We start from the raw sequence: 56,312 nt of genomic DNA, 5'->3' as shown, positions 1-56,312 counted from the left end.
GAAAACTTCAGCGTGCTGATCGTACAGTGAAACGTCTTCTGCCACTTCATCTTCTACCGTGTAACGGCGAAGGCGAACGGAACCATCGCTGACCTGACGCTTACCAATTGCCACTTCTTCTTCCGCAAGCTTCAGCGCATCGCGGTCGGTTTCAAGACCTTTACCTGCTGGCGTGGCGACAGGGGGCTGAGCAGTGGAAGAGAGCGAGCCTGGGGTCGTACCAAGGTCATTGGTCTCTCCGGCAAATTCGCCGCCGGTCAGCGCGCCACGGTGGGTGGACAGCGAAGAGTAGTCGGCTGCAAAGGCGCTCAGTTCATGTTCAATATGGTCGGCCTGGTCTTTAGGGACTTTTACCGTAAGCAGAACGCCGCCGGAACGCAGCGCTTTGCTGTACTCGGTGGCATAGTTATCATCGACATCGGTACCGAACAGACGCTGCCAGAAGCTTGGGTGGCGAATCTCTTTGTCTTCGACCTGTAATCTTTTACCTGAAATAATATCGATATTTTTTTCAGCAATACCTTCGACGATCAATTTTTCTTTCGCCGCTTCTGCCTGTTGAAGTTGGTTGAATGCGGTTACGATTTTTTCATGTGACATAAATGGATCCTCGTAGATTAATTAAATCAGGTTTCTTCTTTCTCGATAGTGACTTCCTGATTACGCAGAGTAATGCTCTGCCTGAAATTTTCGGTTTTGCTGCGCTTGTGGATATGAATTTCTTCCTTAAGCACGTTTCGACGGACAATTTCTACCTGTTCCTCAATGACGGGAATAATAAGCACATCCCCATCCTGACGAACCTGCGGTGAATCGTTTTCACCCAGCACCTGATTAATGGCAACATGTCGAATGTCGACTTCATCGTGAGACAGCTCGGCTTCAAGTAACTCTTCATTGACGTGTGTCGTGCGATGTATGCGGTACCTCGCGTCGACGCTGCGTTCTTTAGAGATGTTAACCTGCTCTTCAGCCAGCTGCATTTTATCTACGCCTTCAGCGTATTCATCCAGCGGCTCGTTTTTATTTCCCATATGGTTAACCTTAGTGAGAATATTTAAAAATTTGCCATCGGGCTGAACGCGTATTTAATTCACCGCTTCGGTATAACGTCCTGCACGCTTTTAACTTTAGCAAGTAATGCGCATGGCGCGAGTTTAATTGGTCTTTCAAATGTAACAACTTGTAATTGGTATTAAATTAGCGCATCGCTTAGGAATGCTCTTATTTTATGTCGCCTAACTGAATGATTCTGATAAATTAATGTCCCAAAGATAATTATGAAAAAATTTATTTAAGGTTAGTTGATAAAGTGCTTAAGCGGATTATAGGGCGAAATTCGGCTTTATTTATGAGCCTGGTAGTACCATATAATATAAGAGTTATCGCGTCGCGGGATGGCTTAAATCCAGGATTATCGACGATCCGGGTAGCGCGCCCTTGAAAAATAGCAGCACGCAATTTCGATCAACGCTGTAGTGTACCCCGGTTGCACCCTGCACAACGCCGAAAGCCTGAATCCGTCCATGAAGCCTCGGCTCGCGCAGCCATGCGCCCGACGGTCTGCTTAGCTGCATGGCTCCACCTGTAGCACTCTTTAGAACAGCTATTTAGCTCTCCCGGCCACGCAGCGCCTGTTCGGTCAGCCATAGCCGCGTGTCAAACTCCAGCTGGTGATACTGCGGCTCCATATGACAGCAGAGCTGGTAGAAACTCTTGTTATGATCCTTCTCTTTTATATGTGCCAGCTCGTGAACCACGATCATTCGCAGGAAAGCCTCGGGTGCCTGCTTAAAGATGGTGGCGACGCGAATCTCGGCCTTAGCCTTTAACTTCCCGCCCTGAACCCGTGAAATGGCGGTATGCAGCCCAAGCGCATGCTTCATCACCTTTATTTTACTGTCGTAAATCACCTTATTGAGCGGGGGCGCGTTACGTAGTGCCTGCGTTTTTAGCGTCAGCGCATAGTCATAGAGTGCGCGATCGCTGGTGATATTGTGCCCCTCAGGATAGCGCTTGCGCAGCACGTCACCCAGCCGCTGCTCATCGATCAGCTGGCGAACCTGTGCCAGCAGCGACTCGGGATACCCCTGAAGATAAATCAATGACATGCCTGCTCCTGCAAGAAAAACGTTTACTGTCGGCCCGTTTTAGGGGATAAATCGCGGGAATTTTACCACGCCGGAGATCCCATGAGCCAACTCGAACTGAGCCACCGCACGCTGACGCTGCATCGTTTTCCCCAGATGCGCGAAGAGAGTCCGCTGCAGGCCTGGGACGCCGCAGATGAATATCTGCTGAAACACCTTGAAAACTCAGCGATCGGTGGCCCCACCATCCTGTTTAACGATACCTTCGGAACGCTGGCCTGCGCCCTGCAGGGCGAAGACCTGTACAGCGTCAGCGATTCTTATATCAGCCAGCAGGCGACGCGGCAAAATCTCTCGCTGAACGGGATGGACGAAGGCGAAGTGCGCCTGCTGGACAGTCTGTCCCCCCTGCCTGCCGCGCCCGCCCGCGTGCTGATTAAAATCCCCAGGACGCTGGCCCTGCTGGAGCAGCAGCTACGCGCCCTGCGCAGCGTGGTCACCCCTGACACGCAGGTGATTGCCGCAGCCAGAGCGAAGGATATTCATACCTCGACCCTACAGCTGTTTGAGCGCGTGCTGGGGCCAACCACCACCTCGCTGGCAGTAAAAAAAGCGCGGCTGGTCTTCTGTACGCCAGACCTGCCGACGCTGGCCGAAGGGCCCGCAACCTACGTATGGCCGCTGGAGGGCACCGACTATCAGATTCACAACCACGCTAACGTCTTTGCCCGCAGCGGCCTGGACGTGGGTGCGCGTTTCTTTATGGCGCATTTGCCGGAAAACGTTGAGGGTGAGATGGTTGACCTCGGCTGCGGTAATGGTGTCATTGGCCTGACGGCGCTGGCGCAGAATCCGGCGGCTGAGATGCATTTTATTGATGAATCCTATATGGCAGTTGCCTCAAGTCAGCTGAACGTCGCCACCAACCGCCCGGACGACCTGGCCCGCAGCCATTTTGCCGTCAATAATGCGCTGGCCGGATTCCCCTCCGACCGTCTGCATGCGGTGCTGTGCAATCCGCCGTTTCACCAGCAGAACACCCTGACCGATCATATTGCCTGGCAGATGTTTCGCGACGCCCGTCGCTGCCTGCAGTACGGCGGTGAACTGCGCGTGGTCGGTAATCGTCACCTGGACTACTACCGCAAGATGAAAAAGCTGTTCGGCAACTGCACCACCGTCGCCTCACATCAGAAATTCGTCATACTGCGTTCGGTTAAGCTTCGCTAAATCCGGCGTTTCCTTACGCCTGACGCCGTGAGATCCACGAAAATCGCTGCTCATAGCCATGATTAAAGTGGCTATTGCGGCGATAGCTCGCCTGCTCTTCCGCCATACAGTAGGTGCAGATCCGACTTGTCTCGATCTGCGCTTCCGGCACGCCTTCGCGCATCGCCATACGTTTTGCCAGCAGCGGCAGGTCAAACCAGACCCCCTGGGTGGTCCCTGCGGCCTGAGCGCGCCGCGCGTGGGGGTTGGTGGGCTGCTGAGGGGAGAAGGGCAGCAGCGGTGCAAGCCCGTGCGGGTTTTCCTCCGCCGTGCGGGCAATCAGGTCTTCTCCCAGCTCATAGCAGCAGGGGCCGATGGCCGGGCCAATCGCTATAAACAGACTTTCCGGCGTGGCGCCCTGTTCACACAGGCGACGAAGAGTGTTGATCAGCACGCCCTTTAGCGCGCCATTCAGACCCGCGTGTACGGCGGCAACCTGGCGCTGGCGGGTATCGGCAATCAGAATGGGCAGGCAGTCGGCGGTGTAAACGGCGACCGGACGCGCTCCGGTGGCGATCAGCGCATCCGCTTCGCGGCTTTTTACCGGCAGCGCGTCGCTGTCGGGCACCACCACGGCGGTATGACGCTGGTGATTGTAGATGGCATCCGCGCGAGGCCGCTCTCCGGCGGGCAGGAAGGCGTGATCGAGCCAGTCGAAGGACGACAGCAGCGGTGAGTGCCAGACAGGGGTCATAGGGTTTCCTTATCGGTAGCCAGCAGGAGAACAATCTCTTCACATTATGCGGGAAATGCGACATTTTAAGGCGTTATTTCACCCCTCCTTCTAAAACTTTCAGACAGGGAAACGCCAGTGAGAATGAAGATTAACAGAACAGGTTTAACCGGGGCCGCCGTGCTGGTCGCCCTGACGCTGTCCGGCTGCGCCAGCCACCAGCAGGATGCCGCCAATCAACTTAATCAGCAGTCGGTGATGGCTTTGAACTGGTTCCAGCAGTCGGGAGAGTACCAGGCGCTGGCCTGGCAGGCGTTTAACTTTGCCACGCTCGCCTTTGACCATTCCGCTTCACTGACCGGTAAGCCAAAAGCGGTAATCGTCGATCTGGATGAAACGATGATTGATAACAGCGCCTACAGCGCCTGGCAGGTAAAGGCCAACCAGCCGTTTAGCGATAAAACCTGGTCTGCGTGGACTCAGGCGCGTCAGGCGACGGCGATACCGGGCGCGGTAGCGTTTGCCAACTACGTTAACAGCCACGGCGGCACCATGTTTTACGTCTCAAACCGCGACGGTCAGGACGCCGCTGCCACGGCAGATAATCTGAAGCGGCTGGGCTTTACCGGCGTAAATGACAAAACGCTAAGGCTGAAAACCGACAGCTCCAACAAGCAGGCGCGGTTTGACGCCATCCGGGCGGAAGGTTACAACGTGGTGCTTTATATCGGCGATAACCTTAACGACTACGGCGCCGCCACTTACCACCAGGGTAACGCCCAGCGCCGCGCCTTTGTGAATCAAAACCATCGCCTGTTTGGCACCCAGTTTATTATTCTGCCGAACCCGCTTTACGGCGACTGGGAAAGCGGGCTGGGGCAGGGTTATAACCAACTGACGCCGCAGCAAAAGCTGCAAACGCGCGACGCGAACCTCAAGGCGTGGAGCGGGAAATAAAAGAGAGGGCCCGGGCCGCGTCCGGGCTTTATCACCCACCGGTATACTCAGCCTCACCCCCCGGTAAACTCAACCTCGACCGACTATATACTCAGCGCCAGCGCGGTAGCCTGGGCAATCGCCCGGCGGGCATCCAGCTCCAGCGCCACGTCTGCCCCGCCAATGACGTGCAGCGTCTTCCCCCTCGCCCGCAGTTCGCTGGCCAGCGGCCGATAAGGCTCCTGTCCGGCACAGATCACCACGTTATCAACAGCCAGTACCTCGGGCTGCCCGTCACGCAGAATATGCAGACCGTCGTCGTCAATCTTCAGGTACTGCACGCCGCCCCACATCGCGACGCCGTGCATATGCAGGGTCGCTTTATGGATCCAGCCGGTGGTTTTACCCAGGGTTGCTCCCGGCCTGCCGGTTTTACGCTGCAACAGCCAGATCTGACGGCTGGAGGGGGAAGGGCGTGGCGCAGTCAGCCCGCCGGGCTGCTGTAGCGTCTGGTCGATCCCCCACTGCTGGCAGAAGGCCGCCACGTCCAGACTGACGGACTGGCCGTGCTGGCTCAGATACTCTGCGGTGTCAAAGCCAATTCCCCCCGCGCCGATAATAGCAACGCGCTGGCCTACCGGCGTTTTATCGCGCAGAACCTGCAAATAGCTCAGCACCGAAGGATGGTCGATGCCGGGGATCTGCGGCGTGCGCGGTACCACCCCGCTGGCCAGCACCACCTCATCAAAATCCATCAGCATCCCGCTGGTCGCCGTCTGATTAAGGCGCAGCGTGACGCCGGTGAGGGTCAGCTGACGCTGGTAGTAGCGTAGCGTTTCGGCAAATTCCTCCTTGCCGGGGATCTGTCTGGCAATATCGAACTGGCCGCCGATCACCGGCGCACTGTCGAACAGCGTTACCCGATGGCCGCGTACGGCGGCATTGACCGCAAAGGCCAGTCCCGCCGGGCCTGCGCCGACCACCGCCAGCGTTTTCACTCGCGTAGCCGACGTCACCGGCATGTCGGTTTCGTGGCAGGCGCGGGGGTTCACCAGGCAGGAGGTGACGTTGCCTGCAAAAATCTGATCCAGACAGGCCTGGTTGCAGCCAATGCAGGTATTGATTTCATCGCTGCGACCCTGCTGCGCCTTACTGACCCACTGCGCGTCGGCCAGCAGAGGGCGCGCCATAGAAACCATATCGGCACAGTCGTCATCCAGCAGGGCCTGCGCCACGGCGGGATGATTAATGCGGTTGGTGGCGATCAGCGGCACGCTAACGTGCTGACGCAGCAGTTTGGTGACCCAGCCGAAAGCGGCGCGCGGAACCGACGTGGCGATGGTAGGAATACGGGCTTCATGCCAGCCGATACCGGTATTGATCATCGTGGCACCTGCTTTTTCAATCGCCTGGGCCAGCTGTACCGTCTGCGGCAGACTGTTACCGCCCTCCACCAGATCCAGCATCGACAGGCGATAAATAATAATAAATTCGCGTCCCGTCGCCTCGCGCACCGCGCGGACAATCTCGACGGCAAAGCGCATCCGGCGGCGATTGTCACCGCCCCATTCATCGCTGCGCTGATTCGTCCGCGCCGCCAGGAACTGATTAATCAGGTAGCCCTCGGAGCCCATGATTTCAACGCCGTCGTAGCCCGCCTCCTTCGCCAGCGCGGCGCAGCGGGCAAAGTCACCCATCAACGCCAGAATATCATCATGATTCAGCGCCGCAGGCCGGAAGGGGTTGATAGGGGCCTGAAGGTCAGAAGGGGCCACCAGCGAAGGCTGATAGCTGTAGCGCCCGGCGTGCAGGATCTGTAGCGCAATTTTCCCCCCGGCACGGTGGACGGCCTCCGTGACCGGGCGGTGTTGCGCCAGCTGGTCAGCATGATTCAGGATCGCCGCACCCGGCATCACCACCCCCTCCGGTGAGGGGGCGATGCCGCCGGTGACGATCAGTGCCACGCCAGCGGCCGCGCGATCGGCATAGAATGCCGCCAGACGGCGCGGCCCATCCGCATGCTCTTCCAGTCCGGTATGCATGGACCCCATCAGAATGCGGTTTTTTAACTGGGTAAAGCCCAGATCCAGCGGAGAAAAGAGTGAAACGCTCACAGGCCCCCCTGAGAGTAAGTGGTCGGATGAGTTAACTCTAGCGGTGAAAAGGTTGTACGCAACAACCCGTTAACCGGAGTGTGATGCGCGCCCAACAATTCAACATGGAAGAGGGCAGACGAAGCCGCAGGAGACTACACCTTAACTATCCAATGCTAACTCTTTCAGGGAACTACGATGCCCATTACTTTTATTGTGCTTGGTGTGATCCTGCTGCTGGTACTGATGATCGTCTTCAAAGTGAATGGCTTTATTGCACTCATTTTTGTTTCTGCCGTGGTCGGGGTGGCGGAGGGCATGACGCCGCTGGCGGTCATCGCTTCGATCCAGAAAGGCGTCGGGGGCACGCTCGGCAGCCTGGCATTAATACTGGGGTTCGGTGCCATGCTCGGCAGGCTGGTATCGGACACCGGTGCCGCACAGCGCGTGGCCACTACGCTGATTGCAGCCTTCGGCAAAGCGCGCCTGCAGTGGGCGCTGGTGGTCACCGGGCTGATCGTCGGGCTGGCGATGTTTTATGAGGTGGGATTTGTGCTGCTGCTGCCGCTGGTGTTTACCATTGTGGCGGCGGCCCAGCTGCCGCTGCTCTACGTTGGCGTGCCGATGGTGGCGGCGCTTTCGGTCACCCACTGCTTTCTGCCGCCGCATCCCGGCCCCACGGCTATCGCCACGATATTTGGTGCCAACATCGGCACCACGCTGCTGTACGGGCTGATCATTACGCTGCCGACGGTGATTATTGCCGGGCCGCTCTTCTCACGCTTTCTTAAAAGCTTTGAGCACAGCCCGCCGGAAGGGCTGTTTAACCCGAAAATCTTTGAAGAGCATGAAATGCCGGGCTTCTGGACCAGCATTTTTGCGGCGGTGATCCCGGTGATCCTGATGGCGCTGGCGGCTATTTGCGAGCTGACGATGCCGAAAGAGAATGCGCTGCGGCAGTTCTTTGAGTTTGTCGGTAATCCGGCGGTGGCGCTGTTTATCTCGGTGGTGGTCGCCGTGCTGACGCTGGGGCTGCGCAACGGTCGTAAAATGGAGGAGGTGATGGATATCTGCGGCAGTTCGATCGCGGCCATCGCCATGATCGTGTTCATTATCGCCGGGGGCGGGGCCTTTAAGCAGGTGCTGGTGGACAGCGGCGTAGGCGACTACATTGCCAACCTGATGAAGGGGTCGTCGCTGTCGCCGCTGCTGATGTGCTGGACGGTCGCGGCGATGCTACGCGTGGCGCTGGGGTCGGCGACGGTCGCGGCGATCACCACCGCCGGTATCGTTACGCCGATCGTGGCGATCACCCACACCGATCCGGCGCTGATGGTGCTGGCGGTGGGATCCGGCAGCGTGATTGCCTCTCACGTCAACGATCCGGGCTTCTGGCTGTTTAAGGGCTATTTCAATCTTACCCTGGTCGAAACGCTAAAAACCTGGACGGTGATGGAAACATTGATCTCCTTCCTGGGTTTGGCCGGCGTACTGATTATTAATGCGATTGTTCATTAATGCCCTATATCGCACAACGCCCGGCATTCTCCAGCAGATCGTGCATATGGATGATGGCTTCACGATGATTAACTTCGCACTCAACGTTCCTGATGAAGTCTGGCAATCCCGCCTGCACGCCTCTGATGCGGCGGCCTTGCCTGATTATCCAGCAGCGGATGAGCAGTTCAACCTGATAATGCGTTATTTCACTGAGCCGGGCACAGACGAGGGCTTTAAGGTCGTTGGCTACGGTTAATCAGAGTACCCTCACTGTAAACCGGCGGCGCGGGCAGTTTTGATCCCTTACGGCAGGCGGCGACCTGCTTTTCGCTGACCTTTGCCGCTGCCGGATTGCCGAAGCGCAGGCTGACGTAGTTACTGATATCCGCTATCTGCCGATCGCTCAGCTCAGAGGCAAAGGCGGGCATCAGGATCTCACCCTGTGACGTATGCCGCCGCACGCCATTTAAGATCACCGATACGACATTCCGGCTGTCGGACGCGCCGGTGGTGGTATGGTGATAAAGCGAAGGGTAGGCTCCAAAGCCGCTGCCCGAACCGCTGCCCTGCGCGCCGTGGCAGCTGGCGCAGTTACCGGCATACAGCACCGCGCCCGGCTGCGCCAGGCGCTGCTGCTCGCTGGCCCCGCGCAGCCCCATCACCTGCCAGTCGGGCTGTCCCCACTCGCTGCGTGGCCGGGTTTGCGTCTTATCCCCCTCCGGTTTTACCGAGCGCAGATAGTCAGCGATATCGCGCAGATCCTGCTCCGGCAGATGCTGCATACTGTGCTCGATCGCCTCGGCCATCGGGCCAGATGCGCTGGCGCGGCCGGCCACATAGCCGGTTTTGAGATACTGAACCAGCTGATCCTCCGTCCAGTCACCGATGCCCGCATTGCGATCCGGCGTAATATTCCAGGCGATCCAGCCGCCGAGATCGCCGCCCGCCAGCGGACGATCGTTATCCATGCCTAAGGTGAGCGTTCGCGGGGTGTGACAGGTGCCGCAGTGTGCCAGCGCCTCCACCAGATAGCGGCCATTATTCCACGCTGCGCTCCGCGTCGGATCCGGCTGCAATTCACCGCGATCGAGGTTAAACCACTTCCAGACGCGCAGTCCCCAGCGCTGATTAAAGGGAAAGGGCAGATGCGTTTGCGGTGAGGGCTGGTGAACGCCGGGCTGCGAGAGGATCCAGGCGCGGATCGCCAGCACATCCTCGCGGCGCATTTTACGGAATGCATCATAGGGCATGGCCGGATACAGCTGTCGGCCGTTTGGCGCCACGCCCTCGCGGACCGCCGCGACAAACTGATCTTCGCTCCAGCCGCCAATGCCGTACTCCGGGTCTGAGGAGATATTGCTGCCGTAAATCTGCCCAAACGGCGTACTCACCGCAAAGCCGCCACCCAGCGGCTTGCCGTGGGTCGCGGTATGGCAGGCCAGGCAGTCAGATGCGGTGGCCAGGTACGCCCCGCGCGCAATTTGCGCCTCGTCCGCCTGCGCCTGAAGGCTTAACAGCAGGGAGAAAAGCATAAGGAGAGGTAAAAAGGGCAATCTCATCCGGCACCTCTGAGCGTTTTCAACACGTTGTCCGCCATCATAAGCGCCAGCGCGGTGCCGGTCAGGGTAGAGTTGACCGTGGCGCAGGAGGGCATGATCCCGGTACCGGCAATAAACAGGTTGGGATGATCGTGCGCACGACACTCCGCATTGACCACCGAGTTCTCAGGATCGTTGCCCATGATCATCGTGCCGGTAATATGCTGGTTGTTGTCGTACACGCCGCGCGGACTGAATGCGGCGTCGCGGCCACCCATCTGCGCCACGATGCGTTTAAAATCAGCGGCGGCCTGGTCATAGCCGCGATGCACGTACTGCGGAAAGCGGTAGTAAACCTCCAGCTTTGGAATGCCCCAGGCATCTTTCTTCGTTTGACTGAGCGTGACGCGGTTGTCCGGCTCCGGCAGCATTTCCAGCAGCGACTTCAGCAGGACGAAGCGCTCTGCCTGCCAGCGCAGCTTCTCGTTCAGGGCTTTACCATAGAAGCCCTGACGCACCAGACGCTCGGTCAGATAGCGCACCGGCGAGGTGTTCGCAAAGTCAATGCGCACTGCCGATCGCGTGCGGCGAAACGCGCCTTCGCGCAGGTTATTGATACTCCCCGGTCGCATCGGGCCGCGGCCAAACCAGACCGGTTCATCAGCATAGAACTCCACCGACGATCCGGGGTGATCCATCAGGTTGCGTCCGACCATGCCAGAGCGATTAGCAATACCCTGCGGATGGTGCGAGCTGGTGGAGAGCAGCAGAATTTTCGGGCTTTCCAGGCCGTTAGCGGTCAGCACAAAGCACCGGCCGGTGACGCGGTGGCTCTCCCGGTTGCGGTCGAGATAATGCACCGCCTGGATCCGCCCCTGCGGATCGGATTCGATGCGGTACACCACCGCGTTGGCAACGACCCGCACGCCCGCATCAAGGGCTTTGCGCGCCGAGATGCCGCCGTGGTACTGCGCATCAATCGGGCAGATGGGCATACAGTTGTTATTACCGCAGCAGGCGGGGCGGCCATCATAAGGCTGACTGTTGCGGGCCTGCGGGCCAATACCCACCTCATAGCCCAACGGAGCAAGACGCTGTTTGAGCCGCTCAAAGCCGTAGGGCAGCGGGATGCCGGGCAGCGGGTAGGGGCGGGAGCGCGGCGAGGAGAGATCTGCGTCACCGGAGACGCCCATCTGATATTCGGCCTCGCAGTACCAGGGCTCGAGCTGCTGATAGCTGATGGGCCAGTCGCGGCCCACGCCGTACAGCGAGTGCAGGCGCATGTCGTTCGGCAGCAGGCGAAACGCCTGTCCGGCCCAGTGCCAGGTGGTGCCGCCGATCCCGCGCAGATACTGCGCGCGATAGGGATCAGGGCCTTTCTGGATCAGATACTCATTATCCACCGGGATAAACTTGGGCTGCGGCGCCCAGGGCTCGGGCGGATAAGGCTCGGTAAAGTCGCCTTTAAACGGGGAGTTGCGGAAGTACTCCACCGCCTGATCCCTTTTGATCTCAGGGCCGGACTCCAGCATCAGCACCGAAGCACCCGCCTTCACCATTTTCAGCGCCGCCAGCGAACCCGCTATACCGGCACCAATCACGACCACATCTGCGCTTAATGATTCAGCCATGCAGACTCTCCTTTGTCATGTGCTGACGGGCAGCCGGGTAACCTTTATCGGCGACGATCGCCTGCGCGGGCGTATTAGCATTCGCGGCGAGGGGCAGTCCGCCCACCTGGCTTCCTTCTGCCGGGGGCTGCGTCCAGAAATTGGGCGCGCCCGGGGCATAGCTGGGCGGAAGAAGGGTGTCCCTGACCAGCTGATAGCTGACTATATTTTCAAAGCCGATGCAGCGAGGGTGCTCACTCCCGACCACGCCGAGATACCAGCCGGAGATAATCATATGGGCCAGTGCCTGAAGGTCAGGGGGAAGAGACGCGGGTAGCGTCTGCCCGTGCTCCTTCGCCAGCAGCGCGGTGAGGCGGTCAACGTTGTAGTCAAGGTCTTCAACCGTGGTATGTAGCCAGCGGTGAAGCCGCTGCGCCAGCAGCGGGTCGGGGCTGGTGGTCCCGGTTAGCTGCCGGGAAAGCAGGAGAAAATTATCCGGTAACAGAAAGGCCTGCGCCTGCGGGGCAGCAGCGTTAACGGCGCCGCCCGGTAACCACCGGGTCAGGACACCGGCAGCCAGCAGTCCCGCTGAGCTGGCCAGAAGTCGACGACGTGTAAGGGGCATGGGATGAGTCCTTAAGTACATGTTGTCCGGGTCAGTGCAGCGAACGGGCTGCGGATTCCGACGCCTGATTATCCAGTTCCTGTTGGGGTGTACTGACGCCAACGGCGCCGACAACATCACCTTTAAGAGAGAGGGGGTAACCGCCGCCAAGCGCCACCGCCTGCGGGATCGCCAGCACGGTGGTTTCCCCTTTTTGCAGACGCTGCATCATTTTCAGCGACGGCGTGTGATAAAGGGCCGAGGTGCGCGCCTTGCCCAGCGAGGCTTCAACGCAGCCGGGCGGTGCGCCATCGAGCCGCTGAAAGGCCAGCAGCAGGCCATCGCCATCAACCACGGCGACACAGCCGGTACTGTGCGCCGCTGCCAGCGTGGATTTCACCTGTGCGATCACCTGCCAGGCCCGGTCTGCATTAAGATCCGGTGCGGAGGCTGCCTGACTACCGCCCGCTGCTGCCATCAGCAGGATGGCGGCAAGTAAATGCTTTTTCATCTCATCTGTCCTTAAATAATGTATCCAGGGTGTGCTGCCAGTTGAAGGGCGTAAGCTGCTGATAAGTCAGCTGACGCTGGCGCAGGGCATCCACCAGGCCCTGTTGCGTGGTGACAATCCCCTGACTCATGGCGGCATCCACACCGACATCTTCCAGCGTTTTTACCACTTCCCGCATCTCCTCTGCTCTGCGCTGGCCGTGCTCGGCGACGCGGCTAATCAGGTAGTCCGGCAGCGCATCGTTCCAGCCCAGCGAAGGAAAGCTGGCGTGCAGGGATGCCAGCACCGGCTGTTCAACGCCATATCGACGGGCGGCGCTCAGACACTCGGTGGTCAGCGCCTCGAGGCCTTTAATCATCACGCTGCGGCACATCTTTATTGCCGAGGCTTCGCCCACCTGCTGACTCTGAAAGCGACTGTTCAGCCCGAGCGTCTCCAGTTTACGGGCTATTGCCTCGGCCTCCAGTCCTCCGATCAGCAGCGGTGTTGCCAGGCGCTTAGGGGGGACGGGTGACATCACGGCCACATCAATATAATCGGCACCGCTGGCCTGTACCTGTGCGGCAGCGGCCTGTTTGGTCGCCGGGGAAACAGAGTTCAGATCGAGAAATACCTGTCCAGGCTTCAGCAGCGCGGCGGCTTCGGTGGCGACCGCCAGCGCCTGGGAGGCGGTAACGGTGGAGAATATCAGCGTGGCATTGTCCAGCGCCTCCGCCAGCGATCCCGCCACCCGCACGCCCGCCCCGGCCGCTTTTTGTCGGAGCCTGGCCTGCTCGTCCGCCAGCGATTCGGCCTGTGCGGACGGAGTGATAAACTTACGATCCCAAACGGTGACTACGGCACGATCGGCCAGATCCGCTGCGAAAATGCCCCCGGCCTCGCCAAAGCCGATAAAGGTAATATTGATCATCATGGCGCTCCGTGAGTGGTTGTCGCTGGCCAGACCGCGTCCGGGATCAGCACTTCGCCGTCAAAGATCGACCTGGCCGTGCGCAGTAACCCTGCGCCCGTCAGCGTCATCTGCTCGTCACGCTGCAAAATAACGCTAAATTCCCCGCTGGGATGCTCAACGCTCAGGCGCTGATCGCGTGCATCGCTGATACGCGCCAGACCCTCGGCCACGCTGCCCGGCAGCAGGCAGGCGCTGGCAATACTGACCGCGCCCAGCACCCCGACCGAGGCATGGCAGCGGTGAGGAATAAAGGTCCGGCTGCAAATTGCGCCGCCCTCGCGCGGCTCGGCCAGCAGGCTCATTTTGGGCACGGTTCGCTGGCTCACATCGCCCAGATTCATCAGTGGACCGGCCTGCAGGCGAATCGATTCCAGACGGCGCTTAAGCGTCTGGTCTGCGTCGAGCTGCTCGCGTGATTCATAGCCGCTCAGGCCGAAATCCGCCGCACGCAGGATCACCACCGGCATGCCGTTATCAATGCAGGTGATATCAACACCCTCAACAGTGTCGCGCACGTTGCCGGTGGGGAGCAGCGCGCCACAGCTGGAGCCTGCAATATCACTGAAGTTCAGCACAATTTCTGCCGCCGTTCCCGGCACGCCGTCAATTTTCAGCGTGCCGTCGTAGCAGACTTCACCGTCCGGCGTGGCGACCTGCGCCGTTGCTATCTGGCCGGTATTTTCCATAAAAATCCGCACGCCGGTGGTCTCGCCAGCCGCTTTCACCAGCCCCCGCTCCAGCGCAAAGGGGCCAATAGCCGCCAGCACATTGCCGCAGTTCTGCCCGTAATCGACGCTGGCGCGATCGACGTTAACCTGGGCAAAAAGATAATCCACGTCGGCATCTTCCCGCTGGGAAGCACGTACGATGGCGACTTTGCTGGTCAGCGGATCGCCGCCGCCCAGCCCGTCGATCTGCCTGATATCCGGCGATCCCATCACCGCCAGCAGTACGCGATCGCGAAGATCCCGCTCTTCCGGCAGATCGTCGGCAAGAAAACAGGCGGCTTTAGAGGTGCCCCCCCGTATTAGCAGGCAGGGCAGGCGGCGCTGGCGCATATCAGTTCTCCAGATCGTCCAGGGTGTCCACATAGCGCAGGCCTTTTTCGGCCAGGCGTGGGCGCATTTGATAGATATCCAGCCCCAGCTCGCCGGAGGCCATGCGCGCGCGCTTGCTCTCCTCCAGCGCTTCCCGCTTAGCGGCGCTTTCTGCGGTGCTGGCGGCCTCTGCCCGGCGCACCACCACCACACCGTCGTCGTCGGCGACGATCACATCACCGGGCCAGACCAGCTGGCCGGCGCAGACTACCGGCACGTTGACCGATCCCAGCGTCTCTTTTACCGTGCCCTGAGCGTAAATAGCGCGGGACCAGACGGCAAAGCCCATCTCACGCAGCGTTTTGCTGTCTCGGATACCGTGGTCGGCAATCAGGCCCTGTACGCCGCGCGATTGCAGGGAGGTGGCGAGCAGATCGCCAAAGTAACCGTCAACGCAGGGGGAGGTTGGCACGGCCACCAGAATATCTCCCGGCTGGCACTGCTCGACCGCCACGTGAAACATCCAGTTGTCGCCGGGTGCCAGCAGGACGGTAACGGCGCTGCCCGCAATGCCTTTATTCTGCTGAATCGGGCGGATAGCCGGGTCCAGCAGCCCTTTGCGGCCCTGCGCTTCATGTACCGTCGCGACGCCATATCCGGCCAGCGCGGCGATATCACGCCCGGCCGCCCGCTCGATATGACGCACCACCACCCCTTTCTTACCGATCGCACTCATGCCAGATCCTCCGTCACGCGAGGGAAAATACTCTGGTAGCCTTCGCCGTAGATAATATCGCGGGTTGAGGTGATGCCAACGTTGCGTTTCGCCTGCACGCCGCGCTGCTGCGCCACGCGGGTGTAGTATTCCCACAGGTGTTCCTGCCCGGCCATACACTGGATAGCGGCATATTTTTTATCCCAGACGCTGGTGATATCCAGCAGCACATCCGGCTTCCAGCTGCACTGCTCTGGCTGATGAGGTTCAAAGCAGTAGACCGGTGGCGCACCGATAATTTTTTCGCCGGGGCGATATCCCTCTGCCTGGGCGATGATGCGTGCCTCCTGCGCCAGGTTGTTGGCCAGTGGATGGTCATAGTTATAGGGATCGAGCAGGGAATGGGTCAGAACAAAGTGCGGCTGTACCCGACGGTAAACGTCTGCCAGGCGGAACAGGGCCTCTTTATCCGCACGCAGCGGATAATCACCCATATCAAAAAATTCTATGCTCGCACCGAGAATGTCTGCGGCGGCCAGCGCTTCGGCGCGGCGGGCCGTTTTAACTTTCTCTTCGGTCATGTTGCCTTTACGCCACAGCTTCGCGGATTCGCCACGTTCGCCAAACGACAGGCAGACCACGTGTACCTGATAACCCTGCTGCTGATGCAGGGCGATGGCCCCGCCTGAGCGCCAGACGAAGTCGGCAGAGTGTGCGCTAACGACCAGAGCCGTTTTAGGAGAAGTGAGTTCAGTCATCATCGGGTTCCTTTACGTTTTTTTTAATGCTGTCACTCTGGGCGGGGACGGGATAATTCATTTGATTGCAGCAGGTATGCGTTTTATTTATAGTGGCCCCATTCATCCGGGCAAAAGAGGGCAGGGTATGGCGCCAAATATAACCGGGAATGAGCCAGTAAATCTGATGCAAATCAGAGCGTTTTGTCAGGTTGTTGCCCAGGGGAGCGTTTCGCGCGCGGCCGATGAGTTATTTCGCACCCAGTCGGCGGTCACGCGATCCATTCACGATCTGGAGCAGCGGCTTGCGGTACCGCTGTTCGAGCGCCATTCCGGCGGTATGATGCTGACTGACTTTGGTAAGTGCATCCTGCCGCGCGCGCGCCGGGCGATTGAGGAACTCCATTCTCTGCCGCGCCGACTGGCGAAACTGCTGAGCAGAAGCAGCCGCAATGAGTCTGAACCGCTGTGGCTATTCAACGTCCGCCGGCTGCAAATTTTTATCACCCTGTGTCAGACCAATCATATGCAGTCGGTGGCGCATCAGCTGGGTCTGAGCCAGCCCGCCGTCAGCGCGGCGCTAAAGGTGCTGGAGAACGGCGCGGGTATTCCCCTGCTGGAAAGAACGCCTCATGGTATGGTGCCTTCGCTGGCGGGGCGTGAGATTGAGCCCAATATTCGCCGCGCGCTGAATGAGCTGCGGCATATTCCCGCCGATATTGCCGCGCGCAAGGGCAATCTGGTCGGCACGGTGCGGGTTGGCGCCCTGCCGCTCGGACGCACCCGCCTGCTCCCCCAGGCGATTATCCGGCTGACCTCGCGCTATCCCGGTATTAAGGTCGTCACCAGCGAAAGCGCCTGGGGAATGCTGGCCGCAGAGATGCGCGCCGGTGAAATCGACTTTATTTTCGGTGCGCTGCGCAACAGTGAAGAGCAGCAGGATATGACCAGCGAAACGCTGTTTGATGAGGAGATGGTGCTGGTGGCCAGGCCCGATCATCCGCTGAGCCAGCATCCCTGCGACAGACGTGCGCTACGCGAGGCGCGCTGGGTGCTGCCGCGTTCGCATACGCCTGCCCGGCGACTGCTGGATACCTGTTTTCACCGTATGGGGATCCCGGCGCCCGACCCGGTGGTGGAAAGCGGCGATCTGGCGCTGGTGCGCGGGCTGCTGCGCGACTCCGATATGCTGGCGGCGGTTTCCGCCCACCAGCTGGAAGTAGAGCTGGCCTCGGGCGAGCTGGCCGTGCTGCCGATAGCGCTACCGGCTACCGGCAGGGCTATCGGCCTCTGCTACCGTACCGGCTGCCTGCATTCGCCCGCCGCCGATGCGTTAATTAGCTGCCTGCGTGACGTCTGCGGGGACTATCCGTTAGACGCATAGCGCCGAATGAGCGGGCGCTATTCTGACCGTGCTGCCTGATGGAGCGCTAATGCTTAGCCGTACTGCCTGATGGAGCGCTAATGCTTAGCCGTGCTGCCTGGCCGCTTCGATCAGGGCGTAGCGGTAGCCGCGCAGTCCGTAGCCGCAAATCACCCCCTGCGCCACGTCCGAGAGATACGAGTGATGGCGAAAGGGTTCGCGCTTATGCACGTTAGTGATATGCACCTCATAGAGCGGCAGGGCGACCGCCGTCACCGCATCGCGGATTGCCACCGAGGTGTGCGTCCAGGCCGCAGGATTAATCACCAGCGCCTGAGCATGGTGGCGCGCCTCCTGGATCCAGTCGATCATCTCTCCTTCATGGTTGGTCTGGCGAAACTCGACGGCGATATTCAGTTCTGCCGCCGTGGCGCGGCATAATGCCTCAATCGAAGCCAGCGTATCGGTGCCATAGGTGGCCGGTTCGCGGGTGCCCAGCAGGTTAAGGTTGGGGCCATTGAGGATATAAACGGTCTGCATAAATTTCTCCTTATTCGCCGAAGCCAAACAGGCGTTTTGGCGTATGCCACAGGATCTGACGCCGCGTCGCGTCGTCCGGGATCAGCTGCTCAAGCAGCAGTAACAATGCGCCTATATCCATCCGGCTTTTGGCCCGCAAAAACGGCCAGTCCGATCCCCACATACAGTTTTCGGCCCCGAAACGCTCCAGCAGCGCCAGCTGAAAAGCGTGGCCGTCGGCCCAGGGATAACCCTGCTTTGAGAACTGCGACAGCCCCGAGAGTTTGACGAAGGTACGCCCGTTTTCTGCCAGCGACAGCAGCGCCTGAAAGGCCGGCTGATCGAGGCCTGCACTGACGTCCGGCCTGCCGGCGTGATCAATCAGCAGCCGGGTTCGGGTACGCTTCAGCAGCGGCATCAGCGCCAGCAGCTGATCGTTTTGCACCTGGATCTGCGCATACATCTCTAACGCGGCCAGCCTTTCCATCAGGGCGTCCAGTTTCAGAAAGGGCTCGGTGCCGAGCATCGCGACGTTAAGGGCAATGCCCACCACGCCCCGATCGCGCAGGTCGCTGAGCGATGCGCTGTCCGCGTCGCGCGGGGTAACGGCAATCCCTTTAAACTTGCCCTCACCGCGCTTAATGGTATCGAGCAGGCAGCGGTTATCGGTGTTGTAGGCCGATGTGGGGCCGACGATCAGCGAATGGCGAATGTTATACGCCGCCATCACCGTCTGATAATTATCGGGTGTTCCCAGCTCATGTCCCTCAGGACGGTAGGTACTGGCCGGATCGTAGGGGAAGCGCACCGGATCAAAGACGTGATGATGGCAGTCAATAATGGGTTGCGGCGTCATCATGCTTTTTTTCCTGCCACCGAATAGAGCACCTGCTGATTACGGGTTTTCTGGAACTCTTCCAGCGTTTCCCCGCGCATGGCAGAGTAGATATGCAGATTGGAGACGCCGACCACCGCGCCCAGTTTTTCCAGCAGAAAGAAGCTTACGCCGTAGTGGATCATGCCGCGCCAGTCGAGCTGGGTCAGCAGCGTCTGCTCCTCGTCGGTCAGCTTTGCCTCGGCGTAAAGCCCCTGAGGGTCGCGCTTAAAGCGCTCGCGCCAGGCGGGCTGGATCATTTTATGCAGGAAGCGGTTAATCCGCAGCGCCTTCAGGCTGCGCGCCTGGGTGAAGGGATAGGTACCGGGCAGCTTTTCGACGCCTTTGAGCTGTAGCTCAATTTTGTCACGCTGGCGCTGATGAACGTCAGCGGGTGCCTCACGGGCCTGATTTTCCAGGATAAGCGTAGCAATACCGGTCATGGAGGGCAGGTAATAGGCCTGATGTAGCTTCTCAACGTTGGCCGACAGCGCCCCGCGCATAACCAGCCACATAATGACTTCTGCACCCTCCAGGCCGCCCAAGGAGGCATACTCCGCGAGGGTAATTTCGGTCAGGCGTTCAGGATCGTTGACCAGCATATCAACAAACTGTGCATCCCAGTCCGGGTTGTTAAAGCCGCAGCGTTCGCCGTGAACCTGGTGCGATACGCCTCCGGTCGCGACAATGGCGACCTTGAGATCTTCCGGGTAGCTTTCTACCGCGCGACGCAGGGCCTGGCCAAGTTTATAACAGCGTCTGGCGCTGGGAATAGGGAACTGCAGCACGCCTACCTGGAGCGGGACAATCTGCACCGGCCAGTCGTTATCAAAGGGAAGCAGGGCCGACAGCGGGGAGAACAGGCCGTGATCCAGCGGCTTATCCTGGAAAAAAGACATATCAAACTCATCGGCCATCAGGCTGGCCCCAATATGCTGCGACAGTGCGGCATGACCCCGCACCGGGGGTAAATCACGCGGGCCACCCCCTTCATCTGCTACCGCGTACTGGTCATCAATCCCCAGAACAAAAGCCGAGTAGTGATCAAAGAAAAATGAGGTGACGTGATCGTTAAAGACGTAGAGCAGCACATCGGGTTTTTTCTCTTCCAGCCAGCGCTGCATGGGCGCGAAGCCATCAAAGATGGGTACCCAGGGCTCTTCTTTCTGTTTGTTATGGTCAACTGCGAAGCCGATTGTTGGCGTATGTGAAACCGCCAGACCGCCGATAATTTTAGCCATAATGATCCTCTTTCTTCACTTATCGGTTATTAATTGTGCGCGTCAGGCCAGGGATCGCCTCCGGTTCGGCACCTTTGAGCGTCCTTACGCCATGCGCATCTCTGTGTTGGGTAATGGCGAGTGCTGCCAGCAGGGCAGGAAGTGACAACACGATGAAAATACTGGTTTGTCCGGGAAAGACGCCCAGCAGCACGCCACCGAGCGAGGAGCTGAGGATGGCACCGGTTCGGCCTATACCGTGCATCCAGCAGACGCCGGTCGCGCGCATTTCCGTCGGATAAAAGGCAGGAGAAAAGGCCTGCAAACCGGTCTGTGCACCGTTGATACAGGCACCGCTGATAAATACCAGCACCGCAAGCATAGTGGGGCCAAATCCCCAGACGCCCTGCGCAAGCAGGCAGAAGCAGCCCAGCAGATAGAAACTGGCGATCACGTATTTGGCTTTCAGGCGGTCCATCAGCCCACCCACCAGCAGCCCGCCAAGCGTGCCACCCAGCTGAAAAAGCCCGGCAACAATCGCCGCACGCTCAATGGTAACGCCGCCTGATCGCATAATGGTTGGCAGCCAGCCGTTAAGCAGATAAATAACGAAAAGGCCCATAAAATAGGTCAGCCAGAGAGAGAGGGTGCCGACGGTATAGCCCGGTGAGAAGAGTTGCAGCACCTGTGACTTTTTGGGCACTACCGGCGTATTCAGCACAAAGGTCACGCCGCTGTTAAACTGGCCGCCCAGGCGATTGAGCACCGCCGCGATCTTATGCTGACTGACTTTGCGGACGACCATATACAGAGCGGATTCGGGCAGCACCCATATCAGCAGCGGCAGCATCAGCAGGGGAATACCGCCGCCAAACAGCAGCACTGACTGCCAGCCAAAACGCGGGATCATCCCGGCCGCAATAAAGCCGCCGAGGCCCGACCCGATATTAAAGCCGCTATACATCAGGGAGATCATCAGGCCCCGTCGGCGTTCGGGCATATATTCGGCTACCAGGGTGACGCAGTTCGGCATCACCGCTCCCAGCCCCAGGCCGGTGATAAAGCGCAGCAGCGCCATCTCCAGTGGCGAGCGGGCAAAGGCGCTGGCCAGGCTGAAGCAGGCAAAACCGGCGACGGAAATCAGCAAAACGCGTTTACGGCCAAAGCGATCGGACCACGGCCCGACAAACAGCGCGCCGAGAGCAACACCTAACATCGCCGCGCCGAGGATGGGACCCATTTCCGAGCGGGCAATGCCCCAGTCTTCAATCAGGGCGGGGGCGATAAAACCCATTACGGCAGCATCGTAGCCATCGAAGGTGATAATAAAGAAGCACAGCGCCAGGATTAGCCACTGCCTCCCGGAAATTGAGCGGCTGTCTATCCACTCCTTTACGTTGACCATGTCACGATTGCTCATAGGGTATGCTCTCTGTTTTTTTGCTAATCCGTAATCGGGTAAGAAAATGCCTGTATAACGGCGGCAATGGCTCTGTCGTCGCGGAGCGCATCGGATGATTTGTCTTTATTTTTATTTTTAAAACAATCGTTTATATATCAGTAGGGCTAATATGCCAATACCAACTTAGGGTGAGGAGAGCGTTTTGTCTGCCATAAAATGATTAAAGAGCCATGATTTTTGTTTATCATTTGCGGGGCACAATCAGCCGCGGGCCTGAAATCCCGGCCTTAACGATGCGGGCTTCTCAGGCTGTGAGCCGCAACGCGCCCGGCAGGGGAGAACTCAGCAGCCGAAAGCGCTCTTGCAGTATGAAACAGGTAAAAGCGAGTTTGGAGCGAGGAGAACAGGGGGGGGAAATGGCTGAAACACCTTTAATACGGCAGCAGTGACACAGAATGCTCTAAAGGGTCTGTGAGAGCGGTGACAGTGTAGATTTTTCTCTTAGGCCAGGATATGTCCCGTTTTCCAGCTGAACACCGACTTAGAATCTCCAGCAGGGAGCATAGTTAACCCGCAAGGGATGTAAATTAACTTAAATATTCCTCCAGAGGTTCTGACACTAATATATAAAATAAACGGTAATCCTGGAGGGCTTTCCACTTATGCGCGCGGTGGGAATCGTTATTATCACATCGAAATAATCCCTGCTGACGCCATGGATAAATCTAATTATTTTTGATGCCATAAAGTTTATTACATAGCAGTCTTATTATTCGCTTGTTATTCGATTCTCACCTGCCTGTAATCAGCCTTCCATCTGCCCTCAACCTGCCTTCGACCTGCTTTACATTTGCTGTCGTTAGCGCTGTTAACCCCATTAACCCCATTAACCCCATATATAATACCCCTGTCTTATTTCCCAACCAGCTGTTTTATATATAATTTACTGTTAACTATGATGGCAGGCATATGAAGAACTTATATTTTACCGGGCTGTTATGCAAATAACGTAATGGAAATAAAGGTTATTTAAATAAAATTACAAAACGATATTAATTATTTAACCAGGACTATTCTTAATGAATGAATTAAGCATTAAGTGTTAGAACTTATTTCACCGAAAGCTGTGAAGCAATGCCTGAGTTACTCCTCAGGTATTTAACCGGCTTATTTGCCGTTCAGGTTTATTCCTGCCGTCCTGAAAGAGAGGCTTTATTTTGACGACTCTAAAACCCCTGTTAGCGAAAAACCGCAGTTGGGCCTTACAGCGCCGCCAACGCAATCCTCACTATTTTCGGCAAAATGTTCATTCCCAAACGCCACATTCGTTATGGATTGGCTGTTCAGACAGCCGGGTCCCCGCAGAGGTATTAACGGGTGCGCATCCGGGAGAGCTTTTTGTTCACCGTAATATCGCCAATATGGTGGTTAACGGCGACGATAATTTTATGAGCGTTCTGCAATACGCGCTTGAATACCTCAAGGTCTCGCGCATTGTGCTCTGTGGCCACTACGGTTGCGGCGGCGTACAGGCGGCGATTTCACTGCCGGACATTCCGCTGGGCGATGAAAATTCCCCACTTGCCCGCCGGATCACCCAGCTGCGCGCCGCCATTGCGCCTGGCCTGGCAGAGACCAGCGAAGATGACGACGAAAGCGAACGACTGAATGCGCTGGTGGAGGTCAACGTCCTGGCTCAGTTCAGGCACCTGGTGGCGGCAGAGCCGGTAAGGGCCGTCTGGCGGGCCGGAGCGGCGCTGGACGTGTTTGGCTGCGTATACGATCTGCGCTCCGGCCATTTGAAAGAGCTTATTCAGCAAAATGCAGAGGATAAAATGCTATGAACCTGAAAACGCTTCGTCAGGATATTCCGGCAGGCCTGGTCGTTTTTCTGGTCGCGCTACCGCTCTGTCTGGGGATTGCGCAGGCCAGTGGTCTTCCGCCCTTTGTCGGACTGCTGACCGGCGTGATTGGTGGTCTGGTGGTCACCACCTTTAGCCCGTCAAAGTTTGCCGTAAGCGGGCCGGCTGCCGGTCTTGTCACTATCGTCACCGGTGCAATCGAAACTCTTGGTTCCTTTTCAGCCCTGCTGTTTGCGCTCATCGTCGCCGGTGTATTGCAGTTTTTGTTCGGCGTGCTGCGGGCCGGGCGATTTATTACGCTGGTGCCGGGTACGGTGATCAAAGGTATGCTGGCCGCAATCGGTATTTTGCTAATTATTCAACAGATACCGGTCGCGCTGGGGGCAGCCGAAGAGAGCAAACTCAGTACGCTGGTCACCGGCGGTGCGTTCAGCGTCTCAATTCCGGCCATTGTCGTATCCGGTATTGGGCTGCTTATTCTGTGGTTTTGGTCGACGCGTACCCTTAAGAACATTAAGGCGCTGAGCTGGATGCCCGGTCCGCTGGTAGCAGTCCTGTTCGGCTGTCTGGCAACCCTGATCGGTGGCAGGCTGTTCCCCGAGATTATCAGCAATCTGCCGCGTATCTCGCTGCCTGCTTTTGACAGTATCCAGGCGCTTACCGGCGAGCTCCAGCGCCCGGACTGGTCCGTCTGGCAGAATCCGATGGTCTATATGATTGCGGTGACGCTGGCGATTGTCGCCAGTCTGGAAACGCTGCTCAGCCAGGAGGCACTGAAAAAGCTTCGCCCACAAAATCCACCGCCCTCGCCGGATAAAGAGATGCGCGCGCAGGGGGTGGGTAACCTGCTTAGCGGCCTGCTAGGTGGACTGCCCATCACTGCCGTTATTGTTCGCAGCTCGGTTAATGTTAGCGCCGGGGCGCAGAGCAAGATATCCATCCTGATCCACGGGGCGTTGCTGCTGGTATGCGGCCTCTATTTCAGCGATCTGCTGAATGCCATTCCACTGGCCAGCCTGGCCGCCGTGCTGCTTTATACCGGTTACAAGCTTGCCACCCCACGGCTGTTTGTGGAGCAGTTCCGTCAGGGCGCCCAGCAGTATGTCCCTTTTCTGGCGACCATTGGCGGTATCCTGGTCTTTGGTATGCTGGCCGGGATTGGTATTGGTCTGGCCACCCAGATCCTGTTCAGCATTTATAAGAGTCATCACAACGCGATGCAGCTCACCCGCTATGACGACCATTTCGTGCTGCACTTTCAGCAGAACCTGACGTTTATGCATAACCCACGCCTCAAGGGGCTGCTGGCGCAGATCCCGGAAAACAGCGTGGTGATCGTCGATCATGATAATGCCGAGTACCTGGATCCGGACGTAAAGGCCGTGCTACAGGATTTCGGCGAGGAGGCCCCAAAGCGGGGGATCGTCCTGAATCAGTGGCCGGTCACGCTGGCGTAGTTACGTAACTGCGTAACCGCATAACCACTTAAAAGACTGGCTGGTATTCCCTGCTTTAGCAGGGAATACCAGCAGCACCATAGACTTATCACCCAGTATCCAGAAGAACGCTCTGGCTTCGCGTAATACCTTCATCAGACCGATCGCCTGCGCTTAGCTCGTTACCACCAGGCTTCAAACTGCGCACCAACGCTCATTTCGTCATTACGTCCTCTGCTGAAGGTTTTCGCGCTGCTATCACGGTAGGCGCTGCCGGCAACAAAGGCGAGGTCATCGGCAGTGGCGTAGCCCCACTTTTCATTCCATTTGGCATAGGTTGCGAACAGGCGCAATGCGGGGCGCGCCCAGACGCTCTCCCCGGCCTGCCACTGCTGAGCCAGCGTCAGTTTGTACTGGCTATTACGATCACCGGTCTGCTGAGATTTCACGCTGTCATAGCCAACCTCCAGCAGGGTACTGAGGATGGGCGTCCACTTATACATAGGGCGCAGGCCCGCAGAGTACCAGGCTGTTCCATTGCGGTTATCGCGGTTTACATCCTGATAGAGGGCAACCCAGGTCAGACCCCATGTGTCGTTTAAATCCATTGCGCCGTGGTCGATGACGCGAACCATTTTACCATTATTGTTAACGCTTCCTCCCTCGGGATGGCCGGTACGCAGCGAGGTCATTGCGTCAGTGGCATACTGCATAACCAGTTTGTTGTAGCCGCTGTTCAGGGTTTGCGTGTGTTCGGCGCTTAGCATCCAGCCATCTTCAGATGCGCCTTCCGCCAGATGAAAGCCTTTCTGAACCCTGGCCCGTCCGTAATCAAAACCGACCTCCAGTGCACCATTGGTGTTCACCGGGATTTCAGCCACCCGCAGATCGAAGGTATCGTTTATGGTCGGTACCCACTTCATCTGATTGTCGATAAAGCCCCAGGATCCTCCCGCTTCAGCGTTGCGGGTGGCGGCCAGTGAAAGCTTACCTGCCCCGAGATCAATCTGCTCTATCCCCGCTCCCGGACCGGAAATATCCCAGTAGTAAAAATCGATCATATGGACGTCATGACGCTGGTAAAGGCGCTTACCTGCCCAGAGCGTGGCGCCGGGTAGCGCGTCAATCAGGTTTTTACCCTGCACGTTGGCCTCGCGGAAGTTAGGATCGACGCTCTCCACATCCGTACGCTGGGACACCGCATAGGCCAGGTTGGTATCGAAATAGAAACTTTTATTCTCCTCTTTCCACAGCTCCTGGCCCAGCTTCAACTCTGCGTAGGTTTCACATTCATTCCCCAGACGATATTTGCTGTTGGCCCCGGTCGCCTGAAAGCAGCGCTGCTCTCCGCCTTTGTTTGTCCAGCCAATGCCGGAACGCGCATAGCCGCTAAAATCAAGTGCGAAGGCGGAGCCAGCCATCGTCAGCGTCAGTAAGGGCAGTACAGTGAAGGTCTTCCTGAGTACTCGCATTATTATTCTCCTTGTTCCATCAACTGATAAAGACACTCATACGGACGCAGCAGATCGTTTACCGGCGCGTCAGAATAGTTACTGAGCAGCGTTTCACCCTTAACACAGGCGAGAGGGGAGGGCTGAGTAGATTCGCTAAGGTTGGCGATGACACGCAGCTGCTGGCGGCCTTTAGTGCGCGTGTAGCACCAGAGACCAGGATGCGTGGGCAGGCAATCCTGATAGTCACCGTCGGTAAATATGGCAAAGGTTTTACGCAGCGCTATTAGCCGCCGATAGAGGTGAAAAACGGAGTCAGGATCCTTTACAGCCTGCTCCACGTTAAGCAGGGGATAGGAGCGGCAGGGGGAAATCCAGGGTTCGCCGGAGGTGAAACCGGCGTTATCTGTCGCATCCCACTGCATTGGCGTACGGCTGTTATCGCGTGACTTGCGGGAAAGAATTGTCAGCAGAAGGGTCTCATCGCCGCCTGTTTTTTTCATCGCGTCATACCAGCGGAGGCTCTCCACATCACGGTACTGGCTGATGTGGCTAAAGCCCGGGTTGGTCATGCCAATCTCTTCTCCCTGATAGATAAAGGGGGTGCCCTGCATACCGTGCAGCACCATCGCCAGCATTTTTGCGGCGGGCACGCGCAGAGGGCCCTCGCTGCCCAGGCGGGAGACGATACGCGGCTGATCGTGGTTACACCAAAACAGCGCATTCCATGCATGACCATGCATTCCCTGCTGCCAGGTGCAGAACAGACGCTTCAGCAACAGCAGGTCGGGCGCGGCATCGCACCACTTTTCGCCGTCAGCATAGTCCACCTTAAGATGGTGAAAGTTGAAGGTCATGGACAGTTCGCTACCGTCAACGGCGGCATACTGTCGGCATGCTTCAAGCGAGGTAGAGGACATTTCGCCCACGGTCATCAGCCCCAGCGGGCGAAAAACGTCCCGGCTAAACTCCTGAAGATACTCGTGAATACGTGGTCCATCGGTATAGAAACGGCGTCCATCACCCAGGGCATCCTCAGGATAGTCCGCGGTTTTGGATACCAGGTTAATGACGTCGAGCCTCAGCCCGTCCACGCCTTTCCCCGCCCAGAAGCGGCAGATAGCCTTAAGCGCCTCGCGTACGGGGGGATGCTCCCAGTTGAGGTCGGCCTGCTGTGGGCTGAACAGATGCAGGTAGTACTGGCTGCTCTGTGGGTGCCACTGCCAGGCGTTGCCGCCAAATTTAGATTGCCAGTGATTGGGGGGCTGGCCCGCTTCCCCCTGCCGCCAGTGGTAAAAAGGTCGGAAGGGGCTGGCTGGGTTAAGCGACTGCTTAAACCAGCGATGCTCGGTCGAGGTATGGTTAAAAACCATATCCATCATGATACGTATACCGCGCTGATGTGCGCCTGCTACCAGCCGCTCGAAATCAGCAAAGGTGCCACAGGAGGGATCGATATTGCAGTAGTCCGCGACGTCATAGCCGTTATCCACCTGCGGGGAAACGGTAATCGGCGTCAGCCACAGGGCATCAACGCCCAGCTTTTGCAGATAGTCCAGCCGCTGGATGATGCCGTTAAGATCGCCCTGGCCACTGCCGGTTGTATCCTGAAAGCTTTTTGGGTAAATCTGGTAAATCACCCCATTTTTCCACCAGGGGCAGGGATCAATGCTGTCAATCATGCTGTTTATCCTTAAACAGTCGAGAAATGCTTATTTTTAGAGAGTCGAAGGTTGCTCGTTATCTTCCAACGGCATCCTGGCCTTAATAACCTGTCGTTTATGCAACAGCAGGGTCAGCAGGACAGGGACCACCAGGGCAACCAGCATGGCGAGTGAAAAGACGGGCCAGAATTGCGGCTTAATAGAGAGGATTCCCGGCAGGCCCCCGACGCCAATGCCGTTGGCCGTCACGCCATACAGCCCGCAAATCAGCGCGGCAAGCGCAGAGCCAATCATGGCGGAGAGCATGGGAAAGCGATATTTCATATTGATGCCATACATCGCAGGTTCGGTCACCCCGAGGAAGGCGGAGATGGCGGCAGGCACTGAGACTTCCCGTTCACTTTTCTTTTTACCGACCAGGATGATGCCCACGACGGCGGCACCCTGAGCAATATTGGAGAGGGCGATAAGCGGCCAGAGCGGCGTACCGCCGGTGCTTTGGATCATCTGCATATCAATCGCCAGCGTGGTCTGATGTACGCCAGTGATCACCAGCGGCGCGTAGAGGAAGCCAAACAGGGCTGCGCCGACGGGTGCAAAGCTGCCGGTCATTACGCCCTTCACTGCCCAGGCCACGCCATCGCCGATCATTCGGCCAAAGGGGCCAATCAGAGAGTGCGCCAGGAACACCGCCAGTATCAGCGAAATCACCGGGACAAAGACCAGATAGAGGTAAGCCGGGATCAGCTTCTTAAGACGATTTTCAATCAGCGCCAGCGCGATACCGGCCAGCATAGAAGGAATAACCTGGGCCTGGTAGCCGACCTTTTCGATGGTGAACCAGCCCAGATGCCAGACGTCAGGGATCTGCTGGCCCAGCCCGTAGGAGTTCATTAGCTGGGGGGAAACCAGGGTAATGCCCAGCACGATCCCGAGGATTTCTGTGCCGCCCATCTTTTTCACCGTTGACCAGCATACGGCAACCGGCAGGAACATAAATATCGCCTCGCCCGGCAGCCACAGAAGATCGTACATCGCCTGCCAGAAGGGGGAGATCTGCGCCAGCGTTTTGCCGTCTGACAGCGGGATATCGCCTATGATGTTACGGAAGCCAAGTATCAGGCCACCGCTGATGAGGGCGGGGAGCAGCGGGAAGAAGATCTCGGCAAAGTGGGAGATCCCCCGCTCAAGGGCGGTCATATTCTGGCGGGCGGCATTTTTCGTCTCTTCTTTACTCCCCTCGTTTTTTTCCGCCTGGGTAATCAAAGCCGCATAGTAGTCGCCCACCTCGGTACCGATCACCACCTGGAACTGGCCTGCGGAGGTAAAGCAGCCCTTGACCATACTCAACTGTTCAATCTTTGTGGGTTCCGCCTTCATCGGGTCGTGAAGAACGAAACGTAAACGGGTAATACAGTGGCTTACCTTAGCAATATTGCTGGCTCCGCCGACCAGCGCGATCAGGCGCTCTACGTCCTTATGCAATTCCATGCTCATGTTGTGTCCTTACAGAAAAAGGTCAATCAGCGGTACGCAAACCGTCGCTCCGCTGAGGTGTGCAGAGAATAACGGGATAGTCGGGATTTGTATGGGAACGTTCCCATATCTGTGCAGCATCTCGCAAAATTTCTTATAAGCCTGCCAAAGAGGGACGCTTAACGCGCCGGTAGAGCGGTCAGGGGACGAGTGGGGCAGAAATAAGCCTGGCCGGCAGGGTGATCTGCTGATGCGGCCCGCTGCCCGACAGCTGCGCAATCAGCTGTTTTGCCGCGGCTTCTCCGCTGCTGCTGTAGCCCAGGCTAACAAACAGGGTGGCGGGATAAAGGAAGTGTAAAAGGGGATTGGTGCCGATGCAGCACACCTGTACGGCGTTGGGCTGCACCTGTTGCAGATATTTTTGCACGCCCAGAGTGATGGTATCGGACGCGCAAATCACCGCCTGCGTCTGTGGGGTGAGTACCTGGGGTAACAGGTCGTAACCGCTTTGATAGCCCAAATCACCCAGCGCCAGCGAAGGCAGCAGCTTATGCGCCTGGCACACTGCACGGTAGGCGTCGGACCGCTGTTTGCCGGTGGTGGTGTCCTCGGGCGTCACGCCAATAAAGCTGATATGGCGCAGCTGTCTCTTGATCAGTTCGTCCATCAGCAGAGCCACGGCGCCGGCATCGTCGTAGCAAACGGATGACAGGCCAGGCATTGGGCGGGCCATCATCACCAGCTTGTCCTGCCATGGCGTCAACATTTCACTTCCCAATCCGGTAAAGCCAAACAGCACGACGCCATCAATATTACGCTGCGCCAGCACCTGAAGATGCTCCTCAACCCGGGCCGGGTTGAACTGGCTTTCCAGCACGATAGGGTCGTACCCCTGCTGATAAAACAGCGGTAGCATCGATCTGACCGCCTGATTTTCAGACGGGGAGTCCAGCCTTGAAACGATAATCGCGACGACCTTATCGCTCAGGCTACGCAGCGATCGTGCGGATTTCGACGGATGAAAGTTATGCTGTTCAATCACCTGGAGAATTCTGGCGCGCGTATCAGGATTCACGCCGCTTTCATTATTAATTACGCGGGAAACGGTCGATTTACCGACGCCGCTCAGGCGCGCGATATCTTTTATGGTCAGGCGATTTTGCATAGTGGGCGCTAAAGGGGCGTCGCGACGTGGCGTCAGATATCGTTACGATACCATAAATTAGTTTTGTTACGCTGTTGCAAAAGCAGGCTGCCGTTCTATGATTCGGGGGCAAAATTGCGCTTCAGAGGGATTGTTATGAGATTTAAAGGCCTGACGAAAGGATTTTTTATTGTAATTCTTTTTATTGTGACGGTAGCGTTTCTGGATATCCTGGGGCCTTACTACTCATCCGTATTATGGGCGGCCATTCTGGCGATTATTTTCCATCCGTTGAAAACCCGGTTGCGTAAGCTTATCGGTGAGAAGAATGGGCTGGCCTCATTCTTAACCCTGTTGATTATCTGTTTAATCGTTTTCACCCCGCTGGTAGTTCTCGCGTCCTCCATGGCGATTGAATTCAACGTGGTCTATACCAAACTTCAGCACAACAACACGCAGCTGCCGACCGTTCTTGCGGATATCATGCAGCATCTTCCCGCCTGGGCAGGTAATTTCCTGTCGGAACATCATCTGGATACGGCGGCCAGCATCCAGCAGAAGCTTTCGCAGTTTGCGCTGCAGGGGAGCCAGTATCTGGCGGGAAGCGTTTTCCTGATAGGCAAGAGCACCTTCGGCTTTACGATAGGCTTCGGCATCATGCTCTATCTGCTGTTTTTCCTGCTAAAGGATGGTTCCTATCTGGTGAACCTGATCCTCGAAGCGCTGCCGCTTTCGAAGTATGCGAAGCATCATCTGTTTATGAAATTTGCTGCCGTATCGCGCGCGACGGTAAAGGGTACCGTGGTGGTAGCCGTCGTGCAGGGGGCGCTGGGTGGCCTGGCATTCTACTTTACCGGCATTGAAGGCAGCCTGCTGTGGGGCGCGCTTATTGCGCTGCTTTCACTGATACCGGCCGTGGGTTCAGCAATAATCTGGGTGCCTGCCGCCGTCTATTTCTTTGCCTCCGGCATGCTCTGGCAGGGCCTTTTCCTGGTCGGATTCTTTGTGGTGGTGATTGGGCTGGTTGATAATATTCTTCGCCCGCTGCTGGTCGGCAAGGATACCAAAATGCCGGACTACCTGATTCTGATCGCCACGCTGGGCGGGATGGAAGTTTACGGCATCAATGGCTTCGTCATTGGCCCGCTTATCGCCGCGATGTTTATTGCCTGCTGGAACCTGCTTTCCGGTCGCGATAATCAGGCGAATAGCGATGAGATCGATGAAGATTTCATCGAAGAAGGTCAGAATCACGCCGATGCGGCGGAAGAAGCGAAGTAACGTCCGGATAATGTCGTCGGATGAGCCACTGCCGAATCAACAATCGGCAGTGGCGTATTAAGGCGAGGGTATCGCCAGCTAACGCTTACTTAAGATGTTCCTTAAGCAGTAAACCCGCCTGATCCAGCGCGACCTGAACCTCTGGCACGGTAGCCACGGCGTTCAGCAGGCCGTAATCATGGATCATACCGTTATAGCGAACCTGCACCACATCCACACCGGCAGCATTCAGCTTGCGGGCGTAGGCTTCACCTTCATCGCGTAGAACATCATTTTCAGCCGTCTGAACCAGTGCCGGAGGCAGCCCCTTAAGCTGGTCATCAGAGGCCCGCAGCGGCGAAGCGTAAATCTCTGCGCGCTGGCTGGCGCTGGTGGTGTAGTTATCCCAGAACCATTTCATCATATTGCGGGTCAGGAAGCGGCCTTCAGCGAACTGCTTGTAGGAGGCGGTATCAAATTTAGCATCCGTAACCGGCCAGAACAGCACCTGGTAGCGCAGCTTCGGCGTACCTTTATCTTTAGCCATCAAGCTGACCACCGTCGCCATATTACCGCCAACGCTATTACCGGCAACGGCCAGGCGGCTGCCGTCTACGTCGATATCGGCACCCTGTTCAGCAACCCATTTTGTCGCCGCGTAAGCCTGATTGATGGCAACCGGATAGTGTGCTTCCGGGCTTGGCGTGTAGTTAACGAACACCGCAACGGCACCTGAAGAGACGACCAGATCTCTGACCATACGCTGATGAGTGGGGTAGTCACCCAGCACCCAGCCACCGCCGTGGAAGAACATAAACGCCGGTAGCGTACCTTTAACGTTTTCCGGCCGGACGATGGTTAATTCAAGAGGTTTTCCATCGACCTGAATGGTCTTGTTCGATACCGTCACCCCGGACAAATCCACCTTAACGCCCGACTGTGCGCCGGACAGCACCGCACGTGCATCCTTAGGCGAGAGCTGTTCGATAGGTTTTCCGTTGCCGCTGTTCAGTGCGTTAACAAAGGTCTGGACACCCTTATCCAGATGCGGGTCGGTTTGTGAAGCAGCGTAAGCAGAGCCCATCGAAAGTATTAAACTGCCGCTAAGTAAATAACGAGCCAGTGGTTTCATATTTCATCCTCAGATTATCAAAAAAAATCAATGATTGGCGAAGTGGGTAGCCATTAAAAATAAGTGCCATTTAAGAATAGAAGAAATGAGAAAATATGCCCGTATCGATTAAGATGATGATAAATAGGTTTTTTTATGCAATGGCGATGGGGGTAAGTTGGGTTTTTTGTTGCGGGTCGGGATTATTTGCCCGTGGTTAATTCGAGTTTAGTTTAACTATTAGGGCGGTTTTTGTTCAGGGTTTGCGGGAAAGTCTTTTACCTGCTTCTTGCCCATCAGGTTCTTCGCTGAAACCTGAAGGGCGTTACGCTTAGTGGCATCACCGGCCGGACGATCTCCGCTTAGTTATTGATACCGGTGATCAGCACCCTGGTGGTTTTACAGGCACTGTCCGGGCACACGCCGCTAAACCACAGCTGGCCCCCATCCCCAACCATAACGCCGAGATCCCGGGCGAAGAGATCCTCATATTTCTGGCGGGTTATCGCCCGGGAATAAACCGGCGTGAAAATAACGTCGTAATGCTTTTTAAAATCGCTGGCCGTGCGGATACGCGTTTTCTTACCTTTAACGGAAACGGTAATAGGATAAGACACCATAGAGGCAAGCCTGTCTTTATCCTTATGCGCCACGGATGTCTGCAACCGATCGAAAAAGGCGTGATAAGGCTGATGCGCCCCGAACAGAGAGTCCAGCCGGTGATCCATATCCTCGACCGTTGCTGACATCGCGGTACTGATGCTTAAGGCAGAAATTAGCAAAGTTATAATCTTAGCGTTCATCGAGTTTCTCACTTAAGGACGGGGTGGCAGGTTAAGGTATTATCGCCGTGATGACAGTCAGAAGTGATTGTGCACGTGCGCTGGAGCGGGGTAAAGGCTTTGGTGCGGCCAGGGGACAATGCGGGCGCAGGCGTGATGGAGGATAGGGTGAGGATGATGAGAGCCTGTGAGAGCGGGTTTCATTGGTTGTCAGCATGATCGTTTAGCAGAAAAGCCGCATCTTTCGATGCAGCTTTTTTTATTTCTTATTCTGCTGGTTTGGATTCATTTGTTTTCCTCTATTTCCCTGAGCCTGGTCATGTTGTTTATTTGTCCCGTCAGATCCTTTGTTGGGGTTGGGGATATTGGATGAGTTGTCCTGGGGTTTGATTTTTTTGGTCATAATGAATGGCTCCATGAGTATTATTAAAACCCCAGATTTTCTGGAGTATGTTTAATGCTTGATTTTACAATGCCACATAACGGCGGCTCTGAAAACACCCTGTCCCGATATAAAAAGAGATCTCTGATACAAATCGAAATTTTGCTATATAGCAGGATCACATCATGCATCATTATTGATGAGTCCTTTTCATGGAATTCGCTTAAGAAAACTAAATCTGTACCTGTTGCAGATTTCACCGTTGGTATATTAATTTTTTCAGCAAAATCAGGTGAACGGTTATACGACTAACCTGCACAGGAAAACGGTAAGTTAAGGCGAGACCTTGAATAACCGGCTGTCTACTCAGGCAGTGTAAGCGTCCCGCTAAAATGGTCCATTCACTTTTAGAGAGCTTCCGACATACTGATTACGTCCCCTAAGAAGATCGCTATGCGTAAGATCCGATTCACTGAACACCAGATCATCGCTGTACTGAAATTAGTCGAAGCTGGCAGGATTTTGGGGTAGGGTCAGGCAGCGTGAACCTTATTTTTTCTGCCGGGGTTTTTACGTTCTTATAACGGCGTTAGTTGCAGAGATGGAGCATTGACCACACCAGGCGGGAAGAATAGCCTTAGCGATAAAGGGAATTAATATGAATGATGAAGAGGGCGTATCAATAGCCATTTCACCCGTGCAAATGGCAGCAATATTGCACAGAAAAACGGTGAGTGAAGGCGAGACCTNGGGTTTAGTGGGTGGCGTAGTTGAATCCTTTGGCGCTGGCGCGCTTTGCGTGGTGCCTGAGCCAACAATGCTGTCAAAAGCGGGATGCGTGGTCGTAGGAGCGCACAGCCTTGATACCATCAGGACATCTTTAAACCAGGTGATTAGCGGACGTGAGTCGCAAACCGCGACAGCGCAACTGGCGAAGTTAGCTGCCGAACAGCTTGGAGCCGATAGCGCAACGGCATATAAAGTCGGCGTTACGGTTGACCTGCTGGTTCCGCTTGCGTTTGCCAGCGCCGCAGGTGCGGCACGAGTTGCATCGGTGTATTCAGGTCGGATCAGGCTAGCGGAGCATGAAGGCGGGGCGCTGGGGCATACAATTGCGCGTCACGTCGGCTTGTCTCCAGCGCAGTTAATCGCCCGCTTTTCTGAGCCTCGCTCACCCAAAATGTCCAGCACGTTTAAAAACCTCAAGATGGCCGAGTTAGTCACTTCAGAGGTGCTTTTCTTAAAAAAATCCCAACTCGCTTTTGCGCTGAAGTATTCTCATGCCCGTACAACGCTTGTGTATGCTCACCGATTCTGGTTTCCAATTGGCACCTATGTTGAAAAAGGCAGTACGGTGGTCAAAAAAGCTTATGGGGTTCGCCTGGTAATACGTCCAACGACTTACGCTGGTAAGCTGTATTACATTGTCACTGCATTTCCAACACCTTAAGGAAAAATTATGGATGCCGATATGAGCAAGTCGTGCGAGATGGATAATCTCGTCGTGGCTTATTTTGGACAGGATTGCGACATTTTCGACCCGGAAATGGATTTTGATAATCTACTGAATGAGTATCTGGCAACATCTCATCCTTTCAACCTGCGAATGCTGCTGGCTAACATTCAGGAGTTCGAGCAGAAACCTGACGGGCTGGCGATTTTTTCAGAAAGGTATAAACACGATTTTTGGCCCGACCGCTGGAATATGACCGCCGAACAGTGGATCGGAATAGTCAAAGTAAGGGTGATTGATAACCTGCGTACTAACGGCCACTCCTCTGAGTTGTCCCACTTCTAAAGCGCTTTAGCCCCCTTAGCAAGCCATGCATGCAAATGGTACATGGTTTTGCATGCGTGGATCCCCTGTATGGATCCTTATCAATGCCAGCTCTGGTGCAGTTTAGGTAGGTTCATGCAACTGCATTAAAAGCGGCGTCAAAGCGGGCAGGCGTGGCGGGGATAGCATTGCGCGCTGAGGGGGTAAACATTTATGCGGCAGGCTCCCTTCGGGTAACTGCCGCTCTCACCTGGTCAAAAATTGATAGAGTAATACGTGATGTCTTTGTTGATACCATTTATCAGGGAAACCGGACGGCATCAGACATGGTAAAAATAATGGCGAGTGGTGGCAGTCGTAGTGAAATAATCCAGTACCTGAGTAATGACCCCATCTTTAGTCAAGATAGACGCAGGAATGAAATAAGAATCAGGAGCCTGAGTAAATGATAAAGTATAGTTCTCTTTATATTATTGGTGCAGTGCTGTCAGTTTATGCCATGAATACTTACGCTGATTCTAATCCTGCCAGTATTATCGAAATTAAGGACACTGAAGCCTGTGCGGAAAAGAGTGGTGATAATAATAGTGAATGCCTGAGTTCAGTAAGTAAATTGACAGAAAAAAAAGTAAACACAGCTTATCAGGATAAATTAAAAGAAATATCAAATTATGATTACAGGCAATGGTGGGTGGGAGATAAAGCACAGCGGGAAGAAATGAAGAAAGCTTTCATCAGCAGTCAGGATCTATGGTTGAAGTATCGACAGGACTACTGTAAAGCAGCCAGTGCCGGAGCAGAAGGCAGCGATGGTTATGGAGCAATTGCGTTGAGTTGCCAGATTAACTTGGGAATAAGGCGTATAGAGGAAATCAGGATGGTGCATCCCGATCTCTCTGAAGGTTGACCATTGTTCAACAGCTAATACAGATAACGCCTGCCAAAGCTGCCATTTTTATTCAATTTGTGGCTACTGATGAACGACAGGTTTCCGTGGTGCATGTCGGTATTGCCAATGAGCATCCCGAATGTCCAAAGCCGGGCGGTGTCGGAGGCGGCCTCAGGATGGACATGCCCCTCCGTAACAAGGTTATTGACCAGAACAGGCCAGGAGGCCGTGGCATTGCCGATAAACTCTGCATCAAGTGCCCGCAGTGAGAAGACGCCGATACGACCCATTCCACCAACGCGATCGAATCGGGGGGTCTCAAGAAAGCGCTGGCCACCAAAATCAAATACCTCTACGCCACATGTAAAAAGTGGCATCGGAGATACTGAGTTTGCAGCAGACGTCAGGTACGGACGTCCCCAGCCCGGCCTGCTTCAGGGCAAAGACAATCTGCTCGTCGGTGAATCGTGACTTTTTCATCGGCACCACCTCCGTTCAGGGGAGTGTTTATCATGCCGGAATTCTGTTTCTGAATGGAGCAGGATTTTGGATCAGGGTCAGGCAGCGTGAACCTTATTTACTCTGCCGGGATTTTTACGTTCTTATAACGGCGTTAGTTACAGAGATGGAGTATTGACCACACCAGGCGGCAAGAATAGCCTTAGCGAATATCTTATCTTGTTAAAGGGAATTAATATGAATGATGAAGAGGGCGTATCAATAGCCATTTCACCCGTGCAAATGGCAGCAATATTGCACAGAAAAACGGTGAGTGAAGGCGAGACCTNAAGAGGGCGTATCAATAGCCATTTCACCCGTGCAAATGGCAGCAATATTGCACAGAAAAACGGTGAGTGAAGGCGAGACCTGGAGTAATCGCCTGTGGGACGGTCTGGGTTTAGTGGGTGGCGTAGTTGAATCATTTGGCGCTGGCGCGCTTTGCGTGGTGCCTGAGCCAACAATGCTGTCAAAAGCGGGATGCGTGGTCGTATGGGCGCACAGCCTTGATACCATCAGGACATCTTTAAACCAGGTGATTAGCGGGCGTGAGTCGCAAACCGCGACAGCGCAACTGGCGAAGTTAGCTGCCGAACTTTCATACTTCTAAAGCTCTTTCTTTCCCCTTAGCGAGCCATGGGTAATCCTCCCATTTTTAACGGAGGTGATAAGTAGAATCAGATCGTGCGTTGTCTATGCTGCATCGGCGTGTAGCCATTCTATAAGCGTTTTGTTGAGGGTTACCGGGCTGAATAAAGCGAAGTGTTATATTCTGCTCAGCCGCCCATGATATCAGTATCTTACCGGTATATTCTGGCCCGTTATCGCATCGTTTCGCTGCCGGTTTACCTTTCCATTCAATGAGTTGCTCGAGAGACCTCATCACACGATTTGCAGGCAGAGAAAAATCCACCTCAATGGCCAGGGCCTCACGATTAAAGTCATCGATAACATTCAGTAAACGGACGGAACGGCCATCCGATAGCTGATCATGCATCAAGTCCATCGACCAGCATTCGTTGCTGTTTTCAGGCACAGCCAGCGGTTCAGGTTTATTCCGTTTCAGTCGTTTTTTCGGTTTGATCCGCATGTTCAGCGACAACTCGCAGTAAATCCGGTACACCCTTTTGCCATGGCTTCCTGAATGATTTCGGCTTTGAGTCGTTCTTCGGCATACATCTTTTTGAGACGGCGATTTTCGTCTTCCAGCTCTTTCAGTCGGGCCATCATGGAAGCAACCATACCGCCAAAGCGAGAACGCCACTTGTAGAAACTGGCATTGCTCATGCCATGCTCGCGGCACAGTTCAGCCACTGGCGTTCCGGCTTCGGCCTGCTTCAGGATGGCCATTATCTGGCTGTCGGTAAAACGTGATTTTTTCATAGAAATCTCCCCGGTTCAGATTACGAGAAAACTCTACTTATGAACACACCGGTTTTTTGGGGGGGATTACCAAACCGCGAACAGCTTGACGCGCTGATAGCCCATCTTCAGAAGTACCGGGACAAAATGCCCATGTAGAAGCCGGGCCTGTTTTAAAACGGGCCACTTTGGTTTAAGTTAAAGTCCTGACTAATGGCAAGGAGCAGGTATGGATACGATTGAAGAATTAAACGGAACATATTTCTATAATGGAATGAATGAATTGTCAGCTGGCGAGCTGTTTTTTTGGATATTTATAGAGAAAATTGATGAGCAATACGGTATCCATGATTTAGTTGCTGTCAGCAGCATTATCCTTGGGTTACCATTACTGAAAACTCGCGCAAAGCCAGGTCCGGCAACCAAAGGAACTTCGATAGCCTCCAGAATGTCCCGCCAATACCTGGATATTCATTTGCCGTTCAGGCTCCCCACCATAACAAACAAAAGCATCAAACTTTTGAAACCCATGTATGTGAACAACCTTGGGGCGTTTGTTGGAAGAACGGTGCCCGTAGTCGGCTGGCTGCTACTGGCAAATGATTTTGCACAAATCACATTCAAAACAATGATCACTTATAATCGGATAGCTCGTGGTGGTGATAAAGTATGGTAACTGAAAATGATGTCCTCGCCTTTTTTCAGAATGAGTTGCCAATTTTAGGATGGCTTCCAACTAAAAGTAATGCCGTGGGGATGGATGATATTCTTCAGGAATACACGGAACAGGAAGACCTGTTTCCTGCAATTGAGAAGTTCGGGCATCAGTTCAGCGTCGATCTATCCGTAATGGATGTAAATCAATATTATCCCTGGACGACACCCTGGTTTTTCCGCAAGTGGTTTACCAGTCGACCTCTCAAGCAAGAAAAGAAACCCCTGACGGTCAGAATGTTTACTGAATCAGCAAAAGCGGGCCGCTGGCTTTATGACTGAGCAACCAAATAAATAATTTTGTAAACCCATTGTAAGGTAAAAAAGCCTTTCACAATTTGTCAGAAAAAATATACTGTGTTTATGTACAGTTCTTTGGGGTTGGGAGGGTAAAAATGGCAGACGATTTACAAGAACGGGTGATGATTGAGCGCGTGGAGCTGATAGCGCGCCTGACTACGGAAGGTGTTTGTAAAGAGCGGGACAGAGAGATCGCGCTGAATTTAATCGCCGAAATCGCGGCTAATCACACGTTATCTGACAATCAATTTTCGGTCGCTTTTTCGACTGTCTCGTTTGAAAATTAAGCCTCACTGGTGCCAGAATATTATTAATACCATTTGTTATATTTAATATATATGAAAGAAACAACGATTATCCATGATAAGCTAAGAAGTGCTGCATAGCTCGGGATAAACCGTATAAAGAAATACACGCCTGCCACAATGACTGCGGCAGGTATCAAATAGAAAAATGACTGGATTAACCATAAAATTGCACGCTTCATTTACGTAAAATCTCATACAAAGCATCTGCAATTTTTTCTTCGTTATTATCTCCAGAATTCACCTGGTAAATTATTTCAGACATTTGGGGTTCAATAAGAAAGTAAAGCATTTCAAGGTTTTCTTTGCACAGAGCCTGATAGTATGAAGAATCCTGGAATTTAAGCCTGTTTGCAGCTGATGCGGCTACTTGTGCTTTGGCATAAAGTGTTGTTGCGTTCACAAACCATGTTGAGAAAGAATTAACAAGTTTGATATGGCTTTTTTGGAAGTCGGCGCTGCCAAGCACTAAGTTGGCAATTGTGAAGGATAGAGCCAGCTTACTGGCTTTAGCAGATGCATGCTCTGCCGCTTTGCCTAACAATTTTTGGATATGAGACACAAGATTATTGCTTCTTTCATCTCCAAGTCTTGTAAAGGTTTTACGGAAATAAATTTCGACCATATCCAGAGCGACATCATTTCTTCTATATATCTCACCCAAAGTAAGAACTAACCGTCGGTCCTCTCTCCACGTATCACGGCATGAACTACGATAATATTCATTCGGGACAAGGCATGAACCATAATTGATAAGCCGCTGCCCACCCAGCTTTACCTTTTCAATAGTAGATATATGATCTGCATGGATGTCATTAAGTGAATTTGTTAATGCAATAGCTAATTTCTTGTTGGCCTGCATCTTCAATTGCAAATAGGTTTGTGACATACCTTAAGTCCTTGTTGTATCATCTAACCAATTTTTGATCATGTTCGCCAACAAGGGCAAGAAAGAAGATGGAGAAAGCAAAAAAAACGCTAATTTATGTTCCGGTTGTTATTATTTTCTTTCTAATTATACCGGAGATCATTCTTCGTACATTGACGCCTGAGCAGCTCGCGAGGATGAGTGATTTTACGAGCTTAGGGGGAGTGATAAACCCTTTACTCTCGCTGATAATTTTTCTGGGCCTTTTCTCCGTCGTTTTGGCTGTTCTCACTGTCACCGCTGTGAGCAAAATCTGTCGATCAAGATCACGCTCTGATAGCTAGTGAAGACTGGCATTACCGATAATCAGCTTCATCAAAGCTATGCATGCATTGAGTGCATTATTCTGCATGCATTTCTGCCTCTCATTTTTGATGTTCCCGACTTGTTCTGACGCGGTTTCGATGGCTCGATGCAACTGCATCAAAAACGATGCACAAAGCGGGCAGCCGTGGCGGAGATAGCATTGCGCACTGAGGGGGTAAACATATGTGCGACAGGCAGCGTCAGTGGCACAGAGGCCGGAGGCATAATGAGGGGTGGGTAATCGCGAGCGAAACGGGAGAGGCTCGCAGGATGCGTCTGATTGCGTCTGATGGAGTCTGGCCCTGACGGGAAATGATGTGGTAGTGTTTTAGGCGATAAAGTCACTTACTCAAGGGAATGATATGGATACTACAGAATAGCTGAATGGGACGTACTTCTACAAAGGGATGCATAACCTTACCGCCGAAGAGCTTTTTTTCTGGGTTTTTCTGGAGGAAGCCCAAAAACAGCTTGGGGTTAACGATGTGATAGCGCTTGCTCTTTTCATTCTTGGTCAGCCAATTAAATCTACAAGAGCAAAACCACGTGGGGCAACGAAGGGAACCAGTATCCTTAGTGAAAATCTGCGCCGCTGGATTAATATTGAAACACGCATGCAGTTACCAACCCTGACGAACGGTTCAATCAGAAGAAGAAAATTCAGTTACGTTACTAATTTAGGCGCTTTTGCCGGGCGCTGGATACCTATATTGGGCATCACATTTTTACTTAACGATGTAGCGACTATCGGCTGGAAAGCGACAACAACATATAACCATATTGCGCGCAAAGAGGATAAGTTTTGGAACTGAGCGACGAACTGGCCCGGAAGGTGTTTGGATGGTACGACAATAAATGGAATTTACCGACTCCCTTCAGTAAAAAGCGGCCACTGTCACTTGATACCAGTCTTTCTACCGGCGAATACCCGTGGGCCAGAGAAACCGGCGACGATATTATGAAAGAGTATTTTTCCCGCTTCAATGTTGATGATTCCAGCTTTGATTTCCTGAAATACTGGCCGGTCAGCAAAGGATTTATTCCTAACTTTATTCGACCGCGATCCATGCGTGTGGAAGAAAAGCGCGCTGAACCATTAACTATCGCTATGCTAATTGAATCAGCTAAAGCGGGCCGTTGGCTTTACTGATATGTAACAATGCCTGCGAAAGCAGGCGCAGTATATTCAGTTTATCAACGTCGTTTCCAGTGAACAGGGCCGAAACGCGATCGCCTCTTCCCCCATCCACTCATTAATCTCCTTCAGCCTTTCCTGCAACGGCGTCAGCTCGTTCCGTACAAATACCTGTGACGCCTTCACTGCATCCCCGAACCCGCCAGAGTTGTCCGGGATAATCCCCATCATCTGCGGCGGCACCCGGTGCGCTTAACAGGTCGTCGCGGCTGGCCTTCTTGATGTTAAAGAAATCATCCTTTGTCGTCACCTCGCTAAGCGGCAAAATTTTGATGCCGTCCGTCGCGTACATAAACAGGTGGTGGAAGTTGCCCAGGCCTTTTGTGTCGCGCATTGCCTGTCCGTGCCATCCAGCCGCGCCGCGTTTGCAGCCGCCGCCGTGAAGCAGGCCCAGAGCGAAGCAGGCGCAGCAGCCGGGCTTGACGGGCTGAAAGCGCTGCTGGCTGCATTTGGCCAGAAACGTGATGCCATGCTGACAGAGATTGCCGCAGGGCTGAGCGATCTGCAGGGCAAAAGCGCCCGGGCATGGGTGTTTACCGGCGGCGACGACGTGGTGACCACGCTCACGCAGCTGGAAAAAGATATTCCGCAGCCGTCCGCTGTGTATTCGGTGGCCATGATGCTGGTCGGTGACAATCTTGAAGGAATAAGAGGCATGATCCACGAGTACAAACCCGACGCTGGCGCTTAACGGTGAGGGCATCCCGCTTAAAAATATGCGGGTCACCGTATCAATGACTTTTCAGGACAAAGACCAGTCCGGGCAGACCAGTTCAACGGCTAAAGCAGAGCAGGGCATCAAGGGAAAAGAGCTGAGGATCAGCGGCGAAATCGGGTTCAGTGATATTGCGCTGCTGATACGCATTTTTGAGCTGGCGTCTGCAACTGATGCCAGTGGCCAGCGGCAGAAATACCATGTGGCGCATGAGGTGGCGCGCGCGGTGAGTTTTCGCGAGGCGACTTTTACCGGGAACGTTGACGCCCCGCAGCAGGAAGGGAAAATGTCCTGGCTGATAACGTTCACGCTAACCGAGCATGTAAGCGTTCAGGAAAAGCGCGAAGCACGCGCAAGCGGCAAAACCACGGCCACTAAACAGACCGGCAACGGCAAAGGCGGGCCGCAGGCGAGAGCGAAGAACAAATGACCTGGTTTGAGCGCAAGGTGCTTAAGCCGGTAAACGACGCACTGGAATAGCGATGAAACCTGTAACCCGGCTTTACCTGTCAACTGACGAAGTGCATCTGAGTGATGCCGCTCTGGTGCTGGAGCTTAACAGCTGTGGCCGTGGCTTCATCACGGCAAAGACCAGCACTGATTACACCGGCAAAATGGTCCGCATTGATACCGGCTATCAGCGCCTTTTCATCCGTGAGCTGTGCGGCGTATTTGATCGCGCCTGGCCCTGCGCATTTCAGCACCCGACGCTTCGCCAGATTGCCGCCTGGCTGGAAGAACGCAGCGGCCTGACCGTTACCGTGCCGCAGGCAGATTACAGCGACAGGCCGATCCCGCACTTCACGCACAGCGGCACGGGATTTCAGCTACTGGCCAGTCTGGGGCGCGCCTTCGGGATTGCCGATTACATCTGGTATCAGCTGCCCGATGGCAGCATGTATCTGGGCGGCGCCGAAAAGGCGCTGTTTGCCGGTAAGCCGGTGGACATTCCGCCGGAGTTCAGCCAGTCCACTGCCGGCGGTAATACGATGACCGTGCCGGTGATCCAGTCACTGCGTCCGGGCGTGGAGGTAAACGGCCAGCGCGTGACAAAGGTGCAGCTGAACGGCGACACCATGACAATCACCTGGACGCCGCGAAACCGCACAACAGGCCGACCGCTGCAGAAAACACCTATGCAGCGTCAGGTTGAAAGCCATTACCCGGAGCTGGTCAGTGGCCTGCACCTGCCTAAAATGGCGCGCGTTGTTGCCCCGACCGAGGCGGTTAAAAGCGGAAACTTTGCTGACCCCTTTAGGCCGCGCTATGCCGTTAATCTGCAGTTACTGGATGCTGACGGCAATCCGGACGGCAGTACGCCGGTTTATCCTGCTGTGCCGTTACCCGTACCGATGGCCGGTAATGATTCCGGTATGTTTCAGTTTCCGCCAGAGGGTACGCTCGTTGAGGTCGGTTTTACCGGCGGACGCCCGGACAAGCCGTTTGTGCGCCAGACCATGCCGGGCGGGACGAGCCTGCCGGACGTGAAGCCGGGCGAACAGCTGCAGCAGCAGCGCGCGGAAGTATCACAGCGGGTAACACAGGCGGGAGACTGGGAACGCCAGACCGATCAGGCCATTCGTGAAACGTCCATGAGCCGGGAAGTTAAAGCCGATACGGAAACGCGTGATCTGGTCAGCAGGGAAACGACAGTCAAAGCCACGGACAGGACCACTGTGATCGGAACGGCGTCACTGATGGCCGGAGCAATTCAGCACGTGACGACAGGCAATTACAGCGTGGCCACGCAGCAGAGCCAGCTGATTACAGTGGGCGGCAATGCGGAAACGGACGTCACCGGCAGCGCGGCGATTAAAGTCGGTCAGGCACTGACTGAAAAAATTGGCCAGCTGCGCCAGAGCATTGCCGGAACGCGTCAGGAAATTATCGCGCCGGTGGTGTGGATTGGTTCAGAGAAGATTAACGTGGCCCAGCTGATGCTCGATACCGTAGCGCTTGTGCAGCAGCTGGCTGACCAGCTGGCCAGCCATACACACCCGTCAACCGGCCAGCCCACGAACAGCAGCGCCATCGCACAGAGTGGCCAGCAGGCCGCTGCGCTCAGTACGAAATATTCCCCCGTCATCGGCAAGTAAGCCAGCACACGGACCCGCTATCACAGCGGGTTTTTTATTACCCGTCACCAGAACGCCTCAGACGCACGCTGCGCCACGCAAAGTCGCGGCCATTACGCACGGTTACCACAAACAGATCATCCGCATAGCGTGGCACTGGCTGCGCGTCAGCTCCGGCAAATAATCGTCGCGCAGACAAAATCGGCGCTACACCGCACCCGCCTGCAGGTTTTGGATCATAAAAATTTTTCAGTTTTATTTTTTTTCAAATCCCATCGCCTGACCGCGTCATTGTTGGCGGCTTTGCGGAAAACCAAAACTGAAAAGAACGAAAAGAATTTCAGTGCTTTTCAGTTTTCGAGGATCTAATACATAGCGGTAATTTGTTTAATCAATTGATAATTAATGGGAAATTTTATTTGTGTGATGTGTGAGGATCTAACTGCTTGTAAGTAAGGGATAACTTTAAAAGCCCGCCCACCCAGTTGGTTTGCGGGCTGTGCAGTATTGTAAGATTCGTTGTTGGCTGAAATAATTCAACTAACTATTGGCTAACATTTGAATTAACGCTTCTTAGGAGGTGGAGAAATCTGTTGTGTCTGTTGTGTCTGTTGTGTCTGTTGTGTCTGTTGTGTCTGTTGAGTTTGGCTTGGAGGTTGATACCCTTTATTTTGCTGGTTTGGTCTACTAGCTGGTTGGTTACCCTTATTCACAGGTTGCCAACCGTCGTTTGCAAACCCTGGTTTGCTGACTGGTTTTTCTTCAGGCATCTTTCGTCTCTCTAATGCTGGTTGTAGGTTCTTGCAACTTAATAAACTCAACACTTTCTATTTCATTAGTCAATATGATAATGCCTAATGTATCGGTCAGTTCATGATCGAAGTCGCCATCGTTATCCAAAGCCCAATGTTTTTCTAGGTAGAGTTGTTCTGGTTCAGGCCTACTTGATGCAAAAGAGTTATAGCTATATAAACCGCCATATTTTTTCCCATTTTTGAGTGTTACTAAAACCCAGCAGCATTGGTTCGTTGAGAAAAAATAGTCCCACGCACGTCCCATAGGATGAGGGAGTATCTGCCTAATTAGGTTGCTCTGTCGAATCATCAGCAGCAATATGGGTAAAAAAACGGGAATAATAATTAGAACTAAGAGATAAAAAATATAATACCAGAATGGATGTGAATCGATAATCCTATTTGTTTCAATTAAATAAATGGGTATTAGCAAAAATGAGTAGTTAATGCAACTGTATGAAACTACGTCGATTAATATTTTTGTTGTGTCGTTATCTGCGGTTGGATGAAAAAGCCGATAAACTCTCATGCTGATAAAACCGGGCATAATAAAAAGTACGAATAAAAGTAATTTACCTTTTTCAAGTACGTCCACAGTCTTTCCTTCAGTGTGTGAAAATCATTGAATGGCTAAAAGTAAGGATTATAGCTGTCCATCGTAGGCCCTGACATCAATAACCTGCTTAGTTTTTAGACAATGCGAGTAAGTTTCTGCAGGTGTTGAGACCCCTTTTTACATTTATTGCACTTGGTGAGGGCCATGTAAATTCCTTTTTGCGTGTCTGAGCAGCAATCCATTGCCCAGTCAGGGGATTATAGGGGGACAAAAAGGGGGCGTTGACCGTAATAATAAAAAAGCCACTTAGCGCTTAAGTGGCTTAATTATATGATTTTAAAGATAAAATTTGGTGGCCCCTACTGGACTTGAACCAGTGACCAAGCGATTATGAGTCGCGTGCTCTAACCAACTGAGCTAAGGGGCCGAGGCGCAGGATTATAATGTAACTCAATGCTGCAATCCAGTAGAAAACAATCGCTTGTCGCTTTTTTAGACATAATATTAGTTCTCTAAAAAAGCTTACGGGGCCTCTATCCTTCCACACCCCCCGCCGGGCGCTGTAGTGCGGCCTTTATCAGCCGCTGATATCCGTCGAGATCGCCGTCGCCTTTTGCGCCTCGAGTGTGGTCAGTTTTTGCCGGAGCGCAGCCTGCACCAGCGTAAACGCATCGCTTCCTAAAAGCAGGCGACGAGGAGCAGGGGAGATATCGACAGAGGCAAGCATCTCGCGCACCATTTTTTTTACGTCGCTCCCACCGGGTACGCTGATATTGGATCATCTGGAGCTGATGGCAGAGGCGGCCAGCAAAGGGCTGGGTATTGCTTACGTGCCGGATAGCGTGGCAGAACCCTGGCTTAAGCGAGGTGAACTTTGTGCCGTTCTGACAGAGTGGAGTCCGGTCTGTCCGGGTTTGGCGCTTTACTATCCGGGCCAGCGCCTCTCTTACGCGGTCCCGGAGATCCGGTGTCAGTCATCAGAAGCTATTTCACTGATACAAGCCCGACTCAATATTCATCTGGTACTAACGCTGTGCTAAGGCGTGGATAGTATCCCGAAGCGGAGGCGCTCTTTCCTGTCGGGTCCGCAATGTTCCGGCTAATCCTGGGGTGTTTCGTCATCATTTTGTCATAAAACCCAGGTTAAGCTGCCAGCGGTCTGGGCCAGACATTTATCCGGCAGAAATTGCATTTTAGTGAAGACGCAGCACTGTATTCGTATGGATTTTATCCGCAATGAAAAAATATTTTTTATCTAATCTCATGTTATTTAAGGAAATACAGGCCTTACCATCTTAATAAATGTGAAGCTGATCTAATTTATTTTCATTAATGTGTTGATTTATCTACGCGCGTAGATACAATGAAGGCGTTGTAAAAATTCACGGTGCTTGATGTAAGCCAGCTAAGTGAAGGTCTACATTGTTTCTCGTTAAAAATGATTGGTTAGTTAAAACCAACGGCCGGGAGACAAATGAAAACGATCCCCAACACCAGGGAACCTGTTACTGACCTTTGAACATGGCTCAGCAAAAGAACGTCCTCACTGGCGAATTGCATTCCGAATATCAGAACGGCCAGGGAAGGCGATAATAATCACTCCACACATCAGGGAATTTTTTTCATGTCCACATCGAAGAGCATTCGGCATGATGCTTCTCAGTCTGCCCATTCTGCGGCAGATGAACGACTGACAACCTCCGAAGGGCGCAAGGATTTCTGGCGGGCAACCGTCTCCTGCTGGCTGGGTACGGCAATGGAGTATGCGGATTTCGCACTCTACGGTCTGGCCGCTGGCATTATCTTTGGCGACGTTTTTTTCCCCGAAATCACCCCGCAAATGGCACTCCTTTCAAGTTTCGCAACCTGGTCAGTCGGTTTTATCGCCCGTCCAATCGGTGCGCTATTCTTTGGCTGGCTCGGTGACCGTAAAGGCCGCAAGGTAGTGATGGTCTCCACCATTATTCTGATGGGCGCATCAACCACGCTGATTGGCCTGATCCCCAGCTATGCTTCCATCGGCCTGTGGGCACCGGCCTGCCTGGTATTACTGCGTTTTAGTCAGGGGTTTGGCGCGGGCGCGGAGCTTTCCGGCGGAACGGTGATGCTGGGCGAATACGCGCCCGCGGAAAAGCGGGGCCTGGTCTCCTCAATTATCGCGCTGGGTTCCAACAGCGGAACGCTGGTCGCGTCGCTGGTGTGGCTGCTGGTGGTGCAGATGGATCAGCATGAGCTGCAGGCGTGGGGCTGGCGTATTCCCTTCCTGTGCAGTTCGCTGATTGCTCTGGTTGCGCTGTGGATCCGTCGCCATCTGAAAGAAACGCCGGTTTTTGAACGTAAAAAGGCCGATCTCGCCCTCCAGCGCCACAGTGCGCAGGTAGCCCAGCCGACCGCTGTCGATCACCGTGGCTTCTGGCGGCGCAGCCGCTCGTTCCTGGTGATGCTCGGCCTGCGCATTGGCGAAAATGGTCCGTCTTATCTTGCCCAGGGCTTTATGATTGGCTATGTGGTTAAAGTGCTGGCGGTCGACAAATCCGTCGCCACAACCGCCGTGTTTATTGCCTCTCTGCTTGGCTTCCTGATTATTCCTTTTGCGGGCTGGCTTTCAGACCGCTTTGGTCGCCGCATTACCTATCGCTGGTTCTGCCTGCTGCTGATCCTCTACGCCTTCCCGGCCTTTATGCTGCTGGATTCTCGCGAACCGGTTATTGTCATCAGCACCATCGTGGTCGGGATGGCGCTAGCCTCGCTCGGTATTTTTGGCGTACAGGCGGCCTGGGGAGTAGAGATGTTCGGTGTAAATCACCGCTACACTAAAATGGCGACCGCGAAAGAACTCGGGTCGATCCTGTCCGGAGGAACAGCGCCGCTGGTGGCTGCTGCACTTCTCTCCTGGACCGGGCACTGGTGGCCGATTGCCGTCTATTTTGCGGGTATGGCGTCGATTGGCTTTCTTACCACGTTCGTTGCGCCGGAAACGCGCGGCCGCGATCTTAATGCTCCTGAAGATGCTATCTGATGGAGTGTCGCACCGACCGGCCTGCGGGCCGGTTAGTGATAATTACAGGGCAGCTTTTTGGCAAAGAATACACTCAATCGTGCCACGCGGTCCGATGTGGCGAAGGAGGCTGGCACCTCCGTTGCCGTAGTCAGTTATGTTATCAACAACGGGCCCAGGCCTGTTGCCGCTGCAACTCGCCTGCGTGTTCAGGAGGCGATCAGAAAAACCGGCTACCGACCTAACAGTCTGGCTCGTGCGCTGGCTTCCGGTACGACCAAAACCTATGGTCTGGTGGTGCCAAATATTGCCAATGCGTTTATTGCCTCTTTCGCTCACGCCCTCCAGCAGGAGGCGTTAAGCAACGGTATGGTAATGCTGCTCGGGGATGCAGGCGACAGCCGCATACGCGAGCTGGAACTGATCAATAACCTTCTCAGTCAACAGGTTGACGGGATTTTTTACAACAGCGTCGACCGCCATCCCTATATCGATGTGATTCAGGCCAGCGGTACGCCGTTTGTGATGCTGGATCGCGTTGACCCGGGTCTTAACGTCAATATTCTGCGGGTCGATGAGCAGGCGGCAGCGCATCAGGTGACGGCTCATCTGCTGAGTCACGGTTATCAGGATGTGGGGATCATCTGTGGGCCGCTGGAGATGCTCAATACGCAGGATCGTCTGGCAGGCTGGCGACAGGCGCTGGCCGAATACGGCGTGACTGAACGCCCGGAATGGATTTTTCCGGCGACCTATACCCGTGAGGGCGGCTATCAGGCAGCGCAGCAGATGATGCAGGGAACTGCCCTTCCCCGGGCGATTTTTGCATCGAATGAAACGCAGGCGATTGGCTGTATTCGGGCGCTGGCGGAAAACAATATTCCGGTTCCCTCGCAGGTGGCACTGGTGTGCTTTAACGGCACCGAGCAGTCAGCCTTTCACGTTCCTTCACTGACGACCGTGCGTCAGCCGGTGAGTGAGATGGCGAAAAAGGCGCTGGAAATGCTTGCGGCGTCGGAGGGTAAAGTGCAGCTGAGTGAGTTTTTACATCGGCTTGAAATTGGTGAATCCTGCGGCTGTACGTTCGGCGAAGACCGGCACGGCAGTGCAGATACGATAATAAGAAAATGAAAAGACTGATTATTGATTGTGACCCAGGAAATGGCATCGTCGGTGCCAACGTAGATGACGGGCTGGCCTTAGCGATTGCGCTGGGATCGCCCCACCTCTCGTTAGAATTGATTACCACCGTGGCGGGGAATACGCCCGCTGAGGTGGGGTTTAACGTGGCGAAAGATCTTGTTGAGCGGCTGGGCGTTGCCGTGCCGGTTGTTAAGGGCGCGGTTCAGGCTCTGGCTGAACCCCCGGGGCCGTGGCGGGAAGCGCTGGATACGCGCGTTTATACCAGCAAACTAAGCCATCTCTGGCAGGATGTGCGGCAACCCGCGCATTATGCGCCACCGGAACAGGATGCTGCTGACGCCATTGGCCAGCTGATTTGCGCCAATCCGGGGAAAATCACCCTGGTCGCTATTGGTCCCCTGACCAATGTCGCGCGGGCGCTGACCCGCTACCCGGAGATGGCGGAGGCGGTGCAGGAGATCGCCATTATGGGCGGTGTGTTTGCGCTGGACGACTATATCAAGGACACCAATTTTGGCCTCGATCCTGAAGCCGCACATCAGGTGCTGACCAGCGGAGCCAACATCACGCTGGTGCCAATGGACGTCACGACCCAGACCATGATGACCCACAAGGATCTGGATCGCATTGCGGTCATCAATACGCCACTTGCCCGCTTTGTGACCGAAACCTTCCGTCCGTGGCTGGATTATTCAATTCATACCCGTCATTTGCCGGGCTGCTGGATCCACGACGCGCTGGTGGTTGCCTGGCTGTTAAATCAGCAGGTGGCGACGGCGGCGGACTATTTTGTCGACGTCGAGCTGCGGCCCGGACTGACGCGGGGTAAATCCTGGCGCTATCGCCAGCCGCTGCGGGTCAATGTCGGCATTGATGCGCCAACCGGCGGGCTGGTTCACGTACTGCAAAAAGTGGATAACGCACTGCTGCTGTCGATGATTGAGCGTGCGCTGGCCAGATGAAAAGGGCGGCGACCCTGGCTTCCTGCCTTTCGGGAGGGGCGGGTTCGCCGCCGCATCCCGGCGGCAGCCACGCGCTCTGATGATGCGGTGGCTGATGCTCTCCCTAATCTTCCGTTAACCCTGCGTCTTTACCGCCCGCTGCCAGATAGCAGCATCAATCAGTAACAGTATCACCAGACTTATGCCCATCACCGGCAGGCTTATTGCCAGCGTCAGCCCAATAGCCAGCAGGACGCATTTTGCACTCAGGTTGAGCTGCTGCCAGCAGTAGCGCAGAGTGTCAGCCGGATGCGGCCCCTTTCCGGCCTGCGGACGACGTAGCCACCACAGGCGATAGCCCAGCACAATCATCACACAAAGCCCCAGGCCAAAGGCGGCCAGCAGCAGCTGATTAAGCAGGCCAAACAGCACCCCCATATGCGCATCCACACCCCAGCGCGTCAGCTTTGCCAGTAGTCCAAACCGGGCAAACTCAACCTTATCTACCACCCTGAAGCTATGAGGATCGACGGCAACGCTGTCAACCTGTGTTGGCCAGCTGCGATCGATTTCACTGACCGTCCAGGCTTTATTGATCTCACGGGCCGGACGAACTTCTATTTTGGCCGCGTCAATGCCAGCCGCCCGTGCCGCAGCCACCACCCTGTCAAACTGGGAGGCATTGATCTTCACCGCCAGCGCAGGATCGACAGGCATCGCTGTAATCCGGTGTTCAGCATGAGCGTCTTCAGCCATAGACATTGCATCATGTGCAGGCCCGGCTGCCATCCGATGTTCAGCATGATCGTTTTCAGCGGCGGGCATCTCNCGAAATGGGCGCGCAGGGAGGCGATATTATCACCTGCCCAGCGTGACCAGGTCAGGCCGGTAGCAGAAAAGAACACCAGGCCCAGCAGCAGTATCAGGCCCGATGTGCTATGCCAGTGACGATGACGACGGATCTGTTGCCCGCGCTGACTTTCTCCTCTTTGCAGACGACGAGGCGCGCGCGAGGTGGCCCACAGCAGTACGCCACCGATAGCGGCAACCCAGAGCCAGCTGGCGGCCAGTTCGATGTAGTTACGGCCCACGTCACCCAGCAGCAAGCTCCGGTGCAGATAATCCAGCCAGGTTCTCAGCGGCAGTACCCCGCTGGTGCCGTAAACCTTTAGCATGCCCCGAACCTCAAGCGTGACGGGATCGACAAACACGGCCATGCTCTCGGACGGCCCTGCATCAGCCGTTGCGAACATGATGCGGCTGGTTTCCCCCACCGCCGGTGCCGGGCGGACCGCCAGAATGCGCAGGTGACCGCCGGTAAAGTCCTGCGCCGTACGTATCTGAGCGGACAGCGGTTCAGCGGGCCCGCGTGAGGAGGTATAAAGCTGATGCGCATAGAGCGCATTTTCCAGCTGGGGAGTCAGCACATACAGAGAGCCGGTCAGGGCCGCCATAAAAATAAAGGGACCAATAAACAGGCCAATATAAAAATGCAGGCGACGTAGCAGCGGTAAAACCGCGCTACGGCTCTTTTCGGCGCGCGCAGGCACCGTCAGGTCTATTTTTGACATTATTATTCCATCCACCTGTTGCCAGGTATAAGCAGTAGGCCCGCCGGGTAAGGGCAGGCGCGGTGACTTAGTTATTCGCTCAACAAACGGAGCGATCGCGGCGGGGCGCGTGGATGGAAAAAGGAGGCGGCAGCGCGTGGGAAAATCGGCTGAAATAGCGCGACCGTGGGTGCGCGGGCGGCCTGAAGAGCCGACCACAGCGGAGGTAAACTGGTGAGGTCCAGCGGCAGGTGCGCCAGCAGTACGCAGTAGCCGCAGGCGCTGTCATCCATCAGTCCTCTGGCGTGGTGCGTTTTTTCTCCGGCATTGTGTACCGCTGTGTTATCCCCGTCCATGCCGGGGCAATCGCTGGCAGACATATCGGCCATTGCCTGATGCCGCACGTCGCCTGCTGCCATGTCGGGCATATCCGTCATTGACGCCCTGGCGGACACGTCACGCTCGGGGAGCATCCCCCTTGTCTGTCCGGCAGGAGAACCCGCCAGTGATTTAGAGATCACCGGGGCGATAAACAGCAGCAGTAGCGCAATCAGGGCCAGCCAGGCGGCAAGGCGGCTGGGGGCCTGATGCATCTGAATCAGCGACAAGCCGTTGAGACTCCTGGCAGTAATTAATGCGGTGCAGTGTAGCAAAAAATAATGCTTGTGAGAGTGATTAACATTCTTTCCCTTTCGTGCAGAGCTTCATGGCGGGATGGCCTGTCTGGCCGGGATGGGTGGGGCGATCGGACTTATCAGCACTCCGTAGCCTGTGATCCACTTTATGACGCTAACGGAAACATTTTTTTACATGCAGAAGCGAAGGCTGACAAATGACGCAGATAGTGTGGGTTGTCACATGCTATAAACAAATAGTTAACATCTCACCGGCCCACTACCGGGACGCCAACTGCTGACAGACAGGATACCCCTATGTTCAACTGGACTTCGACCCAGCGCAATGTGGCGTTCGCCAGCTTTGCGAGCTGGACGCTGGATGCGTTCGACTTTTTTATACTGGTCTTCGTACTGAGTGATATTGCTGCAAATTTCCACACCGGTATTCCTACCGTATCCCTTTCCATCATGCTGACGCTGGCGGTGCGGCCCATAGGGGCGCTACTGTTTGGCCGACTGGCGGAAAAATATGGCCGACGGCCCATTTTGATGGTCAATATCGTCATGTTCTCCCTGTTTGAGCTTCTGTCAGCCTGGTCGCCCTCGCTCGGTGCGTTCCTGCTGTTCCGGGTGATTTATGGGGTCGCCATGGGCGGTATCTGGGGCGTTGCTTCATCGCTGGCGATGGAGACCATTCCCGATCGTTCGCGTGGGATGATGTCCGGTATTTTCCAGGCAGGCTACCCCTGCGGTTATCTGCTGGCCTCAGTGGTCTTTGGCCTGTGCTATACGCTGGTTGGCTGGCGGGGAATGTTCCTGATTGGGGCGCTACCGATCCTGCTGCTGCCGTTTATCTATTTTAAAGTGCCGGAATCGCCGGTGTGGCTGGCGGCGAGAGCGCGCAAAGAGAGCGTCGCCCTGCTACCGGTGCTGCGCAGCCACTGGAAGCTGTGTGTCTATCTGGTGCTGCTGATGGCCTGCTTTAACTTTTTCAGCCACGGCACTCAGGATCTTTATCCAACGTTTCTGAAGGTGCAGCATGGCTTTGATCCGCACACCGTCAGTATCATTGCGATTTGCTATAACATCGCCGCCATGATGGGTGGGGTCTTTTTTGGCACGCTGTCGGAAAAAATAGGCCGTAAGAAAGCGATTATGATTGCGGCTTTTCTGGCGCTGCCGGTTCTGCCGCTGTGGGCGTTTTCAACCGGTTCGGTGATGATAGGGCTGGGCGCATTCCTGATGCAGTTTATGGTGCAGGGTGCCTGGGGCGTGGTACCCGGCTGGCTCACCGAGCTGGTGCCGGCCAATACCCGCGCGGTGCTGCCGGGTTTTGTTTACCAGTTGGGGAACCTTGTTGCCTCGGTCAATGCCACGTTGCAGTCATCCGTGGCCGAGGCGCACGGCAATAATTACGGCCTGGCGATGGCTATTGTGGCGGGGATCGTTGCGGTACTGATCTGCATCCTGGTCTCCTTTGGTCGGGAAACGCGCGGCATTGAGATTTCCGCCGCCCCCGATGCACAAACGGATAATCGTTTGAAATAGCTGTTCGCACTGATTCGCTGTTCCAATCAGCGTGAAGGTGAGCGGTTCTGTTTAGTGCTACAGCTGGCTGGCTCCTGTAACGTTTACTGTTGTTACAGGGCCGGGTGCAAAGCCCAGGCCCCGGAGTGGGTATTGACCTTATGGATTAGGCACCTGTGACGTTTACTGTTGTTGCGGGGCCGGGTGCAAAGCCCTGTCACCGGAGTGGATATTGACCTTATGGATTAGGCACCTGTGACGTTTACCGTTTTTGCGGGGGCCGGGTGCAAAGCCCTGTTACCGGAGTGGGTATTGACCTTATGGATTAGGCACCTGTGACATTTACTGTTGTTGCGGGGGCGGGTGCAAAGCCCTGTCACTGGAGTGGGTATTGACCTTATGGATTAGGCACCTGTGACGTTTACTGTTTTTGCGGGGGCCGGGTGCAAAGCCCTGCGGGGACCGTTGGCTGAGCGGACACGCCGCAAGCACGTCCGTGTGGGCTCGGCTCGCGCATCCCTGCGCTCGACGGTCCGCTCAGCCAACGGTCCCCGCCTGGCCTNCGTGTGGGCTCGGCTCGCGCATCCCTGCGCTCGACGGTCCGCTCAGCCAACGGTCCCCGCCTGGCCTCGGGCTTCGTCGTCGCTGCTAAAAACGTTTCCCCGCCGAATTTTGGGCCCCGTAAATATCTTCAACTAATCCCGTTCTGGCCAAAGTGGGCAGCAATATTGCACGCTGCATCTGATGCGGGTTTGACCTTGAGAGCCGTAAAGTCAGTGCCCCTGACGTAGGTTCTTAGATCGCTCCGAGCCAGAATACTGGCAGGCCACTCAGCGGCCAGAAGGCGGTGTTGCGGAGCAGATAAGCCGGGTCTCTGCCGCAGGGATGCGGCAGTGAAGCCCCCAGGGATG

At 55.1% G+C, this 56,312-nt stretch carries 57 protein-coding genes, 1 tRNA gene and 4 pseudogenes (1 of these 62 running past the window's edge); 26 read left to right on the top strand and 36 right to left on the bottom strand.

Annotated features, from left to right (window positions below; genetic code table 11):
• From A1830_RS07535 to A1830_RS07525, 4 genes are all read right to left on the bottom strand, one after another.
• Positions 1–600, bottom strand: the 5' portion of a protein-coding gene (locus tag A1830_RS07535; RefSeq protein WP_067703983.1) for a YsnF/AvaK domain-containing protein. Its footprint begins 249 nt before the window's first position; 600 of the gene's 849 nt are visible here — the first part of the coding sequence; it begins with the start codon at positions 598–600; its stop codon lies beyond the left edge, outside the window.
• 26 nt (positions 601–626) lie between these two features.
• Entirely contained in the window at positions 627–1,034 is a 408-nt protein-coding gene (locus A1830_RS07530; RefSeq protein WP_067703980.1) for a YsnF/AvaK domain-containing protein, read from the bottom strand.
• Between the two features lie 348 nt (positions 1,035–1,382).
• The gene (locus tag A1830_RS22560) at positions 1,383–1,577 is read right to left on the bottom strand and encodes a hypothetical protein (RefSeq protein ID WP_156484962.1); all 195 of its coding nucleotides are present in this window, start codon (positions 1,575–1,577) and stop codon (positions 1,383–1,385) included.
• 33 nt (positions 1,578–1,610) lie between these two features.
• The gene (locus tag A1830_RS07525) at positions 1,611–2,111 is read right to left on the bottom strand and encodes a M48 metallopeptidase family protein (RefSeq protein WP_067703977.1); all 501 of its coding nucleotides are present in this window, start codon (positions 2,109–2,111) and stop codon (positions 1,611–1,613) included.
• An 81-nt stretch (positions 2,112–2,192) separates the two neighbouring features.
• Here A1830_RS07525 and rlmG point away from each other — a divergent pair, with 81 nt between their 5' ends.
• Positions 2,193–3,320, top strand: a complete 1,128-nt coding sequence (gene rlmG, locus A1830_RS07520; protein ID WP_067703974.1) for a 23S rRNA (guanine(1835)-N(2))-methyltransferase RlmG — start codon at positions 2,193–2,195, stop codon at positions 3,318–3,320.
• A 13-nt stretch (positions 3,321–3,333) separates the two neighbouring features.
• On the opposite strand, the gene A1830_RS07515 is transcribed toward rlmG, so the two are convergent.
• Entirely contained in the window at positions 3,334–4,053 is a 720-nt protein-coding gene (locus tag A1830_RS07515) for a purine nucleoside phosphorylase YfiH/LACC1 family protein (RefSeq protein WP_067703971.1), read from the bottom strand.
• A gap of 123 nt (positions 4,054–4,176) precedes the next feature.
• On the opposite strand from A1830_RS07515, the gene A1830_RS07510 reads away from it, so the two are divergent.
• Positions 4,177–4,989, top strand: a complete 813-nt coding sequence (locus A1830_RS07510) for a 5'-nucleotidase, lipoprotein e(P4) family (RefSeq protein WP_156484961.1) — start codon at positions 4,177–4,179, stop codon at positions 4,987–4,989.
• 83 nt (positions 4,990–5,072) lie between these two features.
• Here the strand turns inward: A1830_RS07510 and A1830_RS07505 are convergent, their stop codons facing one another.
• Complete coding sequence (locus A1830_RS07505; RefSeq protein WP_067703969.1) at positions 5,073–7,082, bottom strand: NADPH-dependent 2,4-dienoyl-CoA reductase; 2,010 nt, start codon at positions 7,080–7,082, stop codon at positions 5,073–5,075.
• A gap of 177 nt (positions 7,083–7,259) precedes the next feature.
• On the opposite strand from A1830_RS07505, the gene A1830_RS07500 reads away from it, so the two are divergent.
• Complete coding sequence (locus A1830_RS07500) at positions 7,260–8,579, top strand: gluconate:H+ symporter (protein ID WP_067703966.1); 1,320 nt, start codon at positions 7,260–7,262, stop codon at positions 8,577–8,579.
• On the top strand, positions 8,563–8,817 hold the full coding sequence (locus A1830_RS07495) for a hypothetical protein (protein WP_156484960.1): 255 nt from the start codon (positions 8,563–8,565) through the stop codon (positions 8,815–8,817). Before A1830_RS07500 ends, A1830_RS07495 begins: the two co-directional genes overlap by 17 nt.
• Here the strand turns inward: A1830_RS07495 and A1830_RS07490 are convergent.
• The 8 genes from A1830_RS07490 to galB are packed head-to-tail and all read right to left on the bottom strand — an operon-like array spanning position 8,795 to position 16,286.
• A complete protein-coding gene (locus A1830_RS07490) occupies positions 8,795–10,093 on the bottom strand; it encodes a c-type cytochrome (RefSeq protein WP_231877595.1) in 1,299 nt (432 codons plus the stop codon). The genes A1830_RS07495 and A1830_RS07490 overlap by 23 nt on opposite strands.
• A 23-nt stretch (positions 10,094–10,116) precedes the next feature.
• Entirely contained in the window at positions 10,117–11,730 is a 1,614-nt protein-coding gene (locus A1830_RS07485; RefSeq protein WP_067703957.1) for a GMC family oxidoreductase, read from the bottom strand.
• Positions 11,723–12,334, bottom strand: coding sequence for a sugar dehydrogenase complex small subunit (locus A1830_RS07480; RefSeq protein WP_067703954.1), 612 nt, complete (start codon positions 12,332–12,334; stop codon positions 11,723–11,725). The genes A1830_RS07485 and A1830_RS07480 overlap by 8 nt, the downstream gene beginning before the upstream one ends.
• A gap of 31 nt (positions 12,335–12,365) precedes the next feature.
• Complete coding sequence (locus A1830_RS07475) at positions 12,366–12,824, bottom strand: GlcG/HbpS family heme-binding protein (protein ID WP_067703951.1); 459 nt, start codon at positions 12,822–12,824, stop codon at positions 12,366–12,368.
• 1 nt (position 12,825) lies between these two features.
• On the bottom strand, positions 12,826–13,734 hold the full coding sequence (locus A1830_RS07470) for an NAD(P)-dependent oxidoreductase (protein ID WP_197473305.1): 909 nt from the start codon (positions 13,732–13,734) through the stop codon (positions 12,826–12,828).
• Complete coding sequence (locus A1830_RS07465) at positions 13,734–14,834, bottom strand: 4-oxalomesaconate tautomerase (RefSeq protein ID WP_067703948.1); 1,101 nt, start codon at positions 14,832–14,834, stop codon at positions 13,734–13,736. Before A1830_RS07465 ends, A1830_RS07470 begins: the two co-directional genes overlap by 1 nt.
• Before the next feature lies 1 nt (position 14,835).
• Entirely contained in the window at positions 14,836–15,549 is a 714-nt protein-coding gene (locus tag A1830_RS07460; protein WP_067703945.1) for a 4-carboxy-4-hydroxy-2-oxoadipate aldolase/oxaloacetate decarboxylase, read from the bottom strand.
• Positions 15,546–16,286: a 4-oxalmesaconate hydratase gene (galB, locus tag A1830_RS07455; protein ID WP_067703942.1), complete on the bottom strand. Its 741-nt coding sequence runs from the start codon at positions 16,284–16,286 to the stop codon at positions 15,546–15,548. Before galB ends, A1830_RS07460 begins: the two co-directional genes overlap by 4 nt.
• A gap of 127 nt (positions 16,287–16,413) precedes the next feature.
• Here galB and A1830_RS07450 point away from each other — a divergent pair, with 127 nt between their 5' ends.
• Positions 16,414–17,649, top strand: a complete 1,236-nt coding sequence (locus A1830_RS07450) for a LysR family transcriptional regulator (protein ID WP_067703939.1) — start codon at positions 16,414–16,416, stop codon at positions 17,647–17,649.
• Positions 17,650–17,733: 84 nt separating this feature from the next.
• On the opposite strand, the gene aroQ is transcribed toward A1830_RS07450, so the two are convergent.
• Genes aroQ through A1830_RS07430 form a run of 4 tightly spaced genes read right to left on the bottom strand, consistent with a single transcriptional unit; the run spans position 17,734 to position 21,661 of the window.
• Positions 17,734–18,168 (bottom strand): type II 3-dehydroquinate dehydratase, encoded by a 435-nt coding sequence (gene aroQ / locus A1830_RS07445; RefSeq protein ID WP_067703936.1) that lies wholly within the window; start codon positions 18,166–18,168, stop codon positions 17,734–17,736.
• Positions 18,169–18,178: 10 nt separating this feature from the next.
• Complete coding sequence (locus A1830_RS07440; RefSeq protein ID WP_067704629.1) at positions 18,179–19,003, bottom strand: amidohydrolase family protein; 825 nt, start codon at positions 19,001–19,003, stop codon at positions 18,179–18,181.
• Entirely contained in the window at positions 19,003–20,262 is a 1,260-nt protein-coding gene (locus A1830_RS07435; RefSeq protein WP_067703933.1) for a gallate dioxygenase, read from the bottom strand. Before A1830_RS07435 ends, A1830_RS07440 begins: the two co-directional genes overlap by 1 nt.
• Positions 20,263–20,281: 19 nt before the next feature.
• A complete protein-coding gene (locus A1830_RS07430; RefSeq protein ID WP_067703930.1) occupies positions 20,282–21,661 on the bottom strand; it encodes an MFS transporter in 1,380 nt (459 codons plus the stop codon).
• Between the two features lie 1,199 nt (positions 21,662–22,860).
• On the opposite strand from A1830_RS07430, the gene A1830_RS07425 reads away from it, so the two are divergent.
• On the top strand, positions 22,861–23,487 hold the full coding sequence (locus A1830_RS07425) for a carbonic anhydrase (RefSeq protein WP_067703928.1): 627 nt from the start codon (positions 22,861–22,863) through the stop codon (positions 23,485–23,487).
• Positions 23,484–24,962: a SulP family inorganic anion transporter gene (locus A1830_RS07420; RefSeq protein ID WP_067703927.1), complete on the top strand. Its 1,479-nt coding sequence runs from the start codon at positions 23,484–23,486 to the stop codon at positions 24,960–24,962. Before A1830_RS07425 ends, A1830_RS07420 begins: the two co-directional genes overlap by 4 nt.
• A gap of 161 nt (positions 24,963–25,123) precedes the next feature.
• On the opposite strand, the gene A1830_RS07415 is transcribed toward A1830_RS07420, so the two are convergent.
• From A1830_RS07415 to treR, 4 genes are all read right to left on the bottom strand, one after another.
• Positions 25,124–26,413 (bottom strand): maltoporin, encoded by a 1,290-nt coding sequence (locus A1830_RS07415; protein ID WP_067703924.1) that lies wholly within the window; start codon positions 26,411–26,413, stop codon positions 25,124–25,126.
• Between the two features lie 2 nt (positions 26,414–26,415).
• A complete protein-coding gene (locus A1830_RS07410) occupies positions 26,416–28,074 on the bottom strand; it encodes an alpha,alpha-phosphotrehalase (RefSeq protein ID WP_067703922.1) in 1,659 nt (552 codons plus the stop codon).
• 36 nt (positions 28,075–28,110) lie between these two features.
• Positions 28,111–29,553, bottom strand: coding sequence for a PTS trehalose transporter subunit IIBC (treB, locus tag A1830_RS07405; RefSeq protein WP_067703919.1), 1,443 nt, complete (start codon positions 29,551–29,553; stop codon positions 28,111–28,113).
• Positions 29,554–29,731: 178 nt separating this feature from the next.
• The gene (gene treR / locus A1830_RS07400) at positions 29,732–30,697 is read right to left on the bottom strand and encodes a trehalose operon repressor TreR (RefSeq protein WP_067703916.1); all 966 of its coding nucleotides are present in this window, start codon (positions 30,695–30,697) and stop codon (positions 29,732–29,734) included.
• A 135-nt stretch (positions 30,698–30,832) separates the two neighbouring features.
• Here treR and A1830_RS07395 point away from each other — a divergent pair, with 135 nt between their 5' ends.
• Entirely contained in the window at positions 30,833–31,957 is a 1,125-nt protein-coding gene (locus A1830_RS07395; RefSeq protein WP_067703913.1) for an AI-2E family transporter, read from the top strand.
• An 85-nt stretch (positions 31,958–32,042) separates the two neighbouring features.
• Here A1830_RS07395 and A1830_RS07390 read toward each other — a convergent pair whose 3' ends face one another.
• The 3 genes from A1830_RS07390 to A1830_RS22940 all read right to left on the bottom strand — a co-directional run bounded on the left by A1830_RS07390 (position 32,043) and on the right by A1830_RS22940 (position 34,232).
• Entirely contained in the window at positions 32,043–33,020 is a 978-nt protein-coding gene (locus A1830_RS07390) for an alpha/beta hydrolase (protein ID WP_231877594.1), read from the bottom strand.
• Positions 33,021–33,409: 389 nt separating this feature from the next.
• Entirely contained in the window at positions 33,410–33,850 is a 441-nt protein-coding gene (locus A1830_RS07385) for a hypothetical protein (RefSeq protein ID WP_067703905.1), read from the bottom strand.
• A 238-nt stretch (positions 33,851–34,088) separates the two neighbouring features.
• Complete coding sequence (locus A1830_RS22940; protein WP_197473298.1) at positions 34,089–34,232, bottom strand: hypothetical protein; 144 nt, start codon at positions 34,230–34,232, stop codon at positions 34,089–34,091.
• Positions 34,233–34,286: 54 nt separating this feature from the next.
• On the opposite strand from A1830_RS22940, the gene A1830_RS22555 reads away from it, so the two are divergent.
• The 4 genes from A1830_RS22555 (at position 34,287) to A1830_RS07365 (ending at position 36,895) form a co-directional block, all read left to right on the top strand.
• The gene (locus tag A1830_RS22555; RefSeq protein ID WP_156484959.1) at positions 34,287–34,523 is read left to right on the top strand and encodes a DUF1493 family protein; all 237 of its coding nucleotides are present in this window, start codon (positions 34,287–34,289) and stop codon (positions 34,521–34,523) included.
• Between the two features lie 346 nt (positions 34,524–34,869).
• The gene (locus tag A1830_RS07380; protein WP_067703902.1) at positions 34,870–35,661 is read left to right on the top strand and encodes an RNase A-like domain-containing protein; all 792 of its coding nucleotides are present in this window, start codon (positions 34,870–34,872) and stop codon (positions 35,659–35,661) included.
• Positions 35,662–35,682: 21 nt separating this feature from the next.
• Positions 35,683–36,009, top strand: a complete 327-nt coding sequence (locus A1830_RS07375; protein ID WP_231877588.1) for a contact-dependent growth inhibition system immunity protein — start codon at positions 35,683–35,685, stop codon at positions 36,007–36,009.
• 424 nt (positions 36,010–36,433) lie between these two features.
• Positions 36,434–36,895, top strand: a complete 462-nt coding sequence (locus A1830_RS07365; RefSeq protein WP_082804117.1) for a lysozyme inhibitor LprI family protein — start codon at positions 36,434–36,436, stop codon at positions 36,893–36,895.
• 59 nt (positions 36,896–36,954) lie between these two features.
• Here the strand turns inward: A1830_RS07365 and A1830_RS22115 are convergent.
• Both A1830_RS22115 and A1830_RS21250 read right to left on the bottom strand, forming a co-directional pair.
• Positions 36,955–37,230 (bottom strand): annotated as a pseudogene (locus tag A1830_RS22115) (phosphatidylinositol kinase); the annotation flags it as partial.
• The gene (locus A1830_RS21250) at positions 37,220–37,357 is read right to left on the bottom strand and encodes a transposase (RefSeq protein ID WP_082804116.1); all 138 of its coding nucleotides are present in this window, start codon (positions 37,355–37,357) and stop codon (positions 37,220–37,222) included. The pseudogene A1830_RS22115 and the gene A1830_RS21250, both read right to left, overlap by 11 nt.
• Before the next feature lie 343 nt (positions 37,358–37,700).
• Between A1830_RS21250 and A1830_RS07355 the strand changes: the two are divergent.
• Positions 37,701–37,970 (top strand): annotated as a pseudogene (locus A1830_RS07355) (hypothetical protein); the annotation flags it as partial.
• 126 nt (positions 37,971–38,096) lie between these two features.
• Here A1830_RS07355 and A1830_RS22110 read toward each other — a convergent pair.
• A pseudogene (locus A1830_RS22110) lies at positions 38,097–38,758 on the bottom strand (transposase); the annotation flags it as partial.
• Between the two features lie 208 nt (positions 38,759–38,966).
• Here A1830_RS22110 and A1830_RS07340 point away from each other — a divergent pair.
• From A1830_RS07340 to A1830_RS07330, 3 genes are all read left to right on the top strand, one after another.
• Positions 38,967–39,413, top strand: coding sequence for an STM2901 family protein (locus tag A1830_RS07340; protein ID WP_067703889.1), 447 nt, complete (start codon positions 38,967–38,969; stop codon positions 39,411–39,413).
• Positions 39,407–39,733, top strand: coding sequence for a DUF1493 family protein (locus A1830_RS07335; protein WP_067703887.1), 327 nt, complete (start codon positions 39,407–39,409; stop codon positions 39,731–39,733). Before A1830_RS07340 ends, A1830_RS07335 begins: the two co-directional genes overlap by 7 nt.
• 113 nt (positions 39,734–39,846) lie before the next feature.
• Positions 39,847–40,038, top strand: coding sequence for a hypothetical protein (locus A1830_RS07330; protein WP_067703886.1), 192 nt, complete (start codon positions 39,847–39,849; stop codon positions 40,036–40,038).
• Between the two features lie 196 nt (positions 40,039–40,234).
• Here the strand turns inward: A1830_RS07330 and A1830_RS07325 are convergent, their stop codons facing one another.
• Positions 40,235–40,945, bottom strand: a complete 711-nt coding sequence (locus A1830_RS07325; protein ID WP_067703883.1) for a hypothetical protein — start codon at positions 40,943–40,945, stop codon at positions 40,235–40,237.
• A gap of 725 nt (positions 40,946–41,670) precedes the next feature.
• On the opposite strand from A1830_RS07325, the gene A1830_RS07315 reads away from it, so the two are divergent.
• Both A1830_RS07315 and A1830_RS07310 read left to right on the top strand, forming a co-directional pair.
• The gene (locus A1830_RS07315; RefSeq protein WP_369815698.1) at positions 41,671–42,102 is read left to right on the top strand and encodes an STM2901 family protein; all 432 of its coding nucleotides are present in this window, start codon (positions 41,671–41,673) and stop codon (positions 42,100–42,102) included.
• A complete protein-coding gene (locus A1830_RS07310; RefSeq protein ID WP_067703879.1) occupies positions 42,093–42,440 on the top strand; it encodes a DUF1493 family protein in 348 nt (115 codons plus the stop codon). The genes A1830_RS07315 and A1830_RS07310 overlap by 10 nt, the downstream gene beginning before the upstream one ends.
• Positions 42,441–42,543: 103 nt before the next feature.
• On the opposite strand, the gene A1830_RS07305 is transcribed toward A1830_RS07310, so the two are convergent.
• On the bottom strand, positions 42,544–42,819 hold the full coding sequence (locus tag A1830_RS07305; protein ID WP_067703875.1) for a hypothetical protein: 276 nt from the start codon (positions 42,817–42,819) through the stop codon (positions 42,544–42,546).
• Between the two features lie 9 nt (positions 42,820–42,828).
• Between A1830_RS07305 and A1830_RS22930 the strand changes: the two genes are divergently transcribed.
• The 3 genes and pseudogenes from A1830_RS22930 (at position 42,829) to A1830_RS07290 (ending at position 45,296) form a co-directional block, all read left to right on the top strand.
• Complete coding sequence (locus A1830_RS22930) at positions 42,829–43,176, top strand: hypothetical protein (protein ID WP_067703872.1); 348 nt, start codon at positions 42,829–42,831, stop codon at positions 43,174–43,176.
• A 25-nt stretch (positions 43,177–43,201) separates the two neighbouring features.
• Positions 43,202–43,680, top strand: a pseudogene (locus A1830_RS07295) (hypothetical protein).
• A gap of 2 nt (positions 43,681–43,682) precedes the next feature.
• Positions 43,683–45,296 (top strand): hypothetical protein, encoded by a 1,614-nt coding sequence (locus tag A1830_RS07290; protein ID WP_067703869.1) that lies wholly within the window; start codon positions 43,683–43,685, stop codon positions 45,294–45,296.
• A gap of 741 nt (positions 45,297–46,037) precedes the next feature.
• On the opposite strand, the gene A1830_RS07280 is transcribed toward A1830_RS07290, so the two are convergent.
• From A1830_RS07280 to A1830_RS21245, 3 genes are all read right to left on the bottom strand, one after another.
• Positions 46,038–46,664: a DUF6338 family protein gene (locus A1830_RS07280; protein WP_067703866.1), complete on the bottom strand. Its 627-nt coding sequence runs from the start codon at positions 46,662–46,664 to the stop codon at positions 46,038–46,040.
• A 311-nt stretch (positions 46,665–46,975) separates the two neighbouring features.
• A tRNA-Ile gene (locus A1830_RS07275) sits at positions 46,976–47,052 on the bottom strand.
• A gap of 150 nt (positions 47,053–47,202) precedes the next feature.
• Positions 47,203–47,352, bottom strand: a complete 150-nt coding sequence (locus A1830_RS21245; RefSeq protein ID WP_197473297.1) for a hypothetical protein — start codon at positions 47,350–47,352, stop codon at positions 47,203–47,205.
• Positions 47,353–47,398: 46 nt separating this feature from the next.
• Between A1830_RS21245 and A1830_RS07270 the strand changes: the two genes are divergently transcribed.
• The 4 genes from A1830_RS07270 to A1830_RS07255 all read left to right on the top strand — a co-directional run bounded on the left by A1830_RS07270 (position 47,399) and on the right by A1830_RS07255 (position 51,728).
• Positions 47,399–47,665, top strand: a complete 267-nt coding sequence (locus A1830_RS07270; protein WP_067703863.1) for a LysR substrate-binding domain-containing protein — start codon at positions 47,399–47,401, stop codon at positions 47,663–47,665.
• A 584-nt stretch (positions 47,666–48,249) separates the two neighbouring features.
• Positions 48,250–49,644: an MFS transporter gene (locus A1830_RS07265; protein ID WP_067703861.1), complete on the top strand. Its 1,395-nt coding sequence runs from the start codon at positions 48,250–48,252 to the stop codon at positions 49,642–49,644.
• Positions 49,645–49,701: 57 nt separating this feature from the next.
• Positions 49,702–50,754 carry a LacI family DNA-binding transcriptional regulator gene (locus A1830_RS07260; protein ID WP_067703858.1) on the top strand — a complete coding sequence of 351 codons (1,053 nt, stop codon included), beginning with the start codon at positions 49,702–49,704 and terminating at the stop codon, positions 50,752–50,754.
• Positions 50,751–51,728: a nucleoside hydrolase gene (locus A1830_RS07255; RefSeq protein WP_067703854.1), complete on the top strand. Its 978-nt coding sequence runs from the start codon at positions 50,751–50,753 to the stop codon at positions 51,726–51,728. The genes A1830_RS07260 and A1830_RS07255 overlap by 4 nt, the downstream gene beginning before the upstream one ends.
• A 114-nt stretch (positions 51,729–51,842) precedes the next feature.
• Here A1830_RS07255 and A1830_RS23910 read toward each other — a convergent pair whose 3' ends face one another.
• The 3 genes from A1830_RS23910 to A1830_RS07245 all read right to left on the bottom strand — a co-directional run bounded on the left by A1830_RS23910 (position 51,843) and on the right by A1830_RS07245 (position 53,865).
• Positions 51,843–52,424: a PepSY domain-containing protein gene (locus A1830_RS23910; RefSeq protein ID WP_369815694.1), complete on the bottom strand. Its 582-nt coding sequence runs from the start codon at positions 52,422–52,424 to the stop codon at positions 51,843–51,845.
• Positions 52,397–53,278 (bottom strand): PepSY-associated TM helix domain-containing protein, encoded by an 882-nt coding sequence (locus tag A1830_RS23905; protein WP_369815693.1) that lies wholly within the window; start codon positions 53,276–53,278, stop codon positions 52,397–52,399. The genes A1830_RS23910 and A1830_RS23905 overlap by 28 nt, the downstream gene beginning before the upstream one ends.
• Positions 53,279–53,349: 71 nt before the next feature.
• Positions 53,350–53,865, bottom strand: a complete 516-nt coding sequence (locus tag A1830_RS07245) for a DUF2946 domain-containing protein (RefSeq protein WP_231877586.1) — start codon at positions 53,863–53,865, stop codon at positions 53,350–53,352.
• A gap of 324 nt (positions 53,866–54,189) precedes the next feature.
• Between A1830_RS07245 and A1830_RS07240 the strand changes: the two genes are divergently transcribed.
• Positions 54,190–55,422, top strand: coding sequence for an MFS transporter (locus tag A1830_RS07240; RefSeq protein WP_067703851.1), 1,233 nt, complete (start codon positions 54,190–54,192; stop codon positions 55,420–55,422).
• Positions 55,423–56,312 lie beyond the last annotated feature (890 nt).

The organism is Erwinia sp. ErVv1 (assembly GCF_900068895.1).
Classification (GTDB): Bacteria; Pseudomonadota; Gammaproteobacteria; order Enterobacterales; family Enterobacteriaceae; genus Erwinia.
This window is presented reverse-complemented; position numbering and strand designations above follow the sequence as displayed.

Bases quoted from the DNA above. Each gene is read 5' to 3' on its own strand.
- A1830_RS07530 (WP_067703980.1), bottom strand. From the start codon at position 1,034: ATGGGAAATAAAAACGAGCCGCTGGATGAATACGCTGAAGGCGTAGAT.
- A1830_RS22560 (WP_156484962.1), bottom strand. From the start codon at position 1,577: ATGCAGCTAAGCAGACCGTCGGGCGCATGGCTGCGCGAGCCGAGGCTT.
- A1830_RS07525 (WP_067703977.1), bottom strand. From the start codon at position 2,111: ATGTCATTGATTTATCTTCAGGGGTATCCCGAGTCGCTGCTGGCACAG.
- rlmG (WP_067703974.1), top strand. From the start codon at position 2,193: ATGAGCCAACTCGAACTGAGCCACCGCACGCTGACGCTGCATCGTTTT.
- A1830_RS07515 (WP_067703971.1), bottom strand. From the start codon at position 4,053: ATGACCCCTGTCTGGCACTCACCGCTGCTGTCGTCCTTCGACTGGCTC.
- A1830_RS07510 (WP_156484961.1), top strand. From the start codon at position 4,177: ATGAAGATTAACAGAACAGGTTTAACCGGGGCCGCCGTGCTGGTCGCC.
- A1830_RS07500 (WP_067703966.1), top strand. From the start codon at position 7,260: ATGCCCATTACTTTTATTGTGCTTGGTGTGATCCTGCTGCTGGTACTG.
- A1830_RS07495 (WP_156484960.1), top strand. From the start codon at position 8,563: ATGCGATTGTTCATTAATGCCCTATATCGCACAACGCCCGGCATTCTC.
- A1830_RS07490 (WP_231877595.1), bottom strand. From the start codon at position 10,093: ATGCTTTTCTCCCTGCTGTTAAGCCTTCAGGCGCAGGCGGACGAGGCG.
- A1830_RS07485 (WP_067703957.1), bottom strand. From the start codon at position 11,730: ATGGCTGAATCATTAAGCGCAGATGTGGTCGTGATTGGTGCCGGTATA.
- A1830_RS07480 (WP_067703954.1), bottom strand. From the start codon at position 12,334: ATGCCCCTTACACGTCGTCGACTTCTGGCCAGCTCAGCGGGACTGCTG.
- A1830_RS07475 (WP_067703951.1), bottom strand. From the start codon at position 12,824: ATGAAAAAGCATTTACTTGCCGCCATCCTGCTGATGGCAGCAGCGGGC.
- A1830_RS07470 (WP_197473305.1), bottom strand. From the start codon at position 13,734: ATGATCAATATTACCTTTATCGGCTTTGGCGAGGCCGGGGGCATTTTC.
- A1830_RS07465 (WP_067703948.1), bottom strand. From the start codon at position 14,834: ATGCGCCAGCGCCGCCTGCCCTGCCTGCTAATACGGGGGGGCACCTCT.
- A1830_RS07460 (WP_067703945.1), bottom strand. From the start codon at position 15,549: ATGAGTGCGATCGGTAAGAAAGGGGTGGTGGTGCGTCATATCGAGCGG.
- galB (WP_067703942.1), bottom strand. From the start codon at position 16,286: ATGACTGAACTCACTTCTCCTAAAACGGCTCTGGTCGTTAGCGCACAC.
- A1830_RS07450 (WP_067703939.1), top strand. From the start codon at position 16,414: ATGGCGCCAAATATAACCGGGAATGAGCCAGTAAATCTGATGCAAATC.
- aroQ (WP_067703936.1), bottom strand. From the start codon at position 18,168: ATGCAGACCGTTTATATCCTCAATGGCCCCAACCTTAACCTGCTGGGC.
- A1830_RS07440 (WP_067704629.1), bottom strand. From the start codon at position 19,003: ATGACGCCGCAACCCATTATTGACTGCCATCATCACGTCTTTGATCCG.
- A1830_RS07435 (WP_067703933.1), bottom strand. From the start codon at position 20,262: ATGGCTAAAATTATCGGCGGTCTGGCGGTTTCACATACGCCAACAATC.
- A1830_RS07430 (WP_067703930.1), bottom strand. From the start codon at position 21,661: ATGAGCAATCGTGACATGGTCAACGTAAAGGAGTGGATAGACAGCCGC.
- A1830_RS07420 (WP_067703927.1), top strand. From the start codon at position 23,484: ATGAACCTGAAAACGCTTCGTCAGGATATTCCGGCAGGCCTGGTCGTT.
- A1830_RS07415 (WP_067703924.1), bottom strand. From the start codon at position 26,413: ATGCGAGTACTCAGGAAGACCTTCACTGTACTGCCCTTACTGACGCTG.
- A1830_RS07410 (WP_067703922.1), bottom strand. From the start codon at position 28,074: ATGATTGACAGCATTGATCCCTGCCCCTGGTGGAAAAATGGGGTGATT.
- treB (WP_067703919.1), bottom strand. From the start codon at position 29,553: ATGAGCATGGAATTGCATAAGGACGTAGAGCGCCTGATCGCGCTGGTC.
- treR (WP_067703916.1), bottom strand. From the start codon at position 30,697: ATGCAAAATCGCCTGACCATAAAAGATATCGCGCGCCTGAGCGGCGTC.
- A1830_RS07395 (WP_067703913.1), top strand. From the start codon at position 30,833: ATGAGATTTAAAGGCCTGACGAAAGGATTTTTTATTGTAATTCTTTTT.
- A1830_RS07390 (WP_231877594.1), bottom strand. From the start codon at position 33,020: ATGGGCTCTGCTTACGCTGCTTCACAAACCGACCCGCATCTGGATAAG.
- A1830_RS07385 (WP_067703905.1), bottom strand. From the start codon at position 33,850: ATGAACGCTAAGATTATAACTTTGCTAATTTCTGCCTTAAGCATCAGT.
- A1830_RS22940 (WP_197473298.1), bottom strand. From the start codon at position 34,232: ATGACCAAAAAAATCAAACCCCAGGACAACTCATCCAATATCCCCAAC.
- A1830_RS22555 (WP_156484959.1), top strand. From the start codon at position 34,287: ATGCTTGATTTTACAATGCCACATAACGGCGGCTCTGAAAACACCCTG.
- A1830_RS07375 (WP_231877588.1), top strand. From the start codon at position 35,683: ATGAGCAAGTCGTGCGAGATGGATAATCTCGTCGTGGCTTATTTTGGA.
- A1830_RS07365 (WP_082804117.1), top strand. From the start codon at position 36,434: ATGATAAAGTATAGTTCTCTTTATATTATTGGTGCAGTGCTGTCAGTT.
- A1830_RS21250 (WP_082804116.1), bottom strand. From the start codon at position 37,357: ATGAAAAAGTCACGATTCACCGACGAGCAGATTGTCTTTGCCCTGAAG.
- A1830_RS07340 (WP_067703889.1), top strand. From the start codon at position 38,967: ATGGATACGATTGAAGAATTAAACGGAACATATTTCTATAATGGAATG.
- A1830_RS07335 (WP_067703887.1), top strand. From the start codon at position 39,407: ATGGTAACTGAAAATGATGTCCTCGCCTTTTTTCAGAATGAGTTGCCA.
- A1830_RS07330 (WP_067703886.1), top strand. From the start codon at position 39,847: ATGGCAGACGATTTACAAGAACGGGTGATGATTGAGCGCGTGGAGCTG.
- A1830_RS07325 (WP_067703883.1), bottom strand. From the start codon at position 40,945: ATGTCACAAACCTATTTGCAATTGAAGATGCAGGCCAACAAGAAATTA.
- A1830_RS07305 (WP_067703875.1), bottom strand. From the start codon at position 42,819: ATGCGCGACACAAAAGGCCTGGGCAACTTCCACCACCTGTTTATGTAC.
- A1830_RS07290 (WP_067703869.1), top strand. From the start codon at position 43,683: ATGAAACCTGTAACCCGGCTTTACCTGTCAACTGACGAAGTGCATCTG.
- A1830_RS21245 (WP_197473297.1), bottom strand. From the start codon at position 47,352: ATGCTTGCCTCTGTCGATATCTCCCCTGCTCCTCGTCGCCTGCTTTTA.
- A1830_RS07265 (WP_067703861.1), top strand. From the start codon at position 48,250: ATGTCCACATCGAAGAGCATTCGGCATGATGCTTCTCAGTCTGCCCAT.
- A1830_RS07255 (WP_067703854.1), top strand. From the start codon at position 50,751: ATGAAAAGACTGATTATTGATTGTGACCCAGGAAATGGCATCGTCGGT.
- A1830_RS23910 (WP_369815694.1), bottom strand. From the start codon at position 52,424: ATGCCTGTCGATCCTGCGCTGGCGGTGAAGATCAATGCCTCCCAGTTT.
- A1830_RS07240 (WP_067703851.1), top strand. From the start codon at position 54,190: ATGTTCAACTGGACTTCGACCCAGCGCAATGTGGCGTTCGCCAGCTTT.